This window comes from Pseudoalteromonas sp. PA2MD11 (assembly GCF_017808125.1).
GTDB lineage: Bacteria > Pseudomonadota > Gammaproteobacteria > Enterobacterales > Alteromonadaceae > Pseudoalteromonas > Pseudoalteromonas simplex.
Genome location: NZ_JADKNF010000007.1, coordinates 115,344 through 173,014, shown reverse-complemented (window position 1 = coordinate 173,014; position 57,671 = coordinate 115,344). Strand labels below are relative to the sequence as shown.

Here is a 57,671-nt window from a genome sequence, read left to right as displayed (position 1 = left end):
ACTCTGGGTGTTCAGATATGATATCTTCAATATCAAATTCACCCACGACTTTACCAACAGGCATCGTTGAATAAACGACGACCGTTTTAATACCATCCCTCTTAAAACAATTCTTCCTGAATTCAAACTTTTTTGTGCCTTCAAGTATTTTATCTACAAATTCAGGCTTAATCGACAATAAGACTTTCATTTACGGCTCCCAACCTAGCAATGTGACTAAATTGCTGGTTTGTTAACTGCATAACACCCCAGTATTCACTTTCATCTAATCCAACTTCGTCTATTAGATCACCACGGGTAATACGTTTAGCAAGGGCTGCATTATAAGTGAATCGAATAATGTGACAGTATTTTTTTTCATTATATATACGGGCTAGCTCATCATTTCTGAAAATTGAATAAGGTGCACAGTATTCTATGAAGGCTGAGAGTGACTCAAACTCTTTGATATTCTTATATTCTTCGACTACGCCAATTGACGTAGCTACTGAACGAAATCGGGCTGGTCCTTTATTGTCACTAGTACGGTATAGAATTAAATTATCGCCAGTGCGAAATGAAGACACTCCTCCCATACCGCAAATGTATATTTTGTGAATACTGTTGCTATGTGAAACATCTTGAATAATGTCGTGAGTTTCATTGTTCAAAATTGAGTCAGGTAGCATTCTTGAGTGAAATTGAGGATATATGGATAATAAATACGAGTTTGCTTGGCTAAGCTTTACGAAGGGATATGTACTAAGCGTAGAACCTAGCTGATAACGCATTGATCTAGCCATGACAGTTTCAGTACCGTTTGGCGTATTTTTAGTTCCATGGGAGATAAACCCGTATTTGGCAAATAGATTTTTCAAATAATGATGTTTATCAAACACTGTTACATAAATACTATCAACGTCTAATGTTAGCGCATGATCGAAAATCTTTTTAATAAAACGCTCCCCACGTCGGGTACCATGTGAATTGAATTTGAAAGTACCAACTTTTAGGTGCTTGCCTGGTGGTAAGTGTGGGTAAATATCGGTAATAGGACCAACTTCTTCTTTCAAGTACATGAATCCGTCAATTGATGCACCGTCTACGAGTACATATGCAAACTCATTTTGTTCTGCCTTACGAGAAAACCAAGCAGGAAACTCAGTATAATCGGCTCGTAATGTGTCAAAAAAAGAGTCCATTAGATTAATTTGACTAAATGGTGCGTAGTGAAGGCTTTCCATAACTTACTCCAAGTGTGAGCTGATAAAGTGAGTCAACTCTAATATATCGTTATTAGTATCATGGACAAAAATAGGAATATTTAGTTTTCCGGCTATAGATTTTGCATTTGCTAATTCGTTGTCGCTTAAAGCTTTGTAGGCTGACTTGTCATGCTGAATGCCATCTCTTGCGGCAATTCTGTCTAAAACAACTTTAACATCACAAGTCAGAACACACATCGCAATCGGTGCTATAGATGCAAATGTTTCTTCTGGAACTAGCTGAACTTCTTTATTTACATCGAATAATGCAAAGTGTCCATCTAATATAAAACTGGGGGCATCCACAAACTCATCTAACGCAGTCACTAAAACATCTTGATTTTTCGCGACATTGGCAACGGATTTACTTTTGGTAAAAAGACCTGTTTTAGCTCTAGTTATAAGCTCACTAGCAGAAAAGTGAGGGACTTTTAACTCGCAAGCCAATTTATTACATAACGTGGATTTACCGACGCCATGAATACCACCAATGAATATTAATTTCCTTTTCATCGCTATCTTTCCTTAACTTTAACGAACTTATATAGAACAAGAATCCTGACAAATTGTCAATCTTGCCAATTATTTGTAATCATTATTTCTACAAAGTTAAATGCAGTCCTAAATACGCCACATATATACGCCTACTTTCCGCTTCAGCATAAAAATGTAGGCAGTAACTGTCAGGTAATTTTACATGACTCTTGTGATATACCTGCAGCCCATCACCTAACCAAAACATGCGTTCTTTCTTTTTTGACGTCATTATTTATACTGTCCTATTCACCATTAATATGAACAGCTAGATGTTGATGCATAAGTGATTGAACCAACCAATATTGATGTGCAAATTAATTATGGTTTCGTCAATGTTCCTCAAGTCAAAGAGGCATTGCACCCCGCACGGTATTTTGAGGGGTTGTATTTGCCTAAGGAAACAGCAAAGGGGCTTAGTACTCAATAGGTAATAGATAATCTGATGAACATTTTGACGACTTTTTGAGTGAGAAAGTGAGTTTTGATATAGGCTTCGCAAAGAGACTAGAACTCGTCACAGGTATGTCATTCAATTTTTGGTTACGCATTCAAAACAAATTTGATGACTCCCATAAAGGTGAATATTGATAATACAAAAAAGCATGTATAAAAGTACGTTCTTTTGTTGGCAGAGCATAAGTTTAAATCTGTCAAAACGATTATAAAGTAACAAAATCATCAAGTTTCACAATTTATCACTCAAGTATCACAACCTCATCACTTCTAATAGTTGTAGCCTGTTTTTACTATAACCATGACATAACAAAACAAGGAGAATGTCATGAGTAATAACAATCATAAAGCAAATCAAAAGAACCCTAACCCAAACACATCCGGAACTAATGATGCTTATCAAAAAGTGTTGGATAACCGTAGTAACCAACTAAATCCGAATAACCCTCGTTATAAAGGTAAAAAATAAGGAGCTAGCAATGCCAAATACTTCAGATATGTCACAAGAAGAACTGGACGTTTGGTCGGATATTAATAACCCGAACAATGATGCTGATATGGATGAATGGGCAGACTGTCATAATCCAAACAATGATGACTACATTGGGGATGACTGAATCAATTGGTTGGTAGATAATTAAATCTACCAACCAACCAAAAGGAGTTGCTTTGAAAATACAAGGTAATAAAAAATGTAGGGATACTAAACGACTTATAAAACTTGCCATTGAAAATGGCATGACCAACCAAGAAATAGCCGCTAAAGCAGGATTGAGCAAAAAGTCAGTAGCCCAAGTTAGTCGTTGGCGAAATGGGGAAGCTTTAGCCTTTGAACGCCAAATGAGATTTTTCATCAAAGAATTTGGTGATCAGTTGAGGCGGAAGTCTGAACACCTTTTATGTGTTGAAAAAGAAGGTAAGCATCAATTCATAAAACTCACTGGTGAACTTGTTTTAAAGCATACAGCAAGAGTGCCTGTTAGTATTGAGCGAAAACAAGTACATGTTGCAATTCATCGGTTCCTCATTTTCCAAAAAAGCACACATTTCTATGTTGTATCACAAACCAGAAAAGGGTTTGAACCTGGATATACCATAGGTCAACACCTTGGTAAAATGGCCCATTGTGATAATGAAGATGCGAATTGGCTCTCAAGTGGAATTTCCAAACTTCTTAACCAAGATGAAATAATAGATATCACTGATTCAATAGCTATTGAGCTTGCTGAGGGGCGACTTATTCCGAATCATAATTTTGAATTCTTGGGTCAAGAGTTGAGATATTGTTTGAGACGATACCTCATGAAGGAAGGATACGCTTTATCTGATGTGATTGACATATCAGGTAAAGAAGAGATAATCGAATAAACCCAAAACCAAACTGGAGTAATGCTCCGATAGGTTGGAACTACAACCAATTATTTAAGTTTCGCTTTGCGGTGCCACCACTGAGCATGACTTGGTGGTCGCATTACACTTAAAGGCGCTCTGAGATTTGCCATTGGCTAGGTGAAAAGTACGCTTAATAACCGAATCAATCCTGAGCTAATAGGGAATGGGGTGGGTAAAACCAAGCCACTTTTCACCAAGAAAGGTCGCTTGGTTTTTTTGTGTCTGTAATTTGCTTAATTACTGTTCACTGATGCAATTTGTATTGCAATTGATTAGGATGGTTAAACACTCAGGCTAAGGATAATAACAATGAAAAAGCGCAGTGTTTTAACCTCTATAGGATTGTCTGTATTAGTGCTCAGCTCGGGGATTACTTATGGGCAATCTTTTGATCTCATCATCAAAAACGCGATGTTGCTCGATGGTCATGGCGGCAAAGCGGTTCGCGCAGATGTCGGTATTGAAAGCGGCAAGATCACTAAAATTGGTGATATGGTGGCTGACAAAGCTCAACAAGTTATAGATGCCAAAGGCAAGGTTGTAACACCAGGCTTTATCGATTTACATTCCCATGCTGAGCGCTCAATTGCAGAGCTGCCGCGGCTCGATAACTTAGTGCAACAGGGTATTACCACTATTTTGGGCGGTAACTGTGGTTTTTCTCCTGTCGACTTTAAGCAATTTTTTGCGCAAACCGAGCGTTCACCTCTAGGGCCTAACTTAGCCTTATTAATTGGCCATAATGATGTTCGTAAAGCTGTAATGGGTGAAGAGCAGCGCCTTGCCACTGCTGATGAGTTAAAAGCAATGCAAGCACTGGTCGATAAAGCGATGCAGCAGGGGGCGTTTGGTTTATCGACTGGGCTAAAATATGTTCCAGGTGTGTACTCAAACTTTGCTGAAGTAAAGGTGCTTGCCGAAACCGCTCATGCTCAGCATGGGTTTTTTGCCTCTCATATGCGGGATGAAGGCGCAGAGATTGTCACGGCAATGAATGAAGTGCTCGATGTTGCAAAAGAGACCGGTATTCCTGTGCATATTTCTCATCATAAGCTGATTGGTCATCCAAATTGGGGCGAGAGTAAGCACACTATTCAGATGATCCGTGATGCTAGTAAAGCGGGTTTAGATGTCACCCTCGATCAGTATCCTTACACGGCTTCTTCTACGCGATTTGCTATATTGTTTCCTGCATGGTCATTGGCTGGTGGTCAAGCTGAAGTTGAAAAGCGTCTACAAAATCCAGAGTTAAGGCAAAAAATAAAACAAGGCTTGATCAAAAATATCCGTGAAGACAGAGGCGGTGGTGACCCCGCAAGGCTGCAAATAGCGCATTATGCGGCAAACCCTGCATGGGATGGGTTAACCTTTGCTGAAGTTTTAAAACGTGAAGGGCGAGCGCAAAGTATTGATGAAGCCGCTGAACTTGCCATGGAAATTCAAGCAAATGGCGGTGCTCAGGGGATCTTCCACGCTATTAATGAAGATGATGTTAAGTACATCATGGCTTACCCAATTACTGCAATCGCCACCGATGCAGGCGGTTCAGAACTTGGTAAAGGCAACCCACATCCACGCGGTTACGGCACTTTCCCCAGAGTACTAGGTCATTATGTGCCTGAGCAGGGAGTGATTTCGTTACCAGATGCAATACGTAAAATGACCAGTCTACCCGCAGCAAGAATGGGCCTAACTGACCGAGGAGTGATAGCACAAGGCTATGCTGCTGATATTGTCATACTTGACGCAGCTACGGTTGCTGATAAATCAACGTTTAGCGCACCACATCAGTACGCAGAAGGAATTGAATACGTCATTATTAATGGCCAAGTCATTAAATCACCGGATGGCATGACGGGTAAAAGCGCCGGGCAAATATTACGTCATACGCTTTAGTTAAAAGAATGACTTACATGTACTTTTTTACGAAAAAAGTACATAAGTTATCTTTGTTTGTACCTGCAATTCTGTTAGCTTAAAAAATTACCAATATTTCTTAAGGATAAGTCGTGCGACTATTTAAGTTACTCTGTATTAGTGGTTTTTTACTCTGTACTAGTCATGTAATGGCTCAACCAGCTGCAGATGATGCGGTTACACATTACAGCCAACATACGCATACTATCGAATCAAGTAATCTTAGTGAGCAACGCACTGTCGTTGTGCAATTGCCAAAAAGCTATCAAACACATCCAAACAAAAGGTATCCCGTTATTTATCGTTTAGATGGGGCCGGTAATTTACCATTGATTAATGCTGTGCTTGAACGCTTACAACAAAATGATCAAGCGCCAGAGGTGATTGTAGTTGCGATTGAAAGCACTAATCGACTTCGGGATTTTTATCCGACAGTGAACAAAGAGCCACAAGGGCCTGTTGGCGAAGGCGGTGGTGCAGCAAAGTTTTTAGCTTTCGTAGAGCAAGAACTGATGCCTTTGGTTAATAAACAGTATCGTACTCATGATTATAGAGTTATTGCCGGAGCCTCAGCTGCGGGTGTATTTGCTCTTTACGCTATGCAGGCTGAGCCTGAGTTATTTCAAGCGCACATTGCTTATAGCCCTGCGGTATGGTGGAACTATGGCGCTCCGGCTAAGAGTCAAAATACTTTTGTTACTAAAGCCAAAAGTATTAACAGCTATGTATATATGAATATCGGCGAAGAAGCCGGCATTATGCGCGAAAGATACGATGATATGCAGCAAACAATGCAAAATAGTAAGGTGCAAAATCTGCGCTTTAAGAGCGATGCCTTTGCAGGCGTTTCGCATAACCTAACCTCAGCCGCTGGGGCATTTAATGCGTACCATGGCTTATTTTTATCTAAACATATGCCTTTGAGTGCATTGGGCGATGATGTTTCATCAATTGATGCCTATTATCAACGTTTATCTCAGCAATGGGGTGAGCAAATAGCGCCACCAGACCGCGCTGTTCGGATGCTGGGTTACAGCTTAACGGATAACCAGCAATTTGAGCGGGCTATTGAGGTGTTTAAGTACAATATCAAAAACTACCCTAAATCAGCGTATGCACTGTCAGCTTTGTCATATGGCTATGAAATGCAAGGTAATGTTCGCCAAGCATTAGTTCAAATTGAGGCTGCAATCGCTGTTGCCGATGACTCTTATCCCTACCCAGATTACTTAAAAGAGACAAAAACGAGGTTACAAGGGCAGCTATAATTAAGCTGCCTTAAACAAATCAATGGTCTTGGTGATAATAGCTTAGGGTTTGTAGGGCAAGCGCAAATACATCTGCGCTGTTATCACCATTAACGTTTTTAACCACAGTCACCGCGACAGTAATGCCCGGCACAGTTTTCGCACTCACCGCAGATTGAAAGGCGGCATCAATCGCTTTTGGTAGTTCAGCTGCGCTGCTAACATGAGCTGTATCCTTTTTGAGTAACCTTGCAGTCACTCTTGTTATTATTTTTAAGGCATTTTTGATTGCTCAAATTTTCTCTAGATGACAACCCATAGGCGCTTAATTGCACATTTTTCACGTTGTGTTAGTTTGGATAAATATTAAACTGCACCAAAAATTTAGAACAAGTAATGTGTGTTAGTTTGTATATACAAGTTTAAATATTAGACATTTAGTAAAAATAAACCCCGCATTGCAGCGGGGTTTTTTGCTTTTTAACAACCAGTTAAGAATTAAAAGTCAGTCGGTGCTGGTGGCACGGTGAGTGGCTTTTTCGGGTTGTCTTTTAGCTCTTTTAATAGCTCTTCTACGGCACGTTCAATCGATGGATCTTTACCTTGGTAGATTAACTCTGGGCGGTCAACAACCTTGATATCTGGAGTGACACCTTCGTTTTCGATGATCCAGTTGCCATCGTTATCTAAAATGCGGAATGTTGCCGCGATAACTTGGCCGCCATCTACTAGGCTTGGGTTACCTGAAATACCAATTAATCCACCCCAAGTACGGGTACCAATAAGCTTACCTAACCCCGCTTGGCGGAAGTAGTAAGGAATAGCATCACCGCCAGAACTTGAGTAACCATTGATCAGCATGGCTTTTGGACCATCATGAGCAAATTGTGGTGTTTTCGTTGGCTCAACACCGCGGCGCTTCCAGTAGTTAAGCGGTTTACGAGCAAGCCAAGTGATCATGTGCTCAGGAATAAAGCCACCGCCATTGTATCGGTCATCAATAATCATGGCGTCTTTGGTGGTTTGCGGCATGTAGTTTTTGAACATGGCGCGGTTACCTTCGTAGGCTGTATTTGGTAAGTGAACATAACCAATACGGCCATTTGATAGTTTATCAACGTAGGCTGCACGAGAGTTAACCCAGTCTAAATAACGCAAACCTTGCTCGCTGGCGACAGGCTTAACGGTTACTTGCCATGCACCTTTGCTGCGCGGTTTACTGTTAAGGACTAGCTCAACTTGCTCACCTTGAGTGTTCTCTAGTAATTCGTAGAAGTTAGCGACGTCTTTTACTGAGCGGCCATTTACAGCAATGATGTAGTCGCCGTTATGTGCTTTTACCCCTGTTGTGCCAAGTGGTGAGCGGAAGTCTTCATGCCAGTTTTCACCTTGGAAGATCTGCTCAATTTTTACGTATCCAGATGGATCGCTGGCAAGTTTTGCACCCAATAATCCGTGCTTTTTACGCTCTGCTTTTGGCATATCACCCGACTGCACATAAATGTGGCCTGCGTTAATTTCACCTGCGATTTCACTGAGAATGTAATCTAGGTCACTACGGTGTGAGATAGCATCAGCCATAGGTTGATACTTGGCTAAAATAGCGTCCCAATCTTGGCCGTGATGGTTTTCATCGTAGAACCAATCACGCAATGTACGCCAGCCTTCAACATACATTTGCTGCCATTCAATTTGTGGCTCAATTTTTAAGGTCATGTTACTAAGATCTAGCTTATTCGCTGCTAGGTCTTGTTTTGCTTTAGGCTCAATTAAGCTGTAATCGTTACCCGCATGTACTAACAGGTGTTCACCGTTGCTTGAAATAGTATAACTACGAACCCCTTTAGCAACGGTTTCAAGCTCGCTGTCATGAGCTGTGCCTATCAATTGTAGGTCACCATTAGCCAGTGTTAGCACGCCACCTTTTACTGCCGTTAAACCACGATAATCTCCAGCTGGCGCATTTAAAGCGGTAACGCGCTGCATAAAGTCGCTGCTTTGCAGGGTATTTTTCGCTTTCTTGTCGTCATCTTTTTGTTTATCGCTGACGATCGCTGTTTCGTCACTTTGTAGTGCAATAAGTGGTTTGATGCTTTCATTTACGGCTGCGGCATAAATACGCGTTGCACGATTAAACATGTAGTCGAACTCGTAGCTGCTGAAGGCTAAGTTAAAGTCGCGCTCAGAACTAAAATACAGGTATTGACCATCAGGAGAGAAAGTTGGGTTTTGCTCATTGGTCATTTCATCCGTTAAGCGAGTCACTTTCTTTTTATCAACATTGTAGTGCCACAGTGAGGCATAGCGGTTTTCATTGTTTTTCACAAACACAATGTCTTCGCTATTTGGCGACCAAGTATATTGGCGAATGCCTTCTTCATCGTAGATGCTGGTATCAATTTTGTGTTGTTTTCCTGACTTTGCATCTATCCACCAGAGTGTGTGGTTTTTATCTGCAAATAACAGTTTAGAGCTATCTGGTGACCAAATTGGCGTAAAACGCCAAATAGTGCCGTTGCTGGTTAGCTGCTTGGTGGCATTATTTTTACTGCGATCTTTTAAGTAAATTTCGTATTCGCCACTTTCATCGCTCATATAAGCAATATAACGGCCATTTGGCGACCAACTTGCGTCAATTTCGCGGCCTTTTGCTGTGTAAGATAAGTTACGTGTTGGGCCTTGTTTAACCGGTACGCTAAATAGCTCACCGCGGGCAGTAAAGAGTGCACGCTTACCATCATGAGAAATCGACATTGAGTCGATAAAGTCACTCACATTTTTTGTGTACGGCATTGCGTATTGACGCACACCAGCAATGTTAATGCTCAGCTTGCTGCTTTTTTGAGTTTTTGGGTCAAAGCGATAAAGGTAACCACCGTTTTCATAAACAACAGCATTTGGGCCAGCTGATGGCCACAGTACGTCAAAGTCTTTATGGTTGGTCAGCTTCTTAGGCTCAGCGCCTTTTTGGTATTGATACAGGTTAAGGGTGTAATCACGGTCAGATACAAAGTAAATGTTGTCGCCAACCCAAGTTGGTTGCTGATCGGTAGCGCGGTTACTGGTTAGCTGCTCTGAGGTATTGTTTTTTAGATCGTAAACCCAGACATCTTGTGCACGACCGCCACGGGTGCGCTTCCAAGTACGAAATTCACGGTCAATTGGCGTGTAAACATATTTACTACCATCTGGCGAAAGCATGCCGCCACCGGTTTCTGGAATAGCCAGAGGTTGCTCAAGGCCACCGTCAGCAGGCACCATGTATGGACGACCCATACGTTTACCCCACGGTGTGCGGTTAGCACGAAATACCACATTTTTGCCATCAGGTGTCCAATCGAGAACACGATAATCAAAACCGCCGCGTGGTGGCATTGGGCCAACATCGTTGTAGTAGGTCAGTTGTTTTAAGCCAGAACCATCGCTGTTAATGACATAAATTTGGCGGCTGCCATTGTACTCGGCTGCAAAGGCAATGCGTTTACCGTCAGGTGAAAACTTAGGGAAGGTTTCAAAGCCAATATGGTCGGTTAAGCGTTTGCTCTCGCCAGTTTGCGTATTAGCAATGTAAATATCGCCACCGTACACAAAGGTAACGTTTTGGTTATGAATATCTGGAAAGCGCAGTAAGCGCGTGTCTTTAGTTTCGTAAGCTGATGCCCAAGGTGCCAGTGTCGCAGCCATGGCCAGTGCCAACGTTGTTAGTTTTTTCATGGGATTACATCCTATTTTGGGAACTGTTACATCATAACAATTCAGTTTTAAATAGCGATGCAGTTGCGATGAAAGTCTGTTACAAAATATGAATAAAAAAAGGTTGGCACTAAATGCCAACCTTTGCGAGCTATGTCATACCATAAAACATAACTTCTTAGTGGTCGTGATCGTCACTTTCTTCTGCAATACCTAACCAAGTGATAGCGCTTGGTGCAAAAGTCAGTTCAAGATCACCTTCAATTTCAAGATCTTCGATATGTACTTTTAGTACGTGCTGAGCGATAGGGTCAGCAACGTAAGCAAACTCACTATTTTGTGACACAGTCATGCTGAAGTTCATGCCTTCTGGCATTGTTGTTACGTCTTCTTCAGTGATATCTACTTTTCCGGCAAGTTCCCAGTGCATGTGGCCGTCGTGCTCATGGGCTTCAAGCACGTTTAAAAAGCCTAAGCTATCAAGTACTAAAAAGTGCTCTCCGCTTGCTGAGAATGAGTAAGATACAGCACTTGCGCCTTCATCAAGTTGCCACTCAAGTACTTCCATTTCAGCTTCGCTTGGATTGATACTTACAAATACACCCGATGCAATTGCAATAAAGCTTTCGCTACCTTCATGGCCATATAATGTGCCAATACGTGTATCACCTAGCGCATCTATATTGGCGATTTTTTCTGCATGGTATTCATCGTCATGCTGGTGGGCTATTAGTACACCGTCACCACAACCAAATGCTACATAATCATGGTTTTGCGCTGCACCGTGTAAGTCAGGACAGGTAACTTCAAATGTTTGTTCAAGCTCATATTCACCGTCATGAAGGTGGAAAACACCCACTTGATCTGGCAGGATTTTAGCGTTTGAAGTGCTTTCGCTATCAGCACGACGCAATGTTGCAACTAGGTGCTCGCCACGAGGCTCTGCAACACCGTGCATATTGATGTCGTACTGAATACCTGCAAGCGTCTCTTTTTCGTTTGTAATATCGTTATCAGTTAACACTTCTACTGAGGCTACTGTACCTGCGTCGGCATTACCATCGTAAAACACGGCCATTTGGCCATCATGTTTAACTATGTGAGTAGGGCGGCTGCCAGTTGTTAGCTCGTAGTCACTAAATGCTGGACCTTGTTTATAGTCATGTAAATGCTCGCCATGATCTTCACGCCATAAACCGCCATCAATAAAACCTAAGTAATCTTGGTTACGGTTAGCAATAACCGCATAACGGTAGCTTGGTGAAACATTTAGTGAGCTTGATTCATGAGTAAGCGAAAACGTTTCTAGTAACGAGTCGTCATCTAAATCAAAGATATTCGCTTCGTTGCTATCTGCTGCTAAAACCGCTAAACGACCCATTGAGTCAATGGTATAGCCATCGTCATGATCGTGATCATGGTCATCACCACCGTCGTCTGGAACCTCAATAGGATCTTTCTCAACAATATTTGTTTCTGCATCACCACATGCGGTGATCAGGGTGCTACTAATTGCCAGTGCCAATAGTTTTAATCTAAATAAGTGTGTCATGTAGGTTTCCTTTATTTGTAATTTTGTTTTAGAAGTAGCCGCGAACACCAAGCGCAAAACTGCGCCCAGGACGTGGTGCAATATCTTTTAAAAATGAGCTATGAACGCGGGCTTCTGTGTCCGTTAAGTTAGTGCCTTTTAGGTAAAGTGAGACGTCTTGGTTCAATACCGATAAGTCATAAGAAATACTGGCATCAACAAGGGTGTAGCCGTCTGTTGTGGTTTCTTGTTGTGCTATGCGGTCTTGCTCTTGGTAGCGCGTAACGTGAATATTTGCCGTTAGGTTTTCGGTTTGATAGCTAAACTCAGTACCAAAACGCAGTGGTGGAGTACGCGGTAAATCTCCGCCGTCTTTTAGGCGAGCGCGTACATAATCTGAGAATAAGTCGACTTTAAATTCGTCGGTTAGCTGCCAAGCAACTTGCGCTTCAAAACCATGTAAAACCACGTCATCTGTTTTAAATAAATAAACAGGTAGCTCAGATGAATGATCGTGCTCATCTTCGTGAGCATGTTCATCGCCATGGTCGTGATCATGGCCACTTTCTGCGTATAGGCCTGTGTTGACCTGGTAATAATAGTTATCTACTTGGTTGTAAAAGGCATTGAAGATAAAGCCAATATCACCTTCGGTTTTACGGAATGTCAGGTCGATATTATTTGCTGTTTCTAAGTCGATAGCCTCTTCTGATAGCTCAAAATGACCATCATGAGTATCGAATAGCGCACCAACTTCATAAGTTGCAGTACCAATGTGTGGGCCGAAAGATAACAGCTCAGAAGCAGATGGAGCACGTTCAGAACGCGATACCGATAAACCTAGGTTATAACCCGGTGTAAAATCCCATACCACACCTGTTGATAAACTGACCGGTGTAAACTCTTGGGCGACATCAAATACACGTGTGTAGTTTGATTCTTCGTGTCCATGATCATGACCGTGGTCGTGCTCATCACCGTCTTCATCATGTGCATGGGCGCCAATGTCTGGTAAAAGCACATTGTTAGCATCAATAGTAACTCGCTCAACACGGCCACCTAATTGCACTAAAAAATCGCCAAAATGCTTTTCTTCCATAATTGCAAAAGCAATACTTTCAGTAACAGACGGAGGGGTGAAGGCTTCAGAGCCTTGTGCTTCTACATCACTTTTTTTGTAATGAAAGCTAACGCCACCATTCCACTCATCAAATTGGCTATGCAGAATGTCAATGCGCAGCTCATTGGTTTCGTTTTTGAAAGTTGTGCCTACAGCACCGTGCTCGATTTCAGCGTGTTCGTAGTCAGTGTGGCCCGCACGTAAATTAATTTTGCTTAGCCATTCACTGTCGATATTGTATTCACCAAGCAGCTGAACTTTGGTTTGTTCAAGATCAGCAAAAACGGCTTCTTCTTCGCTGTGCTCCTCTTCATGGTCATGTCCTTCATGCTCTTCTTCTTCACCATGAGTATGGCCAGGAATACCGTATTGGCGGTTAAATTGCTCAACCGCAACACCAAGGTAACCTTGCTCAAATAAGTAGCTAGTACCAACAGTAAAGCCATCTGAGTCTTCATTACTGTTTTCTACTATGTACTTTGAGCTGTGCTCTGTGTCGTCAATATCGGCGGCAACAGGTACTTCGTAATCGTCTGATTCACGCCAGAATGCATCAGCATAAAAGGCAAATGACTCTGTCCCTGTGGTGGCATTAAACGAAGCAACTTTTTGCTCATCTACAGAGTTATGTTCTAGGTTCCATTCACCACGTGTTGTGCTGTCTGTTGGTACGCGACTATCAACTACGTTGACGACACCGCCAATTGCACCGCTGCCATAAAAAAGAGTTGCTGGGCCACGTAATACTTCAATTTGCTGCGCTGTTGATGCTTCCGATGCCACTGAGTGATCAGGGCCAACACGTGACACATCACTTACATCTAAGCCATTTTGCGTAATTAAAACACGTGGGCCGCTCAAACCACGGATCACAGGCGTACTGGCAACCTTGGCATGAAAGTTTGTATTAACGCCCGGCAGCTTTTCGAGGCTATCGCCAAGCGTTGATGCTTGTTGGCGTCTTAATTGTTCGCCAGATAACACACTAACAGGTGAGGCAGATTCCATTGCCGACATATGAATCGGCGTTGCTTCAACATCAATCACTTCAATCGGTGAGCGCTTTAGATTAAAGGTTGCGCTGTGGTCTTGGTTATTGGCAAGTGTGATATCTCGATGTAAGTGAGCATAACCTGGCGCTGAAATATGTAGCTCTTTTAAGCCGTTATTTAAGCCGCTGATTTCAAACTCACCTTTGTCGTTAGTTGTTACTTTTTGATCAGAGCCTTCAAGGTCAACTGTGGCATTTGCAACCGCTTTACCTTGGTTATTTAACACAACGCCTTTGATTGATTGCGCCAAGACACTGGCTGGTAATAACGTCGCTATGACGACAGCTATTTTTGATATGTTATTCATTAGTTACCACTCTTTTAGTACGTTATAATGTATCAATTGTGCTTTAATTGTTATAATGTATCAAGTGTGAATCGATGAATGAGTTTTATTCTTTTTTGTAACAGCATATTTATAGTGAGGTAAATGGAGTGGTTCGGGTTATGAAAGCAGCAAAGTTGGCAGTGATATGCTTTATGGTTGGATGTATTTTTTCAGCTCAAGGGCATCAACACCATCATCATTCACATGGTGAGGGAGTGCTTTTTGTGGTTCATGATCAAGATAAATGGCAGGTTAAGTTCATTTTACCGGCTGGAGATATTTTTGGCTTTGAACATCAACCCGAAACAGCTGAACAAAAGCAGGTCATTAAAAAAACATTAGCCAAATTACAAAATTCACAGCAGCTAGTGACATTTAACGGCGAATGTAAGCTTATTCATGCTAAATTTGAAAACCCATTTGAGCATCACACTCATCATTCACATCAAGACCTTGAAGTTGAATACTCGTTTAGCTGCGATAAGCCCGTTTCTAAAGTCACTGTGACTTTATTTGCATGGACTGAAGCCATATCTGTTATCGAAGCGCAGTGGATCACAGAGCAAGCGCAAGGGATAGCAAAGCTGACAGCAACAAAGCCTTATATTGAGTGGCCGCTATGAATAAACAGCGATTAACCAGCACACTTAATAAAGCAAAGCAGGTTTGCCTTGAGCATGGCAGAAAATTCACCATTCAGCGCAAGCAGATACTGCAAATATTACTAACCACAGACGTGCCGCTATCAGCATACGAGTTGGCCAGTTGCTACAAGCTGCGCACAAGCTCTAGTGTATCTGTTATGTCTGTTTATCGAATCTTGAGCTTTTTGGAGTCGATAAACCTTGTTCGCAGGCTTAATAGTGCTAACAAATATATTGCTTACGGTACCGACAGTGAGGTTTTTAAGCGTGAGATTTCTTTGTTTTTGATTTGCCGTCATTGCCAAAAAGTGGAGACTTTAGCGGTTTCACAAAGTGATGTTGCAAAGCTTTTCCCTCACTTTGCTGATGTGGGCTTTACCTCACAAACAAAGCAATTTGAAATGATGGGAGTATGTAGTGAGTGCCAAGCTAAACTTGCTTGATGCACTTTTTATAATTCATGTGTTCTATTTTTTAGGAATTTTTCAGTGAAATTACAATTAATGATGGATAAGTTTGCCATAGGGTTATCAGCTATGTGTGCGATTCACTGCTTAGCTGTGCCAGTATTATTAGTTTTATTACCAAGTGCCGCTGCACTGGGTTTAGGTAACGAGCAATTTCATTTTTGGATGTTGGCAGCAGTGTTGCCAAGTAGCTTATTAGCGCTATTTTTAGGCTGTAAAAAACATAAACGATATCAATTATTAATACTGGGGATTGTGGGTCTTGCTCTATTATTGTCGGCTGTAGTATTAGGCGAAAATATCATTGGTGAAGCTGGTGAGAAAGTGCTGACCTTATTAGGGTCGTTATTTGTAATTGCAGGGCATTGGCTTAACTTTCGCTTATGTAATACAAAAATAGATGAACACTGCCCTTGTCCTAGCGAACAGCGATAGGTTGCAGAATAAAATTGAGTAATGAGTGTTTAACTGATGACTTTAATTGGAGAGCTTTTTAATCGGCAGATACTTGAATTAGTGTTGATGATAACCATTGCAGCGGTGGTCACTAACTTTATTCCCGCAATAGAAGCTTATAAGCAGGCCCTACATACAAGCTTGTCGGCCAATAAGTGATTGACCAACACGCTTGTTCAGCAAAACTGATTTACTTGTAGAATACTTCTACAGTCCCTTTTACTTTTAATAGTAAAGGTTGGCCACGGCGATCAAGCGCTTTTGGTGAAGCGATTTTGATCCAGCCTTCGCTGATATTGTATTCTTCAACGTCAAAACGCTCTTTGCCGTTAAGTTTTACACCAATTTCATGCTCGAAAACTTCTTCCACATAAAATTTACTACGTGGGTTGATAGAAAGTTGGTTTGGTAATTCTGGTTTTTGTGTATCAGTCATAGTCGCGATCTGCATTGAATAAATTGTGCGCCATTGTAGGCAATAGCTGGCATTGGCTCAAGTATCTACATGGCAATTTTATTGTTTACTCGCAGGCTTGTTCTGAAAGCTCAACGCACATGGCTATGGCTTCTGAGCAAGTTAAAAGCCGTATTCATAGTATCGACATCATGCGTGGTGTCGTTATTCTGCTGATGTTACTTGATCATGTGCGAGAGCGGTTTTTCTTGCACATGCAGGTGGCCGATCCCATGGTGGTTGATACCACTTCGCCGGGGCTTTTTTGGAGCCGCTTTGCTGCACACTTTTGTGCGCCAACCTTTATCTTCTTAACTGGTTTGTCGGCGTGGCTTTATAGTCATCCCGCAAGTGGCGTAGCGCGCTCAGCACGCAGCTTTTTAATCAAGCGAGGGCTTTTTTTAATCGCCCTTGAAGTGACCCTAATTTGTTTTTCGTGGATGGGTTACTACCACACCATTTGGCTACAAGTGATGTGGGCGATTGGTCTTTGTATGCTGGTGTTAGCAGCATTGATTAAGCTGCCACGCAACCTATTGCTGGTGCTTGGTTTAGTTATTGTATTTGGCCATAACTTACTGACGCCAATCAGCTTTACGCCCGATGAGTTTGGTTACTCGCTGTGGACGATTTTGCATGATCGAGGCTATCTATCACAAGGTGGTTTAATCGACGTCAAAATTAGCTACCCAGTGCTGCCTTGGATTGGCGTAATTTTGTTGGGTTACTGTGCAGGTCCTTTATATGCGCATACTCAATCGGCGGATTCACGTAAACGAGCATTGCTGCTGTTAGCGCTGTTATGTGTGGGGTTATTTGCGCTGCTGCGTGGGTTTAATATCTATGGTGAAACCTTGCCATGGCAAACGTTTAGCACCACAACCGAAACCATGATGTCGGTGTTTAATGTGACTAAGTACCCACCGTCACTGAGCTTTTTGTTGATCACGTTAGCAGGTATGTTTGTAGGCTTGTGGTTATTTGAAAGACCACTCAACCGCTTTACTAATGCGCTACATGTATATGGCTCTGTGCCTATGTTCTTTTATATTTTCCACCTCTATGTACTGCTATTTATGTATCAAATAGGCATGCTGATCTGGGGGGCAAATCAAGGACAATATTTAGGAGTCAGTGATATATCCGGTATTTGGTTTATTACTTTATTGTTGGCAATAGGGCTATATTGGCCAACCAAGAAGTTTAGTGAATACAAGCGTAAGGCTAACAAGCCTTGGTTAAAGTATTTATAACGAAAAATGCCGATATGTTAAACATATCGGCATTACTTAACTATCCTAATTAACTCGTCCTTAGTTAATCTGAGATCTTTTACGACGAAGTGCCATCAGTGGTGCAACTGCTAGTAGTAACCAGCCGAATGAACCGCTTGATGATTTCTTGTCTTTTTCAATTTCTGTCTCTGGGATTACTGCCTCAGGGAAAGTACAGCTACCATTGTCAGTATTGGCGTTTTCATCATAGTTAGTTGCTGAGCTGTCAGTACAGCCAAGCTCTTCACCATCAGACATCACTGATAATACAAATGAGCTCATTGCTGCATCAGTTGGGTTAACGTTGTCGCTAACCTTTACTGTTACATCAATATCACCATGGAAGTGCGCCGCAGGTGTAATAGTCACAGTGCTACCTGAAGTGTGACCAGATACTTCATAAGTGAAGTTTTCACCTAACACCTCGATTTGGTTGCTCACTTGGTTTTCGTCAGCATAAAGCACGTCAAAACTAATCGTTTCGTTCTCTGCGACCGACATATCAGTTAAGCCTGCCATTTCTAGGTTACCGATAACTTCAAGCTCAAGGGTGATGGTTTCATCATCTGCGCCAACTAAACCATTTGTAATAGATAGTTGATGCGTTTGATTAGCCGCTTGCTCACCAATGTATGCTTGGAATTTCACGTCAAACTTAGAAATTTCAGGGCCCGTGTAGTCAAGACACACAACTAGGTCGTCGTGTAAGACTTCATCCATATTATTAAAGCCTAGCTTGTTACCGATATTTAAATCTATGGGTATGTCACCACTTATGAAGGCTCTGCCATCAGCGGCTTTTAGGCCAATAGAGCCCTGAGCATCGGCTAGATTAATATTGTCATACGCAAATAGTAGCTCATACTCACCTGGTTCATAATCAATCCCCATTCGCATAAACATCTCTACATCAATAAGTTGACCTTCGGTGTTGCTGCGTTGAATGTTATCCCATTCAAGTACTAACCACTCACGTGAAACTGTGTAAGTAGGGGTGATACCCGCATTGGCATCATAATTACCATAACCACCGTCCACACGCTCTGGGATCATGTTGTCACCAACCCAGAAAGGAGCGATAAGGTATGGCGGCGGAGGCGGCTGAGTGTAACCTTCTGGTAGGTCAACATGAAATGGTGATGTGCGACCTTGCGAACCAAATGTTACTAAGCCTGCGGGGTTGAGCTTTATAGCATCAAAGTGATACTTATTAAAAAATGGAAATGACACATCTAGATCTGTGTTCATTAGTTCTTTAAACGAGTACTCAAACTCATTGTAATATTGACCTTCAACTCCCTCAAGTGTTCGCCAGCCAAGTTCTCTAAGCTCTAAATAGTGAGGATCAGGCGAATGAGCCGCGGTTAATGAGCACATTTCATCGGTGATATTGGTAGTAATATTATAATTTCGGCCTACATCTTTTGTGGTTTCTTGTATGCCTACTAACGAAAGCATATTGTTATCTAACACTGGTTCAACAGGCGTTGAGTGTGTTGCAACAAGGCTATCAGGTATAATATTGATCCCATTAGGGAATTCTGTATTGAGCGCAAATTGACGTGCTTCATCCTCATTATTGGCAATGACACTAATTTCAAAGTCGACTAAATCACCGACAAATGTTTTTTCTTTGCTCGCCGTAAAAGTAACGTCCTTATCAACTTGCTCGATAATCACAGGTACAAAACCAAGATTGCCAATATCTTCTGGATTACTACCGATATCAAAGCCACCGAAGTAGATATCTCCTACTTCCATGTCAGGTAAATTGTATGCAAGGTCAAGCTCAAAGTTATCGTAACCTGCTACGCTACTTGGTCCTGTTACAGTGAGTGAGCCATTGTCAGAGGTTGTAATTGCGGTTGCAAATGAAACTTCTATTCCTTCATCTACTTCATCGTAATCGTAGTTTTGCAAGTTCATATACAGAGTAAAATATTCACCTGCTTCAGGGTCTACAATGTTACAGAAGTTAGTTAGGGTGTAGCTAGTTGACATACATAGCGTTTCTTCAAAAGACGCAATGCCATCACCATTACTATCTTTACCCATAAATACCAATACGCGAGATTGTTCATTCATAACACTGGCGCTCAGCATTTTTGCGTCTTCTGGTACAGTGGTCCACTGAATGTGGTTGTTGTTTACAGCTTCACCGTCGACATCAACACTATCAAATGGGTCGCCTGGTGTGGTGTCGTTGAATAGGTGTACTGTTTCAACCTGACCTTTTACTAAGCCGTATGACTGTGTTGTTAAGTTGCTTATTTCACCCGTATTGAAAGGTCCTACTTTCATTGTTGCAGAGCGGCGGTGTGCGTCAATTTGAATAAATTCAGGTAAACCGGTGTCACCGGCAAATGTCCACACTGGCATCTCTAGAATCGGTGACTCAGGGTTATTAGAAGTCATGACGACTTGACCTTGATTGCCCGTGTAATCAATTAACTCTTGCGGCGTTGCTTGTTGGCTTGCTTCCACAGTAACAATGATACTTTGTGTTTCGCCTGCTTTAATATCAAAGTTGCTTGGCTCAACACTAATTTTGCTATTACCAATCCAGTTTTCTGTATGTAGAGTCCAGCTTGCGTCTTCAGTTGCTGTAAAGGTTCTGATAAATGTACATTTAAAGCCGCAGTCATTATCAACCATGTAAGCCGTGTTTAATGCTTTTTCGCGGCCACCAAGACTTGGGTTTGCAGCAGCCATGTTAGCAATGCTTTCATCAAGCAATAAGCCTGTTTTATCTGCTCGCTCAACTTGCATTTTACCCGCACCCATTTCAGCAAGTGCTGCATCAAAGCCATCGTCTGCATAGTTGTTTAAGTATTGAGCAACTCCTAGCTGATTATTTGCAGTTAACATCAATGCAGATTGAATTTGCATTGGCGACCAGTCAGGATGAGATTGTTTTAACAATGCTGCCGCGCCTGCAACGTGTGGGCTCGCCATTGATGTACCAGACATAGATTGCCAATCTGAAGTTGCAGGATTATTTGTAAACGGTTGATCGTCTGATGATGGTGCGTAAATATCGACCCCAGGGGCTGCTACATCAACGAGTAAAGTATCAAAGCCAAAGTATGATGGACCACGACCAGAGAAATAAGCAATGCGGTCTTTATCCACAGCGTCTACGGTGCCCTCGGTTGCTTCAATGGTGCCTACGTGGCTATCGCCTACGCTCAACCATTCTAGTAAGCTTGTACCATCAACATTTTTAATATGTATTGTAGGGATTGGGTAGGAAATAGAAGGAATAGTATAGCGATCATAAAAGGCACTTTGGTTATACACGATGAGACCTTCAGCACCGCCCGCTTGTACATTTAATGATTTAGAATATAACGGATAAGAGCTGCGCTTACATACCACAATGACATCTTGTGCACTTTCGTCAATAGCGGTTGCAGGATCATCAACTAAATCAAATGTACCTTCAGGGAATGGTTTGTCACAGTTAGCAAGTGCATAGCTAGAACTTTCATTCGGATTTTCAAAATCAGTCGCAGCAACAATTAAACCTGTTAACTCGTTAAAGTTGACACCAGCACCTTCAAAAGGACCAGGCGCTGAATTATCACCACCAGTTAAGTTTTTAAGTTGTTTATTGCCAAAGTTAACTTTGCTTGCAGGACTATATGCTGCAACAGTGGTAACCCAAGGAGAAGAGTGATCGGCCGTTGAATACTCAGGGCCGCTGTTACCTGCCGCTACAGCGACAAATACACCACTTTCGGCTGCATTCATGAACGCTTGCTCAATTGGATCGCTCCATGGATCTTCTTCAAGACCGCCTAATGAAGCATTAAGTACATCAACATTATCAATAGCAGCTTGTTCAACGGCGGCTAAAATAGCGCTTGTTGGACAGCCTGCGTATGGGTCGCCAGAATTACCCGGCCAACATACTTGATATGAAATGATATTGGCATGGGGTGCCATACCTGATACTTGCGGGAAAGTTACATTGGTTTCTAAACCTGGTGATTGGCTTTCATACTCAGTCAGTTTGTAAGGAATATCGTATAGGATATTACCCGCTGCTGTACCAGCAACGTGTGAGCCATGGCTATGATAGTCTTCACCATTTTCTGGGCGAGTCTCTTCAAATACCGAATCCACATAAGCTGCGGTGATCTCAGGATAAGAATAAACACCAATTAGCTTGTCGTTACACAGATCAGCAAATTCAGCGGTTGCACAGTCACCCAGGTACTTGTCGCCTAGTGGGTTGGTGTGAGTGTAGCCATCGCCGCCTACTGCTGCGAATGATGGGTGATCGGTATTGATACCTGTATCTATGATACCTACAACCGTGCCTTCACCTTTGTTGCTGCTAGGATTGCTAGCACTTGCGCTCCAAAGTGCAGAAGCACCTGTTTGTTCAATGGTATTAAAGGTATTTAGGCTGTAGATTTTTGAGCGAGTGATTTTCTTCACGCCAGCCACTTTAGCTAGGCGCTTCGCTTCATTTTGTGTCATTTTGGTGGTGAAACCGTTTAATGTCACATTAAATGTGCGCTCAACATTTAGTTGTAAGCCTTGTTGGCTCATTGCTGTATTAACAACTGATTGGCGCTTACTTGCTAGGTGATTAGCGTAGCTTGCAATAACAGGCTGCGTCATATTAAGCGTTGAGCGCGTTGATGCTTGTTGCGTCTGCATTACTACATCTTTTGTGCTTGTAAGCCCTTTAATACCACCTTGGTAAGTTGAAATTGGTGCGTCGTCTAGTTGCACGATATAAGTTTGAATACCACTAACATCTTTCTCTGGTGTGAAAACGCGGCTTTGTTTTTTAACTGTGTTGTTAACCTTGTCTTCCCACACAAATTCATTGCTAACGGTTTGCTTTGGCGCATAGTCTACCGGCTGTTCTGGCCATACTTGGTCATTTAGCGCAGCAGCAGACGTACCTACACCTAAGTAAAGTGCAGATGCGACCATCACTGAGACTTTTTTCATATTGAACATGTGATCTAACTTCCCATGGATTTTATTTTTTTGGGGCAATTCCTAGCGGAATAGCAAGTTGGCTTGTAGTTATATGAATTGAAATACAAACTAAATGTTATGGTATAACAAATCCTTTTTAGCCAACAAATGAGCGGTTTTGGCGAAAAGCTATAAATATTGGGTTTTTCGCTTAAAAACCTTGCTGAATAGTTAAATATGTATGTGTTTTCATCAATAAACCGTGAATAAATGGTTCACTTTGATACAGATTGATACATTTCTATAAAGGAGAGGTGGGCCTAAATAGGATACTTGCTCTTGCTCCGCTTAAGGTTTGTGCGTTATCTAAGCTAAATTTTGCGTTATTCCATAGGCACAGTTGCTTAACGATTGATAAGCCAAGACCAACACCTTGGTAGCCTGTTTGGTGCACCGAAGCGGTTTTTGAAAATGGCTGCATAAGGCTGACGCGCTTGTGTTCTGGGATCCCCGGACCATCATCTTCAATCACTAACAAAGTGCCGTTTTTGCATTGTGAAAGCTTGATAAGAATTTGCGTTTTAGCAAAGCGAACCGCATTCCCGAGTAAGTTTTGCAATAAGCGTTGAAAGCTTTGTTTATCAACGCAAATTGCTGTTAATTCGCAGTCAAGACGAATAGCCAAAGGACAATAGCTTTGGAACTTAGTAATGCAGGGCTGTAATAGTTCGTCTGGGCAGTAGTCTTTCACTAGCAAGGCGGGTTCACATTGTTCAAGCTCGGCATAGGTTAAAAACTCTTCGACTAATAGCTCAAGTTCAATAATGTCTTGCAACACACTGTGTCGATAAGCATTGTTATCAACGACTGCTTCGAGGGCGAATTTAGCCCGCGATATAGGCGTTAAAAAGTCATGGGAAACTGCATTGATTAATTCGCGTTGGCTTTGATTACGGTTATGAAGCGCTAATGCCATGTTATCGAAAGTATCGCCAATGCTCTTTAGCAGGCTAAAACGTGTGAAGTGCACTTGTGCTGTAAAGTCGGCATTAGATATTTTACTACTGGCTTTGCGTAGCTTATTTAAGTCAAACAGCAGTGGACCTGTAAAAATCACCACAGCTAAGGCAAGGCTAGAGTAAAACAGTAGGCTCACTAAAGACTGATAACCCTGATCAGCAGGCTGGCTGTAGGGGCCAATGCTTAATAAGGTGTGCCTGTCATCAGCTAACTTATGAAAGTAAAGGTTGCTATTGGCATCGTTAACACTAATTACCTTACCTGCTAAAAGTGATGCCTGTAGTTGTTCACCAAGGTAAAAGTTTGCAAGAGGTGTATGTTTAATAGCAGGATTATTGGGCGTAAGGCTTAAGATGCTTTCTGCTAATTGCTGTTCTGTACTGTAGCTCGGTGGGCTTGGAAAATAGGTTTCTAGTAACCAAGCGGCACTCCCTAGACAAACTGCTAGTGTTAAATACAAATAGCAAAATAGGCGTAGCAAACTGTATTACCCCCATGCTTGTGGAGAAAAAATATATCCTTTGCCCCAAACGGTTACAATTTTTTGTGCTGGCACCGCTTCGTCACCGAGCTTTTTGCGTAAGCGGCTAATGCGGCCATCGATAGTGCGGCTTTGACCATCGTATTTACGGCCAATGGTGCCATCAAATAATTGGTCTCGACTGACCAACTGACCCGCTGATTGAGCTAGTTGGATCAGTATTTCGAACTCTGCACTGGTTAGTTCAAGTGGTTGGCTATACAAGTAAGCCTCGCGCTGAATGGTATTAATGCTTAAAGAACCAAAGCGAATGTTATGGGCGTTGTGAGTGGTACTTGTTGGCTTTACAGCTAGGCTGCGGCGAATGGTATTGTTAATTCGCGCTAATAAAATTGACGGGGAAACGGGTTTGGTTAGGTAATCATCGGCGCCTAGTTCAAGGCCAGTGATATGATCGACTTGGCTCTGCCTTGCAGTCATAAAAATAATGGGTGTATCTTGGACTTGTTTTAGCTCTTTAAATACCTCAAAACCATCTTCTGAACCTAATCCGATATCTAGCAAAATTAAATCGTATTTCTTACTACTTGCTTGGTAACAAGCATGGCAACCACTTTCAAAATGTTCAATGATATAACCATGATTACTTAAATAATTAGAAACTAGCTGGGCAAGTTTTAAATCATCTTCAATGTATAAAATAGTATGCTGGCTCATCAAAAAATACTCCATGCGATATCACGACGACGTTTTTTTACGTGCTGGTGGAATAAACTAATTTCAGTGCTTTCTAAGGGTTCGAGCTGTTCGCTCAGTAGTTCTAGCACAATGTTGCGATTGTTTTGCACTGTGATTGCAAAGTTCTGTCCTTGGCTTGGTTTATGGCAGAATAGCCTAATTTGTTGATCAGTAACGCGAATGCAAACAGTCTCACTGATTTCGGTATACCAATTAATCGAGACATCCATCACACAGTCTTGCTCTACCGTCACACAGTTTTCTGGTGATACTTCAATGTATCCTGCTTTTGCGAATGTGCTGTCGATATATACGAGGCTACAGATAAGTAAAAATGAGAGAAGCTTGCTAAGTAACATCATTAGAAATTCCATGCAAAGCCAGCATAAAAAGACAGTAAGTTGCTGTCATTGATAAGGGGGCTATCGGCGATACCTGATGATAAGCGTTGGTATTTTATATCGCTTATAAATTGCCATTGTTGATTAAATTGATATTGGTAACTGGCTTTAAGGCTATATTTTTGACTAGAGCGACCTAAAAAAGGGCTAAATCCAGCGCCCATTTCTTGCAAAGCACTACCATAGTAGTAATCCACTAAACCAGCACTTAAATGCTGTAACTCTACGCCGAGCAATACCAGATGCTGATCAAATAAAAACAAGCGCTGTGCAGACAATGCGCCTTGCAACCCTTTGTGATAGTTGGTGAGCTCCATTGACCAATACGCGCTAAAACGCCAACTTTGCCAGTCAACGATTGCTTCAATACCGCTCATGGCAGACAGTTTACGTTTTGATATTTTAGTAATATCACCGCGGCGCTTAATTATTGCTGGAGTTTCAATATTAGTACCGGGAGGCGGTGGTGTCATTGAGGGGCGGCCACTAGCTGTTCTAACCGCGGCTAATATAGCTGAATGCTTAGTAAAATATAGGCCATCCTCATTAAGTTGGGTGAATAACGACACTTGATAGTTATTGCCCCACACGGGGGTCCAAGCAAACTGAGTATTTGCAAATGAAAAGTCACCGGCGAATACCTCAATACGCGGTAGGGCATAAAGAGGAATGTCGTCTTTTTTATAAACCGGGTTGGCGAGCTGACCATAGCCTAAGCTTACTCCAAGGCTTACTCCTTCATCTGCTAAATATGCAGAGTCAGTGCTGCTTGCCATTGCTGAAAGGCAAAGCGCACTAATTAGAAATAAAGATCGTAGCCCAAGCGAGCAACTACCTAGAACAGTCACAAATAAACAACCTAAATGAAAAGAGTATTTAACATTAAGATGTTAATGCAGGCTTGAACAATGAAATAATGTACCAAATTGTAGCAGCTAGCTTTAGGTAATTGTGCTAGGTGTGTTTTTAAAAAAGTGATTATCTAGAGGTGCTAATAGAGAGAAACTAACAACTCAAATATCTAAACTAGTTAAAGTAATACTTTAATTAATAAAATAACCTAAAGGTTGCCACTGACCATTATTTTTACTCAAACTGATTGTTTCCATGGCACTGTCTTGATTAATGAATTCGGTTTTAAATTTAATAACTAAATACTCGCCATCAGGTAATCCCGAAAGTGATGAATACTCTGAAGTGGAAAAGTAAGTTCTAGACATCACTCTACCAAGAGGAACTCGCGCGTAATCTAATGCTTTAAGCCATTTTGTTTGTGGAGTCTTTTCTTTAAATAGTGGATCAGTTTGTTCCCAGCTTTTTATATATTCACCATTGTCCACTAAAGTTAACCATGATCTTGCGGTAAGAATTGGGTTTGTTTCATCGGCTATGGCAAAAAAGCACATCCAAAGACATGTCATTAATAAAAATCTTTGTAGCGTAAATCCATTTACAGAAAGTAATAAAATTTGACGCATAACACGCCCTCACTTCGTTGATAGGGGGAGTCCATAGTACGATTGAGCTGGCTAATTTCTATACTAACAAAGTATTGCTCAGCGGGGTTTTGATAAGGTTAAGCTTTGATTTAATTCTAGGAGAGCTTTAATTTCGAACTTATTAGAAGGTTAAATCTTTTGTTTTCTTAATGTTATGGCTTTGATTTTAAAGTTAAATGTTTAACTTTTCTCTATTGTGGCAGTGTGCCTGGATGACTGATTAGTTAACTCATTTTAGCCGCAAAGGAAGTTTCGTATTTCCGCACTCGATATTTCAGAGCCCGCATATTCACTGGGTTTTGACTCACTTTTGGGTGTTATATTAGGAGTGAGCAAGGGGAAAGTTGCAAGAGCAAATCTTGAGACTTAAAGCTCAAAACCTCCATCAAACTAACACACTCATTAGCACTCCGGGATCGCTAATACCAGCTTCTTTTAGCGCATCGCTAATTGATTGGCTAAGAGACATTATTTGCGTTTGGATTTCCATAACCATCTTGGTCTGTGTTTCAACTTGCACTTTTACAGCTTCATCTTCTTGGTTTTTGAGTGCTTGCAGTTTGGCTAATTGCTCTTTGGCAAGTTCGAGTTGCTCTTTGAGCTTTTCTAGTTGCTCAACCATTTTGCGAATATGTGCGGGGAGTTCGCTAGATACTTCTTCTTTTTGGGCGGGCTCTACTTCACGACCAGAGAGTTTATTCATCTCTTGGTTGCTGAGTTTGTAGCCTACTTTTGAGTTGGTATTACTAACTGCTGTATCTGCGTTTGAGATAGTTAGCGCACTTGCTAATGAGTTAATAGCCATAATGAGAGCGATGAAAGTGAATAATATGTACGTATCGGCAAAAGGTACTAAAGCTTTAGAGAAAAGCCGGCCTTTTCAGACAACAAATAGTTGAGGTGAGGCAGCAACACCTTAAGCAAACCATCACGACAGCGTTCTGCTAGCACTCCCCATTTTAAGATTCTTAGTTCGACAATTGTGTCCTCTGCCTAATTTTAAAGATGTTTGTTAAAAAAAGGTGACAGTATGTAGTTGAAATGGTGACTCAGTTGTGTAATTTACAGACAATTGTATTTGGTTGTTTTTTGCTTGTTATTGATTTTAATCAACTATTTCCAGGATGACGGAATAGCTTTATAGATGTATCATATTACTCATATTTTTTGGGGAACACACATGGCGCGTTTAGAAAATTTAAACCTATCACAACAAGTTACTAATGAGCTCGGTAAGGCAATAATTGCTGGTGATTATAATACTGAAACAGGGCTTCCTACCGAAGCACAACTGTGTGAGGTTTATGGTATTAGTCGCACAGCTATTCGAGAAGCCGTAAAAATGCTTGCTGCGAAAGGGTTGATCTCTTCTCGTCCACGACAAGGTATCCGCGTTGAGCCGGAAGATAACTGGAACCTGTATGATACAAACGTATTGAAATGGTTGTTGGAAAGTAATCCTTCACTTTATGTGCTTAAAGAATTCTTACAAGTGCGTTTGGCGATTGAACCACAAGCCGCAGCACTTGCTGCTAGAAAAGGTGATCAAGAGGCGATTAATGAAATAAAAATTGCGCTAGATAAAATGCTAGCCACAGAAGAGGCTGAAAGCGTGATGTATGAACCTGAAATAGCATTTCATACAGCTATTTTACACGCGAGTGGTAACCGCTTTTTCTATCAATTACGTGATTTTATTCGCACAGCACTACACGTCAGTATTCAGCATACTACCCTCGCTATAGTTAATAAAAAGGCTATCGCTGAAGACTACCTTAAAGTGTATAACGCGATTGCGAGCGGCGACCCTGAGCGTGCTAAAAACATGATGACGTACATGATTGATGAAGCAATGGCGTTTATTGAAAAAGAAATTATAGAAAAAGAAGCAAAAAATTAAATATGGTTCTTGATCCGCAAGAATTAACTTTTTTGTAGGGTGAGTCGTTTATTCTTGAGCCGGGCGTTAAAGGTATTGCTGAAACGCCCTTTAAGCTATAGATTTTCCATCACTTGATAACGCAACTCGCCAAGAAATGCGCGTGCTGCCGGGCCCAGTTTGTCACCGTCTTTAAAGAGTAAATGTAACTTAGCGCTGCGACTGCTGTTATGGGTTAAATTAAGTGCTTTCATTTGCCCTGTCGCAAGTTGTTTTTCTATCGCGACTTTTGGTAACCACGCAAAGCCCAATCCATTACTGATCATATCAATCGACGTGCGCATATGAGTGACGGTCCAGCGCTGATCGGCACCTAACCAGCCACCATCTTGTTTGTGCTTATTCGCTGAATCGCGAACTACAATTTGGCGGTGTGATTTTAAATCTTCGAGGGTAATTTCACGCTCTATCGCATGCAAGGGATGATCTGGGTGGGCGACGGCAATAAACTCGATATCACATAACTCTTCGTGAAAGCTTGCCGCAATTGGAAAGCCGGTAATAGCAATGTCAACCTGATCGTTTTCGAGCAGTTCATTGCCCCCCATTAGTACAGATTCATGCAGCTCAATACGCAGTTGCGGGTATTGCGATGACGTGTCGTTAAGTACTTTATAAAGCAGTTGCTGTGGGAAAATAGCATCAACAGCAATGCGTAACTTACTTTCGATACCTTCACCCAAAGTTTGCCCAATGGCCTCAACTTTAGCGGCTTCATCGAGTAAGTAATTGGCGCGCCGTAGCATCATCTCGCCGGCTTCAGTGAGCACGGTTTTACGGCCTTGAATGCTGAATAATTTTACATCGAGCGCAGATTCAATTTTGCCAACTGCGTTATGAATACTCGATTGGCTTTTATGAATACCTTGTGAGGCTTGGTTAAAGCCTCCAAATTCAACAACAGCACGAAACATGCGCCACTGTTCTAGCGTAATTCTTAGCATGATGTTCCTTTGCTTATACCAATCCGTAATAATACTTAATCATTTTGAGGGATTAAACCTGTCGCTATCTGCGTTAAAAATTTCTGATTTAGAACAACTAAATAACGAAATTTTTGCCTTGCTATCAACGAGGTTTTCTTGCCTCAAAATAGATCACTTAATTAAGCGAATTGGTATTACTTAACTACCTAATAGTACCTGTAAATGCTGATAAAGTTTACTTTTTAGCATTGGGTAACTCAATATACTCAAGCTCATCACCAGGAATGCTTGCAAAACGCTGTGCTTGCCAATCTTGTTTTGCTTGCTCGATGCGCTCTTTGCTGTAAGCAACAAAATTCCAGTGTAAATACGGGACTTTATTAAATTTACTGCCACCGAGTAAAATAAAGCGGCTGTGCACCAGTGTCGTTATTTCGTGTTCGCTGTCATCAAGTAGCACAAAGTCGCCTTGGGTATAGCGAGTATCACCCACACTAATTTCACCGTAAATAACATACACGGCGGTTTCATGATGAGGGTGCGGTTTAGTAATATGGCTGCCTTGCTCTGCTACTGTATCGACATAAAACATCGGAGAGTAGCTTTTCACTGGGGAACTTAGGCCATAGGCATCACCGACAATGAGTCGCATCAGCACGCCTTTTTCGATTTTCTCAGGCAATTGCTGTTTTTTGATATGTTCAAAACGCGGTGCTATTTCGGTCATACTCTCAGGTAAAGCAACCCAGCATTGCAGACCATTAATGTCGTGCTCGTTCGCCCGCACTTCAAGGCTTTCTCTTTCTGAGTGCACTATACCGCGACCTGCGGTCATCCAGTTAACATCGCCGGGTTCTATTTGCAGGCTATTACCTAGCGAATCGCGATGGTAAATACTGCCAGTAAATAAATAAGTGAGCGTTGATAGGCCAATATGAGGGTGAGGCCTCACATTTATGCCTTCACCGCGAGGAAAGTGATTCGGCCCCATGTGGTCAAAAAAGATAAATGGTCCTACCATTTTTTTGTCAAAATGCGGCAAGATGCGTTTTACATCTAGCCCACCAATATCGTGGCTGGTTGCTGTTAATAACGTTGCCATTTTCGCGCTCCCTTAAAAACAAATTCAGCCAACAACCTAGGTTATTGGCTGGTAGAAATATTACGCCTGACTACGTTTTAACACTAGTTGATCTAGGCTGATTTTGCCTGCACCAACACTGGCTAATGCTAAAAAGCCGCCTGCCATAGCAATGTTTTTGTAGAACATTAAAAATTGCATTTGATCATCAAGTTGAAAGTGGAATAGCAAAGCGCTGACTAAGCTGAAACCAGCAAAAGCGATAGCGGTTAGTTGTGTTAAAAACCCTAGTAAAATAAATAACCCGCCAACAATTTCAAAAGCAATCACAAACGGCAGTAAGAACTCTGGTAAACCTACTGATGCCATGTACTGTGCAGTTGCATCAAAGAATTCTATTTTGCTAAAGCCAGTTAGTAAAAAGATGGCCGATAAACCAATACGCGCCAATAAAGTGCTAATATTTTGTAAGTGTGGTTGAGCTGAGATTAAAGTAAAAAGTTTCATAGTAGGTATCCTGTTTAGTTGAGCAGTGTGTCTGCGATGGAGTAACTATAGGTTCACTTTAAAAGAATTAAAAATTGTAAAATTAGCGTTTATCATTCTCTAAAAGAGAATTTAAAAGGAGGTAAAATATGAAGTTGTTGTTATTAATAGGGTTTTGTTTTTCGGTGGCTAAAAGTAGCTTGGTGTTTGCTGAACAAAATTTACCAAATAGTCGTCATTATGAGTTGCTAGCTTCAGATATTGCTGTGCAGCAAAGCTGGCAAGTTAAAGATGCAATTAAAGGTTATGAGTTGCTGGAATATCAAATTAACCTTAATAAAGGCACTACTTTAACGGTTGATTTTGCTCCATCAAATTCAAGCAACTACTTTAATATTTTACCACAAGGCAACCCAACAGCTTTGTTTGTAGGCCCGGCAAAAGGTGACCATGCCGAGGTTACAATTCCTGATAATGGCGATTATGTGATTCGGGTTTTTTTGATGCGCAATGCAGCGCGCCGTGATGAGCAAAGTGAATTTACTGTCGATATCAGCGTCGTAAAAAGTACATTAAAAGGCATGCACCCAAGCTGGGATGTCGATGGTGATGGGGTAAATGATTGCGAGAAAGACGGTAGCTGCGATCACACGGTTGACTACAGTCTTCCTCGAAAGTTGAATTAGGCCTTTATTGAGGTCTAATCAGCTCATTATTCAGGTGCTACTTCAAGTGTTGTGAATAATGAGTAGCGTACGTTATCGATATCGGCCTCTGTTGGTTTTTGATCAACTGATGCTTCAATTAGATACATATCGGCGTGAGCGAATGTCACCGTAAAGAAGCCTTTTTTATCGGTTGTTACTTTCACTTCGTCACGCTCGTTGCGGTAGCGTGCACTACCACGAACAATCGCAAGCTCAACGTCGGCAGCTGGTTTGCCATCCATTAATAATTGGAACTTAGCTTCTTCACCAGCAAATAGATCGTTCGGGTGAGTAGGTCCTGAAATTTCTAAGCCTTGACCAAGCAATGTTGGCTTAGAAGTACCATTACGGCTTACAAAAGTATCAACAGTTGCGATTGATTTTACAGTGCGCACGTCGGTTGCGCCTGCTGGTAGGTCTGCTTCTTTTTTACCTGCGAACACACGGCCACGGTTGCCATCTTTGTCTTTATAGAAAGTCATTAGCATTGGCTTTTGCTGCATAGCAATGTGGTAAGTACCGTCTTGCGTTAAGCTCACTGCCGCTGAGTTTTTGCGTTTTAAATAGTATGCGCGAATCGTTTCTTCGACCGGCTTACCATTTGGTGCAAGGGCAACTAATAAGTTGTCGTCATACTCTGCGCCTTTTTGTTTTGGGCGGTATGCTTTATCTGGGCTAAATAACTCATTAGAAATACTGGCATCGATCATCACGTAGTGAGTTTTCTCACCAGATAAAGAAGTGTGAGATGGCATTAACCAACGGGCATGTGCTTGTGCATAGCCAGATGCAATTGCTGTGAAGGTCACGGCGCCGATCAGCGCCGTTTTTAATAATTTTAATTTCATTGTTTGTCCTTAATGACTGGTAATGGTAACAAAGCTAGTCGCGAACTCTTTTTCGCCTTTAATTGTGACTTTGCCGTCTTTCGTTAAGTCGATTTCAACGCGGGTGTAATCTCGGCCACCTTCTTCACGTACAACTTCAACATTAAGCAGGTAGCTACCAGGTTTAACTGGATTACCTTTTAAATCTTTACCTTGCCACTCAATGGTGTAAGTGTCTGGGCGTTTTGTTGCACCTGTTACACCATCAAAGCTGTCGTTGCTACGACCTGCTTTTCGCCACCACTGACGTAAGTCTTTAAACCATTCAGCTTTTTCGACCCAAAGTGCAATCGTGGTAACGTGTTTACGTTCAGGTGTTTCTAGCCATAGCGCCACGTAAGGGCGATGATATGGAGAAACATCTAGCTCAGGTAAGGTAAATTCAACGGTTAGGTTGGGATCTTTTGCAAAGCTCAGAGGGCTGAACAAACAGCCAATTAGTAGAGCAACGAGTAAGTGGGCTTTTTTCATTAAGATACTCCTTTAAGTTGAGGCACCCAAACTAGATAAATGACCAAAGGCGTGGCAACTCCGAGGAGGGTTAACCAAAGACCTGCGGCACGTTTTTTACGGTTTTGAAAGAGGATAATTAATCCGGTGATGGCAAACAGAATCATCAAAAAAGCTGAAATATCAATGACCCAGCTCCATGCTTCTCCTGTATGGCGGCCTTTGTGCAAGTCGCCAATCAGACTCATAAAGCCCCCTGTTTGATAATCAATATTCAGTTCACCGGTTTGAAAATCGATTTCGGCGTAGGCAAAGCCAGCCGGAAGCGGGTAGTCGAGCATCACCAAGGCATCTTCTTTTTCCCACTCAATACTTTTTACATTGCTGAGTGAAAACTGCTTTTGCATGTATTGTTCTATTTCAGGGTAAAGGCTTGGCAATGTGTCGAGGTTTGTTTGCGCTTTTTCAAATAACTCAGCAGAAACAAGTAGTTGGTTCTGACCATTATGTTTATCATTTTCGAGCCAACTAACGTGGTTAAGGATGATGCCGCTGACACAAAATAAAATAAGTAAAAAGAATAAGGCCGTCGAAAGGTATATATGTAAGGCACGGCTAACGCTATAAAAGTTGCGTTTGTTAAATGAGAACATAATGCGGTTTATTCGTTAAAGATACAAATATGATAATGATTTGTATTACTGGTAACAAGCAGGTTTACGTTCTTTACATTTCTTTGTGCTAGAAATGAATAGCGAGATAAGCCATAACTGCTAGCTGCGAGCTGAGAAAACAGGCAAGCAACATCAAGCGCATCTGTGTGGTTATATTAACTTGAATTAGGGTTGGTTTATTGGGCGCAGATGGGCGGTTAATTAAATAGGCTAATACGCTTAATTCAATCACTGCCACAAGATACATCACCCAAATGGGTGCGGCACTTTGTAGTAAAAAAGCATATCCGATAGCCATACCAAAACCTGCTAATAACTTAGCACGGGTAGGAACAACCTTATGCTCTTGCCAAAACCTTAACGGTTGGCCGTATCTTGGGTGGTTTAGCAGCCAGGCAGAAAGCTTGGGTGATGAGCGGGTAAAGCACGCCAATGCTAGTATAAAAAAGATAGTCGTAGGCATCACAGGTAATGCAATACCTATGATACCTAAACCCACCATCAATAACCCGAGTAATTGATAGCAGCCATTTTTATAGGCGGTAAACGCCGCTTTCACATTCTTCAATAAAGCTGGGCCTGATAAAACTTAAATCGTTGTAGTGCTTGCTCGATACCTATGATCAAGGTGGTTTGTATTTATTGGTTTTAGCAACATAGTCTACACCATGTTGTTTATTTAACTTTAGCTCAGCTTAATATTATTAGCTAACACTATAGGTAAACTTACTTCAAACAAATGAAAAGCCCAGTTTAAACTGGGCTTGTAGGTCTTATTTTTGGCTATTTCTAGAAATAATAACCAATATTGATATTGAAGCGAGTTTCGGTGTCGTCGCTGTCGCCAGCAATTGAGCCGCCAACAAATGGTTGGTTTTTCGCTTGTACAAAATCAAAATAAGTGAATAAGCCACCTGCGGCAACAGATACCCCTGTTACATTCATCCATGTATCTTCGCTGTTATCTGACTTGTCATAAATAATGCCGTAGTCATTATAAAACTGCAGGTTTGTTACCGGACCCCACTCTACAGGCAGGCTGTAAGCGATATTGGCATTAGTCATGGTTGCTTCTGCGGCAATGCTATCGTAAAACGCATAAGCACCCACAGCCATACGGTCGACGTTGTCGATATCGTAGTTATACTCACCATGCTGGAGCTGGAAGTTCCATGGGCCAATAGTACTGTTTAAGTGCACAGCCCAAGCGTAGTAATCACCGGCTTTATCTTCGCCGTCATGTAAGCCACCCGATAACGCAGAAACACCTAGCTCGGTGGTGCCGCCGTCATGCTCAAAATGATAGCCATAACGGCCAGAGAAGGTATTGTACTCACCAATCGGATTGGTTGGTTCGGCATAAACACCTTCATCAGCAGAGCGGAAACCGACAACATCATATGAGTAGCGGTCGCTTCTGTCGCTTACGTAACCATCAACGCCACCTAGCTCATCATTTTTGAAAAAGCCAAGATCAATTTGCCAGTTATCAGCAATTTTGCGCTTGAATAGAACACCTAAATCATGATCATCTTCAAGACCTATATAATAAGTAGTGCCAAAGAAATAGTTGTGCGAGTTGTAAGGCCAGTTACCAAAAGGCACTTTGGTAATACCTGCCTGCACCTGCCAGTCTTCAGCAAAGTCATAGGCTGCATAGGCATATTTAACTGCAGTCATGTAATCGAAAAAACGGATCTCAGCGTTAAGCTGTACATCACCGACATCGCCTGCAAAATTTAGTCTGAAGATGTCAAAATCGAAGTCACCACCGCGGTTTTTATTACCATCGTTATAAGATGTATGGCTGAAGTTGGTACGTACTGCACCCCCAACCTTAATGCCAGATTCTTTTTTAGGAGCTTCAACAGCCGCTGTTTGCTGCTCAAGTTGCTTTTGTTGCTTTGCTACTTGTGCATCAATTTGCGCTTGTTTCTCGGCTTGTTGCTGTGATTTTTCTTCTGCAGCATCAAGTTTGCTTTGCAGTTGCTGCATTTGCTGTTTCAGTAACTGCAGCTGTTTTTGAAGGTCATCAATTTCAGATGCCTGACTAAGACTTGAAGTTGTGCCCAAGGCTATTGCGAGGGCTAACTTTGATAGTTTAAGCATGAATTTTCGCTAGTGTTGGAATGGGTACTACCAAGCATAGTTGATATTCATGCTGAACCCAAGACTAGCCACAGAAAATTAATATTAATCAATCAGTTTTAATTTTTACTGTGGTTCTAATGTCTTGGTGATTGCGCCAACTTCAAGTAGTGGTGAAGCATCAAGCTGATCTGCATCCATCATTGCGGCAATACGTTGCATTGATGAAAGTAATAAGCTTTGTTCCCACTCTTCGAGTGCTGAGAACTTTTCGATGAAGTGTTCTTGCAGAGGTTGAGGTGCTTGTTCTAATAGCTGTTTACCTGCTTCTGTGAGATGCAAACTAACTCGGCGTTTATCTAATTGGCTACGTACACGGGTGATCAGGTTACGGTTTTCTATACGGTCTAAGATATTGGTAACCGTAGCCGGGCTTAAATTTACATTTTGTGCAATGCGACTAGCGGTTATGCCATCGGTTTGTGCAACCTCGTTCATAATCAGTAATTGTGGGCCTGTTAAGCCTGAGGTTTTATTGAGCTGTTTTGAATGAAGGTCGATGGCTCTGATCACTTTGCGCAGCGACACTAGTAGCTCGTCATACTTTTGCATGTTTCTGTCTCTTAAATAAGGCGGCGTGGAACAACCGCAATCGCAAAATATTACACATCTAATAAATTGAGTTCAAATAAATAATAACTATGTGGCTTATAATTTGCGGCCATAAAGGTTGTTATCGTGTTTATTTATTAATTAGAGTAGAAATTAAAACATAAAAGTTTAAATTTAGATGGAGTAATTGTTGTTAACACTTAAAATGCACCTACGAGGTGACACCATCACTTTGTAGTAAAACAATTTATACAAATAACTAAATATTATTTACTAAAAGCCACTGCATTGGGTAAGGTGGATTTTTCTTTCATTAAATGGGACGAATTATGAAGTTATCGCCATCAGTTACGATTGAGCAAAGTGAAACTGGGCTTGAATTTATTAAAGTTGCTAGTGAGTTTTGTAGCGCTACTATTTTTCTGCAAGGTGCGCAGATCACTGAGTTCACGCCAACCGATAAAAAGCCACTATTATGGGTCTCAGAATTAGAAGATTACCAAGAAGGCAAAGGTGTGCGAGGCGGTATTCCGATTTGTTGGCCATGGTTCGGAGTAAGCCAACATGAAGGCTGGCCAGCTCATGGTGTTGCTCGCACAAGTTTATGGCGTGCAGAAGAAGTGAAAGAACAAGACGATTCTATTTATATCAGCTTGTCATTACCGATGACGCAAGTTGATGAAAAGTATTGGCCTTATAAAACTAAGTTATTGGCCGAGTTTATTTTAACCTCTAGCTTAGAGCTACGTTTAACAACCACAAACTTAGATAACCAAACTGTACAGTTCACTCAAGCACTGCACACGTATTTCCCAACACCAGCAATTGAAGAAACAAAAGTAGATGGCCTGCAAGGCGCGAAATACATCGAATTTGCTGAAGGTCCATTTGAGCAAAATGAGTTAGTGTCGTTCGCGCGTGAAACAGACATGGTTTATACCGAAGCAAAAGACACTCAGCGTATCATTACACCTGATGGCATTATTGAAGTAGGCCGCGAAAATTCAACATCGTGTGTACTTTGGAACCCATGGATTGATAAATCAAAACGTCTTTCAAATTTTGCTGATGACGAATATCACGTCATGCTGTGTTTAGAAGCGGCTAATGTCCTTGATGATAGTGTTGAACTTGCACCAGGAGCAAGCCACACACTTGCAACAAAACTACGCTGGGTATAATTTATAACAACTCAGTGTTAGCACGTAAGGCCGGCACAGCTGGCCTTTACAAGGAATTACCGTGTTTAGTAATCAACAAATAGAAACCCTACCAAAGCATCAAACGATTCAATTCCAACCACTTGCAGATAATGCGATATGGCATGTACAACTAAATTGGTTGTTGTTTTATGTGCCTTTAATGGCCGTGATCATTACAGTACGGCACTTTAATCCAGCCATTAGCGAAGCCATTGCTACACCTTGGCTTTTGGTTTTGCCATTGTTGGTAATACTGTCAATGGTTTACAACCTTTACAGCGTTCGCGCCAAAGGGGTGGCAGTAAGAGAGCATGATATTGCCTTTAAGCGAGGTTTAATTTGGCAACAAATCACCTTATTGCCTATTTCTCGCGTGCAACACACCGAAATTCATCGCGGCCCAATTGAGCGAAAGTTAGGACTCGCAACACTCAGGCTTTACAGTGCCGGTGGCATGAGTGCTGATTTACATATCAGTGGGTTAACGGACGAACAATGCAATGATGTCCGCCAGTTCGTGCAAAGTTATGGTGATAATGCAGCAACTCAAGAAAGTGAGCTTGCCGATGAGTGATCAACAATGGCAACGCGTGTCGCCATGGGCGCTACTGTATTTTATTGTTCACTTTGCACTGCGCTTCATAAAAGATGGGCTGCTTAATTTACTGCCTATTTTGGTGTTATTTGTTACGCAAGTTGAGCAAAAGCTGTTTTGGGGGCAAATAGCTGTTGCCGTGGCCTCTTTAGTTTTAGTGCTGTATGCCTTTGCTTATTATCGTAATTTTAAATACCGCATAACGGATGGTCACGAAATACTGCTCAATAAAGGGGTATTTAAAAAAGAGCGGCTAACCCTAAAATTTGCTCGAGTACAGAACGTAAACATTGCCGAACCTTTTTATTTTCAGCCAGTTAATTTAGTTAATTGTATTTTCGATGCCGCCGGTAGTAGTGCTCAAGAAGCTGTGATCCCGGGAATTAAGCTTAGCTATGCCGAGCAAGTTCGTGAACAAGTTATGGAATTTAAGGCTCAGTTACAGCAGCAAGAACAGCCGTCTATTGAGCAGAGCGAAGCAACAGATAAACCGAAAACCTTAACGATCTGCAATGCTGAAATTGCTAAGTTTGGTTTGATGTCGAACATGGCAATATTGGCATTGGCTGCACTTGCTCCATTTATGAATGTGATTTTTGAGTACCTCGAAAAAACCATCATAAATCGCCTAGAGGCCATACTGAATGAGCAAGCTGCGTTCGTTGGTAGTGCCGCTGCAATCGCTGTATTAATCATGGTTGTTGCCATTGTTTTATGTGCTATTTTACTTTCTGTTGTCATGGCCTTGGTGCGCTTTTTTAACTTTCAGCTGTATTTTCAGGACGATAAGTTTAAGCGTGTGGCAGGTTTATTTGAGCGCCAGCAACTCTCGATCAGCGTGTCGAAAATTCAAAGTGTGCAAATCAAGCAAAATATTATTGCTCGGCTGCTTAATCGCTATACCTTAATTTGCCCACAAGTGAGTAGTGGTGGCATGGCTGCTGGGGTTGCGGCACATAAAAATAAACAAACGTTAGTGATGCCAGTAATCACCAAAGAGCAAGTGCAAGCCGTGTGTGGCTGGTTATTTCCATGGTTTGTTGATTTAACAGAGCTTAACTTTGTTAAGCCTGAGCGCGCTTTACTTTATAAGAATACGTTTTTATATGTGCTCCTACCTACTATATTTTCTGCTTTAATTTTCAATGCCTTATTTGATGCTGCTACGATGCTGTGGAGCATTGTCGTGGGCTTAGTTTTGATGATCGGTGTGTTTTTGAATTATCAAAAAACGGGTGTGGCTATGTATCAACATGACGGCCGCTTTTTTGCCGTATTTAAAACCGGCATGCTGGGTGTGCAGTATCGTGTTTTTGAAATCTATAAAGCACAAAGTGTCACCACAATAAGCACTTATTTAATGCGCCGATCACAGCTTAAAAGCCTGTATATACAACTTGCTTCTGGTTCAGTATCAATGCCTTATTTAAAAGCAGAGCTGGCTGAGCAGTTTGCTGATTTTGCCCTATATGAAATAGAAGGCGTCGAGCGGAATTGGTTTTAAATGAAAATAGTTCTCAATATCATTGACCTATTTGGGTTTTTGAGTATACTTTCTCAAAAGCTACAGATGGAGGTTCGCAATGATTTATTTACTACCTATTTTAGCTATTTCAGGTGTTGTCGGATTACTTTGCTATGCTCGCAATAAGAAGGAGTGTAAAGGTCTTTGCGTAAGTTGTGCAGTGACTTGTATTGCTTTGCTTGTGACTGGCGCGATGGCTCTTGCGGGTCTTGGTGCATTGAGAAGCAGTATTATGTTTGCAGCAACAATATTTATTGTTTATCAATTACTAGGCTTGGTTCGCCCACTTAAAATCGAGTAATTTCTTACACTTTTTAACTTCAGCCTTTTTAAAAAGCATCGCATACTAATCCTTAAATTAAGTAACTTGCTAATCAAGGATTGTGATGAAAAAAGCCCTGTTAACTGCGGCACTACTTGCTGCTAGCCACGCTTCAAGCCAAGAAACTTGGCAAACTATTCATACCGAACACTTTAACGTGCATTTTAGTACTGAGAATCAGCAATGGGCCCGTTCAGCAGCAACAGAGCTTGAAATTGTTCGTGATAAGGTTTTAAAACAGCATAACCGTGCCCTTGATGAAGTGGTCGATGTACTGGTTTTCGACCCGTTTAACGCCTCCAATGGCTTTGCTTTGCCTGTAACTAATAAGCCTTTAATGGCCTTGTTTACTACGCCCCCGCAATCCGACACGGTGATTTCTAACACTGATGGCTGGCAGCAGTTATTGATTTTGCATGAATATATTCATTTAGTGCATCTTGCTCAGCCTACTCGAAGCGACGTACGTCAGGTTATTCGTAATAGTTGGGATATTTACGATTTAGTTGATGGCGAAATGCCGCGCTGGGCTGCCGAAGGCTATGCAACGCTGCTTGAGTCGAAAATGACAGGCCGAGGCCGTTTATACGATAACCTTTCAGAAGCAATACTGGTTGAATTTGCCCAGCAAGGTGCGCTGCCACAATATAACCAATTGAGTAGTACCGAAGGAGGCTATTTAGCTGGCTCAATGGCGTATTTAATGGGTTCTCGCTTTCTTGCATGGCTCGAAGAGAACTATTCAGCGCAAACTCTTGATGCAGTTTGGACACGCATGCAAGCGGTTAAAGCACGTGATTTTGATGAGGCCTTTAGCGGGGTATTTGGCGACTCACCTGAGCGCCTATATCGTCGTTTTATTGCCGAATATACTTATAAAGCAATGGCTAAAGAGGTAAGTGAGCAAACACTTACAAGCAAGCTTTGGTTAGAGCTTGATTTATACGCCTCGAACCCTGTTTTAAGTTTAGATAACAGTAAACTTGCTATTGTTGAGCGCAACAAAGATGACGAAACCCGTTTAGTCATTTATAGCACTGATGACAATCAACAGGCTGCCGATGATTTTGCAAAGCAGCAACAAGCGTTACTTGATGATGATCCTGTCGATATCGCAGATAAAGCCCCCAATGTCTTTAAGCGTAAGCAAAAACATGTGCTTCAACAAATTAATAGGCAGGGTATAAAAAACCCGCAGTGGTTAGACGAAAATACTTTGTTTTTCACTGCCACAACAACAGTTGCTAAAGGCTCCATTCAAGGTGTTTCTGATTTATACCGCTATGATATCGACACTGGTAAAGTGAGCGCTTTGACGCATCATGCAGGGCTGCGCCGCTTTAGTATTAGTGATAACGGGCAAACTGTTTATGCTGAGCAAACTCAGCATGGTTTCTCTGAGCTAGTGCGCCTTGACCTCAATACGGGTGTTTCTACCCCTTTATTTGAGAAAAGCCTAGAAACGGTTTATGACTATCCATTACTAAGCCCTAATAAAGCTCAACTTGCTTATTTAAAAGCGACATTGAATGCCAATTGGGAGTTGTATATACAAGATTTAAGCTCTCAAAAATCACTTACTGTGCCAATGCCTGAGGGCTATCAGTATCTGTCACAACCTAATTGGCAAGCAGATGGCAAAGGGCTATATTTTGTTGCCGGTAAAAAGAAAGCTCTCGATTTATATCATTATGATCTACAAAGCAATTCACTACGCCAATTAACGCAAGGCCAAGAAGCTGTTGCACACCCAATGGCAATGAATAATGGTGAACTTTTGTATTTATCGATCACTGCTGAAGGGCCGAATATCAAGCATTTTGCTGAGCAACCACAAGGATTAGAGGTTGTTGAATTTGCTAAAAGTGCGGCGCCACCACGAGGGCAAGTAACGAGCGAAGTATTACCTGAGGCGAAAATCTACCCGCAAAGCCCAACTGAGCCAGCCGATTATGATATTTGGCAGCAAAAACCAACCTTTTCGTTGGCATCTCAGTACTATTCGGCTTCATCTTCACTGCTTACCCTTGGAGTAAAAAGCAATGACTTTTTAAAGCAGCTCGATTTACAGGCAGGCTATAGTGCTGATTTACATGACAAAGCATTAGAAGGGGTGTTCGCGGCCGTTAAGTACTCAGCGTTTGATTTAAAATTTAAAGCGCTGTTATTTGATTACGACCTTGAATCAGCAAAACAGTACCACTCACAAATGCCACTAAACATTAGTAACACAGGGGCGCATTTAGCTTTGAGTTACCCGTTGCAGTTTCAGCAGCTTAGTATTACGCCGAGTTTGAGCTATAACTACAGTGACTTTAGTAATGGGGATGATCAATGGTTAACGCTTGGCCTTGAACAAAAATGGCAACATGATAGACAGCAATATGGTTTTTCTCAGTCCGTAAGTGCCCAGTGGCTATCCGGTGATGCTGACTCGAATAATTGGCAGGGCTATAACTTTGCTACCGTATTGAGCGGTTATGCCTATGATATTCCAGTTTATGTTAATTTTGCTCAGCAATATCGCGATGACAGTAGCCTTGCGCTTGGCGGTTATGAGTCAAACTTAATTAATAATGACACGCAAAGTGGCTTTGTTGTTGCCCCTGAGCTGCCGTTTATTAGTCAATTAGGTAACCGCTATAAAGGCTATGGCGGGGGTATTAGTTACAAAGATTCATTACCTTGGCTTTACTACCAACAGCATCAGGTCGATAACCGAGTTTATGCACAAAGTTACGGTCTCAAGTGGCAAGGAGACTTTAGCTTTGGCATGGGGCCTGCAGGTTTAAATGATGTAAACCTTGATTTCGGCGTCGCCCGAGTAGAAGGCGACGACTTTGAAAATGATTTACGCGCTTGGCTAAGCTTTTATTACTCGTTATAAACTAGTGTTGACCTTTTAAGGCGAAAAGCTTGGCGTGATAAAGTGCTAGTTTTTCGTCTTTATTTTCTATCTCAATGGCTTTTTCTAGCCATTCTTTGCTGCTTTGTTCATTACCTTGCTGATAACTTACAATTGCTAACTCTATATATGGTTCAGATAAATACGGAGCTAATGCGATAGCCTCCTCGAGTTGTTGTTTTGCTTTGTAAAATTGGCCATTGTTACGAGCGTTAATCGCTGTAGCGAGTAACTCAAACGGGTCTTGCCTAAGCATCGCTAACTGTGAATTGAGCTGCTCAGCCAAAATCTGATCATTCAGTTGCTCGGCCAGCACTGCGTAATTATGTAGTAAATTCGTATCTTTAAAGCCATGCTGCATCGCTGTTTGATAAATATGTTTTGCTCCAGCTAAATCACCCGATTGACGATGTAATACGGCAGCTAAATTGTAAAGCGCAGCAGAATTTGGTGTATATTCATTGGCTTTTAAAATATAGCTGTAGCTCAAATCAAATTGGTTAGCAATAAGTGCGTCGCTTGCTAAATTGCTGTAATAACGGCTAATTAAGTCTTTTAGTTCAGCACGGCCGGAATAAAAACTACCACGAGCAGGAAAGTAGTCAATGACAGTACCTGGCGGTACCAAGTAATTATCTTCTTCACTTAAAGGGGCATAGACTTTGGTGCGAAAATGGCCTGACACATACACTATATTATTTTGCTTACTATAAACAGGCTCACTTGAGACCGCTTGGAAACCAGTTTTGAGCCCGACTAGTTGAGCGTATGCGTGAGTTAAAATTGCTAAACTGATGCAATTGCCTTGCTCATTTTGTAATGCCTGTTGGGCATTTAAGGTGGCGCTAAAATAATTAAAATTACTGAGCTTATTTTCTAAGTATTGATAAAGAACTTGATCATCTCTTAAATAGTCACCTTGGTGTCTTGTGAAATAGTTAAGGAAGCGTTTTTGTTCCTCGGCTGGTAAGGTAAAAAGTTCAGGGTCTTTTAGTTCAACTTGTTGAAAATGTTCATTGTTTAGTAAGCTGGCAACGCTAGGAGGGGGGGTTGACTGTTGGCTTGTACTCTCGCATCCAGCCAAAAAGGAAAATAAAACAATTACATATAAAATTGGCTTCATAGCTTTTCTCTCCTGAATACTATCCGCTCAATGTACCCATATTGCAGTGACTATTCAAGTCAGTCGTTAGTGTCATCAGCTGTAAACAGCTTGTACGGATATCTTGCCAATAGCTGATTGTATATTTTTTATTCTTTATTGCATTCTAATACTCTCTCATTACAATGCCGCGCTCTTTTAAATCGCTTTAAAAACAGTTATTTACTGAATTTTTATGGGCGATTTATAAATTGCTAACGTATTAACTAAATTGTAACGAGAGAGGTCTGTTTTGGCGCACTTTTTGCCGATTATTTCATGCTTTATTTTAGCGTTTAGCTTTTATCCGCTTTTAAATAAGATCCGTAAAAATCGCAGTGTGTCGGGCGTTTCGCTGTTAATGATGAGCTTTGGTGTTGCGCAAAGTGTGTATTTCATCACCTATAACTTGTTCTTTCAGCGCTTTTACATGGTTTTGCCGTTCGTTGTTACTGGCATGCTAAGTGGTGTGATCCTTTATTACTTTGTTCGTTACAATGCTGAGCGAAAGCAACGTATGCAACTAGCCGGGTTATTAGCCATGTCATTCGTGCCTTTTAGTTTGTTGCTGAACCCTTATTATGAAACGGCAACGGTGCTTAACTGGCTCACCTATGTAGGTTTAGTCATGAGCTCTATTCGTGTTATGCCGCAGACTTATAAAACTATTAAAAGTGGTGATATTAGTAATTTAAGTGCGCGCTACTTCAGCCTACAGTTTGTTGCTGGAAGCTGTGGCCTTGCTGCCGAGCTTGCTATGGCGACACCAAGTGTGTCTCACATACTGACCTTTGTAATGATACTACTGACTAATGCCGCGCAACTAGGGTGTATTCAGTATTATAAATCTCGCCCAGCAATGGCTTAAACTAAAAACAAAAGGCTGCCAAGTGGCAGCCTTTTTTGTGTTGCTAAGATTATGCTTCGAGGGCTTTACTAATTAAGCGATCGATATATTGCTTATGCGCTTTAGCTGCGGTGTCTGCACCCCAAGGCACGCTCATATCAGCAATTTGATTTAACTGATAAAGCGCGGCAGCTTTGGCTAGGTTATCGTGCTTGCTCGCTTTGCCTAAACCAGCAATCGTGATTAGCTGATTCACATATTCAACTTGTAGATTGTGACTTAGGGTATTTGCTTTTTTGCTGTCTACAAAAATGCTTGCTGTTAAGTCATTCATAAATTGGTTAAGTGAATACTCGTTGCCATACATTGCGCTGTCTGAAATGCGCAGCATGACAGCCGGGTGTAATAACTGAGCAAGTACCAGCTTTTGCATGCCTAAAATCATGCCGTGTGGTTTAGGGTCTTCGTTCTTACCGTAATGATTAAAACCACGACGTTGCTGTAATAGGTAGTTATACAGTGGCTGCATACTAGCAAGCACATTTGGCGAGAATACTTTGTCGGCTAAAATTTGCATTGCATGTTGCTGGCGTTCAAGTGGCACTGGCGTAAATGGTGCACCATTTTTGTCATCACCCACCACATTACGCTCTACATAAACACCACCGATTTGACGTGACACCACGCCGGCTTGTGTTCTGTAGCTTCTAAATAAAATGTTCGCTGAGGTAACCAGCTGTTGGTATGACTCACCATTAACCGTGGCTTTGTCTTTAAGTTCAGTAAACAACTTATTGATAAGCTCCATACGATCATCAGCATAAGCGGCAGGGTTAGATGACATATCGCCAATCATCACACGTGGGTCGATATGGCGGCCTGGGGCACGCATATCATCAGCATCATTACCAAAAGCTAAAGCATGCTCAGATGAGCGTGCGAGAATTTTTTCAAGTCGCTGCTGCTCAGCTGCTTTATCAGCCAATGCTTGGCTGTAGCCGTACTCAATCGCCCAATCATCGTAAGGGCCAGGTTTGGTTTGGAAGATATCACCTTGCTGCATACCAATAGGGGCAATGTTTGCTGGTGCATAGTCCATAACAGAACCCGTTACGATACCTTGCGTTTTACTCTTATCGTGAACTTCTTTTTCATCCCACAAGATAGATGATTTCATATTGTGGTTAAGACCAAGGGTATGGCCCACTTCGTGTAAAACAAGCTGAGTTAAGCCTTGGCGTAAAATCTCTTTGTTTTCAATGCTCGCACCTGTGCCTAAGCCTTTAGCAAGTAGCATGTTTTCTTGAATGCTGTGGCCCAGTGAGCAATGTAAATCTGTGCTGCTTTGGTTAGTTTCAAGTGCGGTTGCACCTTGGGTGTATAAAGTGTCGTACATCCAACGGTTTTTCATGAAAACATACTCTAACATGATGTCAGAGCCTAAGATCTCACCGGTTAATGGGTTCGCAAGGGCAGGACCATAACCACCAAATGGAGGGCGTGGTGATGCAGTCCAACGTAATACGTTGTAGTTTATATCGCCCGCATCCCAATCAGCGTCATCAGGTTGTACTTTTACTTCGATGGCATTTTTAAAGCCTGCTTTTTCAAATGAGCTATTCCATGCTAGTACTGCATCACGAATAGTGTCTCGCCACTCAACTGGCGTGGTATTTTCAATCCACCAAGTAATCGGTTTAACTGGCTCAGACAGTGCAGCTGATGGGTCTTTCTTTTGTAAGTCCCAGCGCTTGATGACATCTTCATAAGGTGCCCAATCCGCTGATGTCATATTGTCGAATTCGTTAGTAAAATAACCAATACGTGCGTCATCTTGGCGAGCTTGATAATCATTTTTCGGTAGCGCGACAAATGAATGCTGTACTTTAATTGAAACATTACGAGGGTCGCTTACGGCTTTTGAGCCTCGTACTGTTGGGTTGGCATTAGAAAATACGTAGTCCACCACAACATCTAGGTTATTTGGATAAGGGCGCTGTTTAACAATACGCGATTTTTTGTCGTTTAACTTACCAAGTTTAAAGCGTTTGCTGGCATTTTTATCTTTTGGGTTTGCCCAAGGTGACACTTTATGCAGTGCTTCACTTAAAAAGAGCTTATCAACTTTAAAAGCAATTTTACCGTCTTCTTCTTTTTCGATTTTAATACTCGCAAGCACAGCTTCGCTGATGTTGGCATCGGCAGAGCGTGCTAGGGCTGAGTTTTCATCAAATTTATAGCGCGGTGTTTTGCTAATAATATCAATGCGGTCAAAGTATTTACGAAACTCAATTAGCTTTGTCTCGCGATATGCCCCTCTGAAGTGACCTGCGTCAGTAACACCATCAATGGTGTGAGCAAAGTACACAAATGGTGTATCAAGTTGAGATTGGTCGATCACCATTAAGTTATCGCCGGTTTTCGCATCTTGGTAAATGCTGAAAACACCGGCAAACTCGCTTTTATCTTTGATCATTTCAGCCAGTGTTTTTGGCTTCTTTTCTTCTTTTTTTGTTTCGGCGGCGTGGCCATTCATGGCAAACGCTAAGCTTAGTGCCAGCGCAATGTTTGTTATTTTCATTGTTAACTCGTTCCTTTAATTATTTCTCAATCAAGTTTAATGAATTAACCCTTTGATAAAAGGCTGTTTGTTAACAAGTGTGAAAGTAGTGTTGTAAGTCTCTGATATTAAGCGGTTTTTGTTTGTAACAAATTGTTCTTAGATAAGTTTTGGTTTTTGTGTTGCCAATTTATCTGTTTTTGTAACAGTTCCTTACAAATGTCACATTAATGTTTCTGTCAGCTTTGGTATGATAGGGCCAGTGAAAATATTATAGGTGTAAGTTATGCGCACAAGTTTATTAAAATGGATCTTACCGTTTGTTGCATTAATCGTTGGTGTTGCTGGTTTTAAGGCAATCAACGCGATTGCTCAAGAGCCTAAAGACAAGGATGTAGTTGATGTGCGTCCTTTAGTACAGGTTGAGCCAGTAGCAAGTGATGATCATCAAGTGATTATTAATAGTTACGGCGAAGTGAAACCGCTTGAAAGTACCTTACTTGCCTCGCAAGTAGCAGGTGAAGTTACAAGTTGGCATCCAAACTTTGTTGCTGGTGGCATCGTAGCTCGCGGTGAAGTGTTATTTACCATCGAAAAAGATAACTACGAAGCAGCTGTACTACAAGCTGAAGCGTCACTTGCTAGTGCTCAAGCGGCACTGATCGAAGAGCAAGCACAAGCTAAAGTGGCAGAAGATGAAGCAAGACGTTACCCAGAACGTGAGCGCACTGACTTATTCCTACGTAAACCTCAAGTTTTAAGCGCGCAAGCCGCTGTTAAATCAGCGCAAGCGGCATTAAAACGTGCCGAGCGTGACCTTGCTCGCTGTGAGGTAAAAGCACCTTACGATGCACTGGTGATCAGCCGTGAAATTGGTGTTGGTCAATACATTAATGTAGGCAGCCAAGTTGCTGAAATTAATAATATTGAAAGTGCAGAAATCATTGTACCAATTGCTGGTTTCGATAGTGTATTTTTACCAAAACGCTTAAAAGGCGTTAAAGCGACCATTATCAATAAAGGCTTAAACAGCTTTACTCGTGAAGCCGAAATTGACCGTGACCTAGGCGTTGTTGATAACGCGACGCGTATGAGCAACTTAGTTGTTCGTGTTGATGACCCATACGGCTTAAAGCACGACGTACAACCTATTAAATTTGGTGCTTACGTTCAAGTGAACTTTGCCGGTGCAACATTACAAAACATCTACCGTTTACCGCAGTCTTTAGTGAATAACCAAACGGTGTGGATTGTGAACGGCGAGAATAAACTTGAACCACGTAAAGTAACCGTAGTGCGTGAAGAAGGTGAGTACTTCTATATCAGTGATGGCCTTGAAGTGAATGACCAGTTGGTTCTAACGCTACCTGAGTATCCGCAAGAGGGTATGGAAGTGAAGATTGCTGGAATGAAAGAAATGACAAGCGATGCAGAAACTGCAGCGGTTGAAAAGCTTTAAGGTAGCACTATGACTGATACAAACACAGAAAAACAGTCTGGCCTTATTGCCTATTTTGCCAATAACTCGGTCGCTGCTAACTTAATGATGGTGTTTATCATCATCATGGGGATCATTAGTTATTTCACTATTCAGCGTCAGATGTTCCCGAATATTGAAATTAACTATATCGAGGTACAGGCTAATTATCCGGGTGCCTCACCACAGGAAATTGAAGAAAGTATTCTGATCAAAATTGAAGAGTCACTAAAAGATGTCACCGAAATTAAACGTGGTGTATATCGCTCATTTCGAAATAGTGGTACTGCAAGTTTAGAGATCAACACAGATGCAGAGCTCACGGATGTACTTGATAAAGTGAAACTACGGGTAGACAGTATTGCGACTTTCCCTGCCGGCATGGAGCCGGTGACGATTAGCCAAGTTGAGTTTCGCCAAGACGTGATTGGTATGACGCTAGTGGGTGATATTCCACTGACTGAGTTAAAGCCTGTTGCAAACAAAATTGAAGATGAGTTACTGCAGTTATCTAATGTGTCGCTGGTGCAAAACGATGTACCACTTGATGAGATTGCGATTGAAATCGACCCAGATTCACTTCGTCAATACAACCTTACCTTAAGTGAGGTGGCCAGTGCTGTACGTCGTTACTCTGCAAATATTTCAGCAGGTCAATTACGTACTGACGCAGGTATTATCTCGGTACGTGTTGAAAATCAATATTACAGCGGTGATGAGTTCCGCCAGATCCCAGTAAAAATCGGTGCAAATGGCGCGAAAGTGCTTTTAAACGACATTGCTGTGATCAAAGACCAATTCACTGAAGGTGAACGCTATTTTAAATTTAATGGTGAAAATGCCGTTTATTTATCTGTAAAAGCAACTAAAGAACAAAATATGATCCCGGTTGCTGATTCAGTTAAAGCCTTTATTGAACAAAAGAATAAAGAGCTACCAGCCGGTCTTCGTCTTGTGCCACTGATGGACATGACTTATTACCTAAATGCCCGTTTAGACATGATGAAAACCAACCTTTTCCAAGGGGCTATCTTGGTGGCCATTATGTTGTCTATTTTCTTACGCTTTAAGCTGGCACTTTGGGTAATGATTGGTTTACCTGTGTGTTTCTTAGGGGCAATGATGATGATGCCATTATTTGGTATCAGTATTAATATCGTGTCGTTATTTGCCTTTATTATGGTACTCGGGATCGTGGTCGACGATGCCATAGTCATAGGGGAGAGCGCCTACACCGAAATTGAGAAAAAAGGCGGTGGTGTTGTAAACGTTGTAAATGGCGCAAAACGCGTTGCTACCCCAGCAACATTTGGTGTCTTAACAACAATTGCTGTATTTGCACCGTTTACATTATCAAGTGGTCCAGAGAGCGCATTCTTCTTTGGTATCGCCGTGGTGGTTATTCTGTGCCTGATATTTAGTTTGATTGAATCGAAACTTATTTTACCCGCACACATTGCCCATACTAAGTTTCCGCCAATTAATCCAAATAGCTGGCGAGCGCGTTTTAACAAACGTTTCTTTAACTTTGTAAATGGTCCATATAAGCGTTTTATTGAGCTGTGTGTTGAATGGCGCTGGTTTGTACTATTTGCGTTTGTCGGTTTATTGATTTTGACGTTTGGCTTAATTACATCAAACCAAGTGCGTGTGGTACCAACACCAAAAGTACCTCAGGACTTTCCACAAATTCGTTTAGAAATGAATGAAAATGCCTCGGATATGCAAACAATTAATGCTATTCGTGAAATCGAAGCCATGGTTAACAAGGTAGATCAAGAGACAGAACGAGAGTTTGGCCAAAAGCTAATTCGCGATATCTTAGTGTTTAACCAAGGTCGTACTGAAGCACAATTACTTGCTCCGCTGGTAGATGAAGAGCTTCGCCCTTTTAACGCATTCGAATTATCTCGTCGTTGGCGTGAACAAATGCCAAGCATCCCAGGTGTGAAGTCACTGCAAATTTACGATGATGTAAATGGCGGTGGAATGGATGGTGAGTTTGGTTACTTACTTTACGGCCCTGATATCGATACCTTAAACGAGGCAGGTCGTCGTTTTATCCAACTATTACAACAGCAAAAAGGCTTATTTGATATTAGTTCGACCATCGATCCGGCGAGCAAAGAAGTGCAGTTAAGCTTAAAACCTGTGGCATATGATCTAGGTTTAGACCTTGCCAATATTGCTAACCAAGTGGGCGCAAGCTTTTACGGTGGTGAAGCACAGCGTGTTATTCGTCGCGGTGAAGAAGTACGTGTTATGGTTCGTTACCCGAAACTAACACGTGAAGCGTTTGCATCATTAAAGCACGCCGTTATCACAACGCCTGCAGGTCAAGAGGTGATGCTGGGTGATGTTGTTGAGCTGAACGAAAAACCAGGTATTAGCTATATTCGCCGTGAAGGTGGCTATCGTACTGTGTATATCTACGGCAGTATCGATGAAGAAGCGATTGAGCCGGGTGAAGTGGTTAAGCAAGTTGACGAGAACTTGTTGCCACAGTTAAAAGAAGAGTACCCGTCAGTTAAAACTGAGCTAGGCGGTTCAATTGAAGAGCAGCAGGCGCAAGCTAATGAGCAAATCATGTTCTTCATCGGCGGTATGATTTTAGTGTATATCTTGCTTGCTGTACCGCTTAAGAGCTATTCGCAGCCTCTAATTGTTATGTCGGTTATTCCATTTAGCTTAACCGGTGCTATTTGGGGTCACTTCTGGTTTGGTTTAGATATTAGCTTGATGTCGGGCTTTGGCTTGATTGCTGCGGCCGGTGTTGTAATTAATGACTCGTTAGTTATGACCGACTTTGTAAACCAAGCACGCCGCGAAGGTATTTCAACTCGCCAAGCGGTTATTGAAGCAGGTTGTGCGCGCTTTAGAGCAATCACCCTGACATCAATTACAACCTTTGCGGGTGTACTACCGATTATGTTCGAAACCAGCTTGCAAGCTAAGTTTGTAATTCCAATGGCGGTTGCACTTGGTTTTGCGGTTATGTTTGCAACTCTAATCACTTTAGTGCTAGTACCTTGTTTGTACATTATCATGAGTGATGTAGGTAATGGCTTTTTGAATATATTCCGTTCTGGTCACCGAGTAACGACCAGAAGAAAGCTGGTGAAAGACTAAAGCTCTTTCTGTTTTAAAGCCAACCGAGCGGTTGGCTTTTTTGTTTCTGCATCTTTTCTAGTAACTATTTGCTATATAAGACCTTTGGTTACATTCTTTTGTTTGATTTGTGATTCGGTCGCGATTATACTCAGTCTTGTTTTTGGCAAACTAACTGAAAAGTTAGGACGCAAAGTTTCCGGTCTAAGGTTTTAAACTATGATAGCGGGACCGCTGATAAGCACATAATCTAGTGCTTTGGATCTTTTGCCTCAAACTAAAAAGTATTTATTTTGTACGGTTGTTAGATAATGCCTATTAGTTGTTCTTAGGGTGATACTTTGTTTATGCATACGTCAATGGCCTCCGGGAAGTGGTTGCCGATTGGTTGCTTGAATCATCATACCCAACTATTTGTTGGTGATAGGGTGATTGTGACCTTTTATGACATGCAAGGAGAGCTAGTCGATTTATCATTCGAATATCCAATAGTCAGTACGGATCAAGGTGAGCCTCATAATTGGCCGCGCTCCGTTGCTGAGCATATTAATGTGCATATTCCGCTAGTAAAAGCTGGAAAAATGACTGATCAAGGCTTAGTGGTAGCCTATCGCTCAAACCAAATTTATGCCCTAGAAGGCTCGGGTATTACGCATGTAAAAGTGGCGTTTAATTGTATCGCCAAGTGTGAAGAGCGAGTAAAAGATAGTCTGCAAAATTATGACTATGTTTATCCTCAAGCATGCAACGATTACAGTGCAGGAATTAAGGTTTTACAACCTAAAACAGGCCATATTTATATGTGTAAACCATGGCCATTTAGCGAGTTTTGTCGTGTTAAAGATTCACACAACCCGCTATTTGAACCAGGTGTAGGAAAAAGCTGGGCTATGGCTTGGCAGCAAGTTTCACATTAAGAGTTTCCCCCTAAATGCTATTTTAGCATTGCTTAGCCCACTCAATTTGAGTGGGCTTTTTTAATACCAACCCGCAATAATACTTAATCATTTTGAGGGATTAAACCTGTCGTTAACTGCGTTAAAAATTTCTCATTTAGAACAACTAAATAACGAAATTTTTGCCTTGTTATCAACGAGGTTTTATTGCCTCAAAATAGACTACTTAATTAAGCTGATTGGTATAATTCTGTGATAAACTGCCAGCAATTCGTTTTTTATTTTGGTTTTTTCTTGTGTCGTCAAATTCGTATTCTTTGTCTTTATTAGCGCATTCTCCTGTTGCCAAAAAACAGCCTCATCCATTAACTACTCATCAACTAACTCGCACCGATAACTATTATTGGATGCGTGATGATGAGCGTGAAAATAAAGATGTATTAGCGCACTTAAACGCCGAAAACGATTATTGCGATGAGCAACTCGCCGACATAAAACCACTGCGCGAACAATTATTTAATGAACTAAAAGACCGCATTGTAAAAGACGACAACACGGTACCCGTGAAAGATGGCCAATATTGGTATCACTCAGAAGTACGTGGCGACGATGAATATGCACGCCATTATCGCAGTAGCTCAATAGAGGCACGCGACAAGCACTTGCTGTTAGATGTAAATCAATTAGCTGGCGATTACGAATTTTATGAATTAGGCGAAGTTGCAATTAGCCCTGACGAGCAGCTACTTGCATACTCTGAAGACACTGAAGGTCGTCGTATTTATACCGTGCGTTTTAAAAATATTGCCAGCGGTGAGATGTTTAGTGATGTGCTGGAAAACACCGAAGGCCAAGTGGTGTGGGCTAATGATAATAAAACGGTGTTTTATGTGAAAAAAGACCTGCAAACCTTATTGGGTTTTCAGGTTTACCGCCATGTTTTAGGCACCCCGCAAGCTGATGACGTACTGGTTTATGAAGAGCAAGATAAAAGCTTCTTTATGGGGCTTGGCAAAAGCCGCGATGAAAGCCTGATCATAATTGACCTTGCGACCACAGAAACAAACGATACTTGGGTGCTTGATGCCAATAATCCAGAAGGTGGATTTAGCGCCTTAATGCCACGCGAAGAAGGCCATGAGTTCGATGTCGATAAGCTAGGTGATACCTTTTACATTGTGACCAACTGGCAAGCGAAAAACTTTCGTTTAATGACCGCGACGCAAAGCACCATTGCCGATAAACATCGTTGGCAAGAGCATACAGCACATCGCGAGAACGTATTGTTAGAAGGGGTCGAGATTTTCGATGACTACCTTATCCTCACCGAGCGAGAGCTTGGCCAAACACGTTTTGTAGTGGTGGATCAGCAAGCCGAGCGTCTTACTTTAGAGTTTGATGACCCTTGTTATTATGCTGCAATTGCCATGAATCCAGAGCCGAATGTGAGCTCTGCGCGTATTTACTATTCAAGCTTAACTACGCCAGGTTCTTTGTATGATGTTGATTTAAAAACAGGTAACAAAACCTTATTAAAACAACAGCAAGTATTGGGTGATTTTAACCCAGAGCATTATCGCTCAGAACGTTTAATGGTTACTGCAAGAGATGGCGAGCAAGTGCCGGTATCTTTGGTTTATCGTATCGACCAATTTAATAAAGATGGAAGTAATCCGCTGTTGCAATATGGCTATGGCGCGTATGGTATTACCATCGATCCTAGTTTTTCAAGTAGCTCACTAAGCTTGCTTGACCGCGGTTTTGTTTATGCGATTGCACATATTCGTGGTGGTGAAATGCTAGGGCGTCACTGGTATGAGCAAGGTAAAAAGCAATATAAGCAAAATAGCTTTAGCGATTTTATTGATGTTACGCATGCGCTTACTGAGCAAGGCTATGCACACCCAGAGAAAGTATTCGCGTCTGGTGGCAGTGCTGGTGGCTTATTAATGGGCGCTGTGGTTAACCAAGCACCTGAGCTTTATTTAGGTATTGGTTGTCATGTGCCATTTTTGGATGTGCTAACCACCATGCTTGATGAGAGTATTCCACTGACGACCAATGAATACGACGAATGGGGTAATCCAAATGATCCTGCGTTTTATGATGTGATTCAGGCTTACTCACCGTACGATAATATTAAGCCACAGGCTTACCCTAATATTCTTGTTACAACCGGGTTTCATGACTCTCAAGTGCAATACTGGGAGCCAATGAAGTGGGTTGCTAAGCTACGTGAGCTTAAAACCGATGACAACATTTTGGTATTTAAAACCGACATGGATGCAGGCCATGGTGGTGCATCGGGTCGCTTTAAAAGCCTTGAAGAAAAGGCATTAGAAATGGCCTTTTTTATTGCTTTATTATCGAATAAAGGCTTAGATAAATAGGTAAATAAATTTTATAAGCGTAAACTTAAGTTGTATTTCAAAGGGGTAAGCATGTTTAAAGCCCATGGTGATTGGCGTTATTTTGTTGAGCCGCCGGTGATTTATGTGGAAATGAGTGGCAGTTTTAATAAAGAAGCCGTTGCTTCATTTAGTATTGAAGTTGCTCAAGAAATCATGAAGTACCCAGAGTTTTCAATTCAGTATGCTGTGGTTAATTTGGAACAATTTGAATTAGCAACTGCCGATAGTATTGAAACTGCTAAGGTTTACTTTCAGGCTGTCAAAGCGCGAGGCTACAAACGCGTTGATTACATCAAAGCGAATATCATTGCCCGCAATTTATTAGAAACAGTTTGGTCTGATGTCGAAATGGATATTAACTTTCACCAAGATGCTGAAAGCTTTTTTCAAATAAGACCCGAGTACGATAATTTAAGAAAGTGGTTAAAATAATACCTTCTGAATATAAAAAAGCCCTCAAGAGAGGGCTTTTTCGTGTCAATTTTGAATATTAACCTAGGTAAGCTTTTAACATCCAAACAAGTTTCTCTTGTTCTTTAATGTAGTCGCCCATTAATGATGCTGTACCTTCGTCATCTGCATCACCAGCTTGTGCTAAGATTTCACGCTGCATTTGAATAAGCGTGCTGTAACCTGCTAAAAGGTTTTCTACTGCAGCAGTGCCTTCAGTGATATTTTTAGCTTCACTAATCTTACTTGCTTCAATGTATTCAGAGAATGCATGTACCGGTGTACCACCTAACGTTAAAATACGCTCTGCAATCTCGTCTACTTTCTCAAGTAGTAAGTTATAAATTTCTTCAAATTTAAGGTGTAATTCAAAAAAGTTACGACCTTTGATATTCCAATGAAAGCCGCGTGCGTTCATATATTGAATTTGGTAGCAGCTTAGTAAAGAGTTTAGTGAATTTACGATATCTTCACTTTTTGCGCTGTTTAAACCAATTGCATTTACCTGTGACATAGATTGCTCCTTAAAAAAACCGTTAAGTGTTTACTTGCTAGTGCTTGGTGTTAAGTATTAGCCATCTTGGTTAATCTGTAAAATGGTTTAATTCGAACACAGTGATAGGTTTTACCTATCAAAGGTTGGTGTTGTCCATTTATGCACTATTAATATAACTTTGAATTACTTTTAATAGACTTGGGGCAACTGAGCAAAAAATCTACCTTATTTTACGAATGTTTTAAAATTAGGCAGAAAGTATGATCTAAAACAAGGTTTGCACCTGCTGAGAAACACGCTGATTTAGAACTTGATTTAGGTCAAAAAAACAACGAACCAGAAGCGCATAATGACTTTACCGCATTTAACCAGGAGAAGAAAAATGGACGGTAAAACAGTTAAAGAAAACAAAGCTGAAATAGTCGTTGTAGTGATTGCATTACTTGCATTTGTTATCGGTTTGGTAGGTCATCTAGCAGGTGCTAGCTTCGCAAACTTTGATACCTTTGGCTATATTGCTGCACCTGTACCATTGATCCTAGGGATCATTGTTTTAATCTCATATAAAGTGGCTGCAAGTGCTGAAGATTAAAGTGTCACTCACTTTGATTTATAAGCTTAATAATGTAATCCATCACTTGGCGTGAGTAGATCATACTGGTGTGACTCAAATGAAACACCTTATGTTCTGCCATGCCATTGAGTTTGGTTTCATCTATCAAAACTGTACCATCAGAGACACTGCCTTTAGCAATCAGTGGCATTAGCCCTATGGGTAAGTCACCAGCAATACTATAAAGCTTGGCATTAAACGGCCAATTGCCATTCTCAGATAATAGAAACTCCACGCTATTTTTTAACAGCATTTCAAAGCCCTTCTGCTGCATTTGTTTGGCAATATGGCTGCCTTTATGCGGGGTGCCTAAGGTGATCACCTTTTCAACGTGGCGACTTTGAAGAGAATTGGCCTCTAAGTAAGCGCGAGCAACCAAGCCAC

The 57,671-nt window shown here is 41.5% G+C and carries 50 protein-coding genes, 1 pseudogene and 1 riboswitch (2 of these 52 cut by a window edge); of the genes and pseudogenes, 23 read left to right on the top strand and 28 right to left on the bottom strand.

Annotated elements, in window-relative coordinates; translation table 11 throughout:
- The 3 genes in view from ISP07_RS10275 to ISP07_RS10265 are tightly spaced (at most 3 nt apart) and all read right to left on the bottom strand, a layout consistent with a single transcriptional unit that may run on beyond the window.
- A protein-coding gene (locus ISP07_RS10275) for an ASCH domain-containing protein (protein WP_209327571.1) crosses the window boundary here: on the bottom strand, positions 1-190 show its 5' portion. It extends 188 nt beyond the left edge of the window; only the first 190 of its 378 coding nucleotides appear in the window; the start codon lies at positions 188-190; its stop codon lies off the left edge, out of view.
- Complete coding sequence (locus ISP07_RS10270) at positions 168-1,223, bottom strand: hypothetical protein (protein ID WP_209327570.1); 1,056 nt, start codon at positions 1,221-1,223, stop codon at positions 168-170. The genes ISP07_RS10275 and ISP07_RS10270 overlap by 23 nt, the downstream gene beginning before the upstream one ends.
- A gap of 3 nt (positions 1,224-1,226) precedes the next feature.
- Complete coding sequence (locus tag ISP07_RS10265; protein ID WP_209327569.1) at positions 1,227-1,757, bottom strand: ATP-binding protein; 531 nt, start codon at positions 1,755-1,757, stop codon at positions 1,227-1,229.
- Between the two features lie 805 nt (positions 1,758-2,562).
- Between ISP07_RS10265 and ISP07_RS10260 the strand changes: the two genes are divergently transcribed.
- The 5 genes from ISP07_RS10260 to ISP07_RS10240 all read left to right on the top strand — a co-directional run bounded on the left by ISP07_RS10260 (position 2,563) and on the right by ISP07_RS10240 (position 6,811).
- Positions 2,563-2,703, top strand: a complete 141-nt coding sequence (locus ISP07_RS10260; protein ID WP_209327568.1) for a hypothetical protein — start codon at positions 2,563-2,565, stop codon at positions 2,701-2,703.
- A gap of 10 nt (positions 2,704-2,713) precedes the next feature.
- Complete coding sequence (locus tag ISP07_RS10255; RefSeq protein ID WP_209327580.1) at positions 2,714-2,851, top strand: hypothetical protein; 138 nt, start codon at positions 2,714-2,716, stop codon at positions 2,849-2,851.
- Positions 2,852-2,903: 52 nt separating this feature from the next.
- Positions 2,904-3,602 (top strand): helix-turn-helix domain-containing protein, encoded by a 699-nt coding sequence (locus tag ISP07_RS10250; protein WP_209327567.1) that lies wholly within the window; start codon positions 2,904-2,906, stop codon positions 3,600-3,602.
- A 333-nt stretch (positions 3,603-3,935) separates the two neighbouring features.
- Positions 3,936-5,522, top strand: coding sequence for an N-acyl-D-amino-acid deacylase family protein (locus tag ISP07_RS10245; protein ID WP_209327566.1), 1,587 nt, complete (start codon positions 3,936-3,938; stop codon positions 5,520-5,522).
- 170 nt (positions 5,523-5,692) lie between these two features.
- The gene (locus ISP07_RS10240) at positions 5,693-6,811 is read left to right on the top strand and encodes an alpha/beta hydrolase (protein ID WP_209327579.1); all 1,119 of its coding nucleotides are present in this window, start codon (positions 5,693-5,695) and stop codon (positions 6,809-6,811) included.
- A gap of 19 nt (positions 6,812-6,830) precedes the next feature.
- On the opposite strand, the gene ISP07_RS10235 is transcribed toward ISP07_RS10240, so the two are convergent.
- From ISP07_RS10235 to ISP07_RS10220, 4 genes are all read right to left on the bottom strand, one after another.
- Positions 6,831-7,049: a hypothetical protein gene (locus ISP07_RS10235; protein ID WP_138619583.1), complete on the bottom strand. Its 219-nt coding sequence runs from the start codon at positions 7,047-7,049 to the stop codon at positions 6,831-6,833.
- A 239-nt stretch (positions 7,050-7,288) separates the two neighbouring features.
- Positions 7,289-10,504, bottom strand: coding sequence for a S41 family peptidase (locus tag ISP07_RS10230; protein WP_209327565.1), 3,216 nt, complete (start codon positions 10,502-10,504; stop codon positions 7,289-7,291).
- 157 nt (positions 10,505-10,661) lie between these two features.
- Positions 10,662-12,035: a 5-methyltetrahydrofolate--homocysteine methyltransferase gene (locus ISP07_RS10225; protein ID WP_209327564.1), complete on the bottom strand. Its 1,374-nt coding sequence runs from the start codon at positions 12,033-12,035 to the stop codon at positions 10,662-10,664.
- Positions 12,036-12,063: 28 nt separating this feature from the next.
- A complete protein-coding gene (locus ISP07_RS10220) occupies positions 12,064-14,493 on the bottom strand; it encodes a TonB-dependent receptor (RefSeq protein ID WP_209327563.1) in 2,430 nt (809 codons plus the stop codon).
- A gap of 140 nt (positions 14,494-14,633) precedes the next feature.
- Between ISP07_RS10220 and ISP07_RS10215 the strand changes: the two genes are divergently transcribed.
- From ISP07_RS10215 to ISP07_RS10205, 3 genes are read left to right on the top strand one after another with little or no spacing between them, the layout of a single operon-like run.
- Complete coding sequence (locus tag ISP07_RS10215; RefSeq protein ID WP_209327562.1) at positions 14,634-15,137, top strand: ZrgA family zinc uptake protein; 504 nt, start codon at positions 14,634-14,636, stop codon at positions 15,135-15,137.
- Positions 15,134-15,601, top strand: a complete 468-nt coding sequence (locus tag ISP07_RS10210) for a Fur family transcriptional regulator (protein ID WP_194442498.1) — start codon at positions 15,134-15,136, stop codon at positions 15,599-15,601. Before ISP07_RS10215 ends, ISP07_RS10210 begins: the two co-directional genes overlap by 4 nt.
- Before the next feature lie 60 nt (positions 15,602-15,661).
- Positions 15,662-16,060, top strand: coding sequence for a MerC domain-containing protein (locus tag ISP07_RS10205; RefSeq protein WP_209327578.1), 399 nt, complete (start codon positions 15,662-15,664; stop codon positions 16,058-16,060).
- A 211-nt stretch (positions 16,061-16,271) separates the two neighbouring features.
- Here ISP07_RS10205 and ISP07_RS10200 read toward each other — a convergent pair whose 3' ends face one another.
- Positions 16,272-16,517, bottom strand: coding sequence for a DUF3297 family protein (locus ISP07_RS10200; protein ID WP_171040424.1), 246 nt, complete (start codon positions 16,515-16,517; stop codon positions 16,272-16,274).
- 125 nt (positions 16,518-16,642) lie between these two features.
- Here ISP07_RS10200 and ISP07_RS10195 point away from each other — a divergent pair, with 125 nt between their 5' ends.
- Positions 16,643-17,788 carry a DUF1624 domain-containing protein gene (locus ISP07_RS10195; RefSeq protein WP_209327577.1) on the top strand — a complete coding sequence of 382 codons (1,146 nt, stop codon included), beginning with the start codon at positions 16,643-16,645 and terminating at the stop codon, positions 17,786-17,788.
- A gap of 60 nt (positions 17,789-17,848) precedes the next feature.
- Here the strand turns inward: ISP07_RS10195 and ISP07_RS20695 are convergent, their stop codons facing one another.
- From ISP07_RS20695 to ISP07_RS10160, 7 genes are all read right to left on the bottom strand, one after another.
- Positions 17,849-22,789, bottom strand: a complete 4,941-nt coding sequence (locus tag ISP07_RS20695) for a S8 family serine peptidase (protein ID WP_209327561.1) — start codon at positions 22,787-22,789, stop codon at positions 17,849-17,851.
- 262 nt (positions 22,790-23,051) lie between these two features.
- Entirely contained in the window at positions 23,052-24,251 is a 1,200-nt protein-coding gene (locus ISP07_RS10185; protein WP_209327560.1) for an ATP-binding protein, read from the bottom strand.
- 6 nt (positions 24,252-24,257) lie between these two features.
- Positions 24,258-24,968, bottom strand: coding sequence for a response regulator transcription factor (locus tag ISP07_RS10180; RefSeq protein ID WP_209327559.1), 711 nt, complete (start codon positions 24,966-24,968; stop codon positions 24,258-24,260).
- Positions 24,968-25,351: a DUF3019 domain-containing protein gene (locus ISP07_RS10175; RefSeq protein WP_209327558.1), complete on the bottom strand. Its 384-nt coding sequence runs from the start codon at positions 25,349-25,351 to the stop codon at positions 24,968-24,970. Before ISP07_RS10175 ends, ISP07_RS10180 begins: the two co-directional genes overlap by 1 nt.
- Positions 25,351-26,166, bottom strand: a complete 816-nt coding sequence (locus ISP07_RS10170) for a MipA/OmpV family protein (protein WP_209327557.1) — start codon at positions 26,164-26,166, stop codon at positions 25,351-25,353. Before ISP07_RS10170 ends, ISP07_RS10175 begins: the two co-directional genes overlap by 1 nt.
- Before the next feature lie 267 nt (positions 26,167-26,433).
- A complete protein-coding gene (locus ISP07_RS10165) occupies positions 26,434-26,868 on the bottom strand; it encodes a DUF4019 domain-containing protein (protein WP_228290582.1) in 435 nt (144 codons plus the stop codon).
- Positions 26,869-27,274: 406 nt separating this feature from the next.
- Positions 27,275-27,694 (bottom strand): hypothetical protein, encoded by a 420-nt coding sequence (locus ISP07_RS10160; protein ID WP_209327556.1) that lies wholly within the window; start codon positions 27,692-27,694, stop codon positions 27,275-27,277.
- 375 nt (positions 27,695-28,069) lie between these two features.
- Between ISP07_RS10160 and ISP07_RS10155 the strand changes: the two genes are divergently transcribed.
- Entirely contained in the window at positions 28,070-28,789 is a 720-nt protein-coding gene (locus ISP07_RS10155; protein ID WP_209327555.1) for a FadR/GntR family transcriptional regulator, read from the top strand.
- 95 nt (positions 28,790-28,884) lie between these two features.
- On the opposite strand, the gene ISP07_RS10150 is transcribed toward ISP07_RS10155, so the two are convergent.
- The 3 genes from ISP07_RS10150 to ISP07_RS10140 form a co-directional block, all read right to left on the bottom strand.
- Positions 28,885-29,772 carry a LysR family transcriptional regulator gene (locus ISP07_RS10150; protein ID WP_209327554.1) on the bottom strand — a complete coding sequence of 296 codons (888 nt, stop codon included), beginning with the start codon at positions 29,770-29,772 and terminating at the stop codon, positions 28,885-28,887.
- A 217-nt stretch (positions 29,773-29,989) separates the two neighbouring features.
- Entirely contained in the window at positions 29,990-30,856 is an 867-nt protein-coding gene (locus ISP07_RS10145) for a pirin family protein (protein ID WP_209327553.1), read from the bottom strand.
- A gap of 60 nt (positions 30,857-30,916) precedes the next feature.
- Complete coding sequence (locus ISP07_RS10140) at positions 30,917-31,342, bottom strand: DoxX family protein (protein ID WP_054552291.1); 426 nt, start codon at positions 31,340-31,342, stop codon at positions 30,917-30,919.
- Positions 31,343-31,470: 128 nt separating this feature from the next.
- Here ISP07_RS10140 and ISP07_RS10135 point away from each other — a divergent pair, with 128 nt between their 5' ends.
- Positions 31,471-32,007, top strand: coding sequence for a hypothetical protein (locus ISP07_RS10135; protein WP_209327552.1), 537 nt, complete (start codon positions 31,471-31,473; stop codon positions 32,005-32,007).
- Between the two features lie 26 nt (positions 32,008-32,033).
- On the opposite strand, the gene ISP07_RS10130 is transcribed toward ISP07_RS10135, so the two are convergent.
- The 6 genes and pseudogenes from ISP07_RS10130 to ISP07_RS10105 form a co-directional block, all read right to left on the bottom strand.
- Entirely contained in the window at positions 32,034-32,876 is an 843-nt protein-coding gene (locus ISP07_RS10130) for a DUF4198 domain-containing protein (RefSeq protein ID WP_209327551.1), read from the bottom strand.
- A gap of 9 nt (positions 32,877-32,885) precedes the next feature.
- The gene (locus tag ISP07_RS10125) at positions 32,886-33,386 is read right to left on the bottom strand and encodes a DUF2271 domain-containing protein (RefSeq protein WP_209327550.1); all 501 of its coding nucleotides are present in this window, start codon (positions 33,384-33,386) and stop codon (positions 32,886-32,888) included.
- Positions 33,386-34,018, bottom strand: a complete 633-nt coding sequence (locus tag ISP07_RS10120) for a PepSY-associated TM helix domain-containing protein (RefSeq protein ID WP_209327549.1) — start codon at positions 34,016-34,018, stop codon at positions 33,386-33,388. Before ISP07_RS10120 ends, ISP07_RS10125 begins: the two co-directional genes overlap by 1 nt.
- 196 nt (positions 34,019-34,214) lie before the next feature.
- A pseudogene (locus ISP07_RS10115) lies at positions 34,215-34,607 on the bottom strand (YbaN family protein); the annotation flags it as partial.
- A 221-nt stretch (positions 34,608-34,828) separates the two neighbouring features.
- On the bottom strand, positions 34,829-36,148 hold the full coding sequence (locus tag ISP07_RS10110) for a porin (RefSeq protein WP_209327548.1): 1,320 nt from the start codon (positions 36,146-36,148) through the stop codon (positions 34,829-34,831).
- 105 nt (positions 36,149-36,253) lie between these two features.
- Positions 36,254-36,739, bottom strand: coding sequence for a MarR family winged helix-turn-helix transcriptional regulator (locus tag ISP07_RS10105; RefSeq protein ID WP_054552297.1), 486 nt, complete (start codon positions 36,737-36,739; stop codon positions 36,254-36,256).
- A gap of 329 nt (positions 36,740-37,068) precedes the next feature.
- On the opposite strand from ISP07_RS10105, the gene ISP07_RS10100 reads away from it, so the two are divergent.
- The 5 genes from ISP07_RS10100 to ISP07_RS10080 all read left to right on the top strand — a co-directional run bounded on the left by ISP07_RS10100 (position 37,069) and on the right by ISP07_RS10080 (position 43,270).
- Positions 37,069-37,920 carry a D-hexose-6-phosphate mutarotase gene (locus ISP07_RS10100; protein WP_138599104.1) on the top strand — a complete coding sequence of 284 codons (852 nt, stop codon included), beginning with the start codon at positions 37,069-37,071 and terminating at the stop codon, positions 37,918-37,920.
- A 61-nt stretch (positions 37,921-37,981) separates the two neighbouring features.
- Positions 37,982-38,515 (top strand): PH domain-containing protein, encoded by a 534-nt coding sequence (locus ISP07_RS10095; protein ID WP_209327547.1) that lies wholly within the window; start codon positions 37,982-37,984, stop codon positions 38,513-38,515.
- Positions 38,478-40,040 carry a PH domain-containing protein gene (locus ISP07_RS10090; protein WP_228290581.1) on the top strand — a complete coding sequence of 521 codons (1,563 nt, stop codon included), beginning with the start codon at positions 38,478-38,480 and terminating at the stop codon, positions 40,038-40,040. Before ISP07_RS10095 ends, ISP07_RS10090 begins: the two co-directional genes overlap by 38 nt.
- Before the next feature lie 79 nt (positions 40,041-40,119).
- Positions 40,120-40,362, top strand: coding sequence for a hypothetical protein (locus ISP07_RS10085; protein ID WP_054552301.1), 243 nt, complete (start codon positions 40,120-40,122; stop codon positions 40,360-40,362).
- An 85-nt stretch (positions 40,363-40,447) separates the two neighbouring features.
- Entirely contained in the window at positions 40,448-43,270 is a 2,823-nt protein-coding gene (locus tag ISP07_RS10080; RefSeq protein ID WP_209327546.1) for a TolB family protein, read from the top strand.
- Between the two features lies 1 nt (position 43,271).
- Here the strand turns inward: ISP07_RS10080 and ISP07_RS10075 are convergent, their stop codons facing one another.
- Positions 43,272-44,411, bottom strand: coding sequence for a tetratricopeptide repeat protein (locus ISP07_RS10075; RefSeq protein ID WP_209327545.1), 1,140 nt, complete (start codon positions 44,409-44,411; stop codon positions 43,272-43,274).
- Between the two features lie 271 nt (positions 44,412-44,682).
- On the opposite strand from ISP07_RS10075, the gene ISP07_RS10070 reads away from it, so the two are divergent.
- Positions 44,683-45,297, top strand: a complete 615-nt coding sequence (locus ISP07_RS10070; protein WP_105173880.1) for a PQ-loop domain-containing transporter — start codon at positions 44,683-44,685, stop codon at positions 45,295-45,297.
- Positions 45,298-45,346: 49 nt separating this feature from the next.
- On the opposite strand, the gene ISP07_RS10065 is transcribed toward ISP07_RS10070, so the two are convergent.
- Complete coding sequence (locus ISP07_RS10065; protein ID WP_209327544.1) at positions 45,347-47,857, bottom strand: zinc-dependent metalloprotease; 2,511 nt, start codon at positions 47,855-47,857, stop codon at positions 45,347-45,349.
- A 265-nt stretch (positions 47,858-48,122) separates the two neighbouring features.
- Here ISP07_RS10065 and ISP07_RS10060 point away from each other — a divergent pair, with 265 nt between their 5' ends.
- From ISP07_RS10060 to ISP07_RS10040, 5 genes are all read left to right on the top strand, one after another.
- Positions 48,123-49,295, top strand: coding sequence for an efflux RND transporter periplasmic adaptor subunit (locus ISP07_RS10060; RefSeq protein ID WP_054552306.1), 1,173 nt, complete (start codon positions 48,123-48,125; stop codon positions 49,293-49,295).
- A gap of 9 nt (positions 49,296-49,304) precedes the next feature.
- Positions 49,305-52,442: an efflux RND transporter permease subunit gene (locus ISP07_RS10055; RefSeq protein ID WP_209327543.1), complete on the top strand. Its 3,138-nt coding sequence runs from the start codon at positions 49,305-49,307 to the stop codon at positions 52,440-52,442.
- A 134-nt stretch (positions 52,443-52,576) separates the two neighbouring features.
- Positions 52,577-52,660: riboswitch (cyclic di-GMP riboswitch) on the top strand.
- 108 nt (positions 52,661-52,768) lie between these two features.
- Positions 52,769-53,338 (top strand): chitin-binding protein, encoded by a 570-nt coding sequence (locus ISP07_RS10050; RefSeq protein ID WP_209327542.1) that lies wholly within the window; start codon positions 52,769-52,771, stop codon positions 53,336-53,338.
- A 275-nt stretch (positions 53,339-53,613) separates the two neighbouring features.
- Positions 53,614-55,707 (top strand): S9 family peptidase, encoded by a 2,094-nt coding sequence (locus ISP07_RS10045; RefSeq protein WP_209327541.1) that lies wholly within the window; start codon positions 53,614-53,616, stop codon positions 55,705-55,707.
- A 51-nt stretch (positions 55,708-55,758) separates the two neighbouring features.
- A complete protein-coding gene (locus tag ISP07_RS10040) occupies positions 55,759-56,160 on the top strand; it encodes a hypothetical protein (protein WP_209327540.1) in 402 nt (133 codons plus the stop codon).
- 58 nt (positions 56,161-56,218) lie between these two features.
- On the opposite strand, the gene ISP07_RS10035 is transcribed toward ISP07_RS10040, so the two are convergent.
- Positions 56,219-56,692: a Dps family protein gene (locus tag ISP07_RS10035; protein ID WP_054552310.1), complete on the bottom strand. Its 474-nt coding sequence runs from the start codon at positions 56,690-56,692 to the stop codon at positions 56,219-56,221.
- 364 nt (positions 56,693-57,056) lie between these two features.
- On the opposite strand from ISP07_RS10035, the gene ISP07_RS10030 reads away from it, so the two are divergent.
- Positions 57,057-57,266, top strand: coding sequence for a hypothetical protein (locus tag ISP07_RS10030; protein ID WP_054552311.1), 210 nt, complete (start codon positions 57,057-57,059; stop codon positions 57,264-57,266).
- Between the two features lie 4 nt (positions 57,267-57,270).
- Here ISP07_RS10030 and ISP07_RS10025 read toward each other — a convergent pair whose 3' ends face one another.
- Positions 57,271-57,671, bottom strand: partial view of a DUF7379 domain-containing protein gene (locus ISP07_RS10025; RefSeq protein ID WP_054552312.1) — the 3' portion only. Its footprint extends 205 nt past the window's final position; the window shows 401 of its 606 coding nt (coding positions 206-606); the start codon falls outside the window, past its right edge; the stop codon is at positions 57,271-57,273.

Coding starts and splice junctions, on each gene's coding strand:
- ISP07_RS10135 (WP_209327552.1), top strand. CDS start 31,471: ATGAAGTTGTTGTTATTAATAGGGTTTTGTTTTTCGGTGGCTAAAAGT.
- ISP07_RS10110 (WP_209327548.1), bottom strand. CDS start 36,148: ATGCTTAAACTATCAAAGTTAGCCCTCGCAATAGCCTTGGGCACAACT.
- ISP07_RS10060 (WP_054552306.1), top strand. CDS start 48,123: ATGCGCACAAGTTTATTAAAATGGATCTTACCGTTTGTTGCATTAATC.
- ISP07_RS10155 (WP_209327555.1), top strand. CDS start 28,070: ATGGCGCGTTTAGAAAATTTAAACCTATCACAACAAGTTACTAATGAG.
- ISP07_RS10240 (WP_209327579.1), top strand. CDS start 5,693: ATGGCTCAACCAGCTGCAGATGATGCGGTTACACATTACAGCCAACAT.
- ISP07_RS10130 (WP_209327551.1), bottom strand. CDS start 32,876: ATGAAATTAAAATTATTAAAAACGGCGCTGATCGGCGCCGTGACCTTC.
- ISP07_RS10205 (WP_209327578.1), top strand. CDS start 15,662: ATGATGGATAAGTTTGCCATAGGGTTATCAGCTATGTGTGCGATTCAC.
- ISP07_RS10260 (WP_209327568.1), top strand. CDS start 2,563: ATGAGTAATAACAATCATAAAGCAAATCAAAAGAACCCTAACCCAAAC.
- ISP07_RS10125 (WP_209327550.1), bottom strand. CDS start 33,386: ATGAAAAAAGCCCACTTACTCGTTGCTCTACTAATTGGCTGTTTGTTC.
- ISP07_RS10255 (WP_209327580.1), top strand. CDS start 2,714: ATGCCAAATACTTCAGATATGTCACAAGAAGAACTGGACGTTTGGTCG.
- ISP07_RS10080 (WP_209327546.1), top strand. CDS start 40,448: ATGAAAAAAGCCCTGTTAACTGCGGCACTACTTGCTGCTAGCCACGCT.
- ISP07_RS10200 (WP_171040424.1), bottom strand. CDS start 16,517: ATGACTGATACACAAAAACCAGAATTACCAAACCAACTTTCTATCAAC.
- ISP07_RS10085 (WP_054552301.1), top strand. CDS start 40,120: ATGATTTATTTACTACCTATTTTAGCTATTTCAGGTGTTGTCGGATTA.
- ISP07_RS10150 (WP_209327554.1), bottom strand. CDS start 29,772: ATGCTAAGAATTACGCTAGAACAGTGGCGCATGTTTCGTGCTGTTGTT.
- ISP07_RS10270 (WP_209327570.1), bottom strand. CDS start 1,223: ATGGAAAGCCTTCACTACGCACCATTTAGTCAAATTAATCTAATGGAC.
- ISP07_RS10100 (WP_138599104.1), top strand. CDS start 37,069: ATGAAGTTATCGCCATCAGTTACGATTGAGCAAAGTGAAACTGGGCTT.
- ISP07_RS10030 (WP_054552311.1), top strand. CDS start 57,057: ATGGACGGTAAAACAGTTAAAGAAAACAAAGCTGAAATAGTCGTTGTA.
- ISP07_RS10050 (WP_209327542.1), top strand. CDS start 52,769: ATGCATACGTCAATGGCCTCCGGGAAGTGGTTGCCGATTGGTTGCTTG.
- ISP07_RS10040 (WP_209327540.1), top strand. CDS start 55,759: ATGTTTAAAGCCCATGGTGATTGGCGTTATTTTGTTGAGCCGCCGGTG.
- ISP07_RS10160 (WP_209327556.1), bottom strand. CDS start 27,694: ATGGCTATTAACTCATTAGCAAGTGCGCTAACTATCTCAAACGCAGAT.
- ISP07_RS10170 (WP_209327557.1), bottom strand. CDS start 26,166: ATGGCAAGCAGCACTGACTCTGCATATTTAGCAGATGAAGGAGTAAGC.
- ISP07_RS10195 (WP_209327577.1), top strand. CDS start 16,643: ATGGCTTCTGAGCAAGTTAAAAGCCGTATTCATAGTATCGACATCATG.
- ISP07_RS20695 (WP_209327561.1), bottom strand. CDS start 22,789: ATGTTCAATATGAAAAAAGTCTCAGTGATGGTCGCATCTGCACTTTAC.
- ISP07_RS10220 (WP_209327563.1), bottom strand. CDS start 14,493: ATGAATAACATATCAAAAATAGCTGTCGTCATAGCGACGTTATTACCA.
- ISP07_RS10075 (WP_209327545.1), bottom strand. CDS start 44,411: ATGAAGCCAATTTTATATGTAATTGTTTTATTTTCCTTTTTGGCTGGA.
- ISP07_RS10120 (WP_209327549.1), bottom strand. CDS start 34,018: ATGTTCTCATTTAACAAACGCAACTTTTATAGCGTTAGCCGTGCCTTA.
- ISP07_RS10180 (WP_209327559.1), bottom strand. CDS start 24,968: ATGAGCCAGCATACTATTTTATACATTGAAGATGATTTAAAACTTGCC.
- ISP07_RS10055 (WP_209327543.1), top strand. CDS start 49,305: ATGACTGATACAAACACAGAAAAACAGTCTGGCCTTATTGCCTATTTT.
- ISP07_RS10210 (WP_194442498.1), top strand. CDS start 15,134: ATGAATAAACAGCGATTAACCAGCACACTTAATAAAGCAAAGCAGGTT.
- ISP07_RS10165 (WP_228290582.1), bottom strand. CDS start 26,868: ATGCGTCAAATTTTATTACTTTCTGTAAATGGATTTACGCTACAAAGA.
- ISP07_RS10140 (WP_054552291.1), bottom strand. CDS start 31,342: ATGAAACTTTTTACTTTAATCTCAGCTCAACCACACTTACAAAATATT.
- ISP07_RS10090 (WP_228290581.1), top strand. CDS start 38,478: ATGCAGCAACTCAAGAAAGTGAGCTTGCCGATGAGTGATCAACAATGG.
- ISP07_RS10265 (WP_209327569.1), bottom strand. CDS start 1,757: ATGAAAAGGAAATTAATATTCATTGGTGGTATTCATGGCGTCGGTAAA.
- ISP07_RS10035 (WP_054552310.1), bottom strand. CDS start 56,692: ATGTCACAGGTAAATGCAATTGGTTTAAACAGCGCAAAAAGTGAAGAT.
- ISP07_RS10145 (WP_209327553.1), bottom strand. CDS start 30,856: ATGGCAACGTTATTAACAGCAACCAGCCACGATATTGGTGGGCTAGAT.
- ISP07_RS10065 (WP_209327544.1), bottom strand. CDS start 47,857: ATGAAAATAACAAACATTGCGCTGGCACTAAGCTTAGCGTTTGCCATG.
- ISP07_RS10105 (WP_054552297.1), bottom strand. CDS start 36,739: ATGCAAAAGTATGACGAGCTACTAGTGTCGCTGCGCAAAGTGATCAGA.
- ISP07_RS10245 (WP_209327566.1), top strand. CDS start 3,936: ATGAAAAAGCGCAGTGTTTTAACCTCTATAGGATTGTCTGTATTAGTG.
- ISP07_RS10175 (WP_209327558.1), bottom strand. CDS start 25,351: ATGATGTTACTTAGCAAGCTTCTCTCATTTTTACTTATCTGTAGCCTC.
- ISP07_RS10215 (WP_209327562.1), top strand. CDS start 14,634: ATGAAAGCAGCAAAGTTGGCAGTGATATGCTTTATGGTTGGATGTATT.
- ISP07_RS10225 (WP_209327564.1), bottom strand. CDS start 12,035: ATGACACACTTATTTAGATTAAAACTATTGGCACTGGCAATTAGTAGC.
- ISP07_RS10230 (WP_209327565.1), bottom strand. CDS start 10,504: ATGAAAAAACTAACAACGTTGGCACTGGCCATGGCTGCGACACTGGCA.